Here is a 57,671-nt window from a genome sequence, read left to right as displayed (position 1 = left end):
TGCAACTTATATATATAATCCAAATGTTCTCATTGGTATTCAGGTGCCTACAATAGTTATACACGGAGGTGAAGATCCATTGTTTAATATCGAACATGCAGTTGATTTAAAAAATACTATTCCTTACTGTGATCTGATCATCAAAAAAGGTCTGGGACACGCCTTACCGGATTCCCTGTTTCCGTCACTGGTGAAAGATATTTCAAATTTTATTGTCAAAAATCATTATCAAACTTTAAGTAGCAATGGTGCAATATAGGGTTTTGGAGTCCATTGCCATTGATTATGAGATCTCTCAATAAACCCTATCCCCGGCCATGGAAGGTGGGACGCACAAACCAGAGACTTCTGCTTATGACATTGTTCCAGTATATTTCTTCGGGTGTTGATTCCCAAAGAAAAATCAGCATCCCATTGTGTACCCCAAACCGGATTAGAGATCAGCACGGGACTATGAACCAGATCAACCAGATGCGTAATACATAGCTTACCCGAATACACCGTAAATATGATGTGTCCGGGAGTATGTCCAGGAGCTGCCTGCGTTTTAATACAGGAAAATAATTCATCACCTGCATCAAATATTTCTAAACGGTGGGTAATGGCTCCTAATATATGCTTAACCAGTGAAACAGACGCATGCCCAAACTCAGGTCTCCGGCTGTTGGGGAAATTCGGCTGCTTTGCAAACCAAAATTCCAGTTCAGTCCGTGAGATATAGAATCTTGCATTTGGAAATACCAAATTATCATCTTCGGTTAATATGCCGCCAATATGATCACGATGAGCGTGCGTTATCAATACATCGGAAATATCACTGGCTCTGAACCCGGCACTTTCCAGGCTATAAAGTAATTTTCCTGCATTTTTTTATCATAAAATCCTTCTCCTGTATCTACAAGTATTAATTGTTCATTCTTTCGGATAAGCATTACATTAATAGGAGCTTCGTAGATATCGGCAGGTAAATGCAGTCGGTTGAGCTCATTTTGAAGGTCTGCAGGTGCTGCATCCGTTGCAATAATGGGTTGATATGATCCTATATCAAAATATCCATCAGAAAGAATATAGATTTCCAGATTATCAAATGGAATCTTGAGATGACTGTAGTTTGTTTGCGTGCCAAAAAGTGAATAGAGTAGGGCTTTAAAGACTGATTTATTCATGAAAGATTGTATAAGGTTGTAATTGAGAATTATACCGAAAAATATCGCATTGATAATGACTTAAGTTTTTTCCGCTATGTAGGGGTGATGCTTTGGCAGTGAGTATATCCCCGAAAACGGGCCGGTAAAAATTGATTTTCAATTCTACCGATGTAAAGGTTTCGCCTCCCTGAATAAGGGTCGAATGTGCAGTTCCGATGGCTGCGTCTGCCAGTTCACAAAGCAGGCCACCGTGAATGGTTCCCTGTTGGTTACTGTGCAGTTCTTTTGTTGTATTGATCTGTACAGTAGCTGTACCTAAACCAACTTCCATGATGTTCATGCCCAATGTTTTTGATATTGGTGTCGGATAATGCATGTACGTATGCATGTCGTCGGTCGTTTCACTTTTTATCAATTTATTTAGGAAATCTAGTATTGATAGTTTTGTCATATACGCAGTTATTATATTTATGCAAATAAACCAATCGGTCTTTTTGTTGCTAAAAAAATTATATGTTTTCAATGCTTCATTATAGACTGTATGGCGTACACATGGTGCAAATCATGTTCCGCAACAAAATGCATCAGGTCAATGATATTCATTGGCTGTTGTAACCTCGGATGCATACTTGTCTTCAACAACTCTTCTCCACTCAATTTTCGAAGCATTGCAATTGTTTTCTCTCTTTCGCTGACCAGGTGCTTAATAAGCTCTTCAACCGGCATATTGTTGAAAGAAGACTGATCGGTTGCTGTATTGTTTAAATCGGCAGGGGACATATCCGGTTTTCCTTCCTTTATATCTCTAAAACGGATTCGCCATAGATCTTCTAAGAGGATTAAATGCCCTATATTCTCATTGACAGACCATTTACCTCCCATTTTGCGGGTTGAGACTTCCGCAGGACAACTTTTTAGCAGCTTTTTTAAAACAGTGGGAAAATGTTCAAGTCGTTTTAAAAATTCGTCAAAATATTCCGAACTCGTGTTTGAATCAAATTGTCGATCGAACCATCTGACAAATGATTGTGGCTTTACTTCTTTCATTAATATCAATTTATAGGTTATTACTGTTGATCCATGCTTTCTCAGGTATTATCCACTCGTCTAATTGCCGCTGGTCCGTATTTAGGCTGGGATTCATCTACAAGATGCTTTTTTGAGGCTGTCAATGCATACACCATAGGGATTTTGTCTCCCAGATGAGTAATTCTGAACTTACCAGGTTCAAATTCAGCTGAATTATTGAAATTATTGTATGGCGAATAATCAAATTCTTCAATAGAATTCAGTTCTAAACCATTTTGCATCAGACTACTTATTACTTCGGCCAAGCCGTGGTTCCAGCCAATTGATTTGACTTCAAATTCTGCTTTTTTATCTGCATAAGTTCCTTTTTCAGTTTCTATAATGGCCCCGGAATTAAAATATCTGTATTCAATCTTTTTAAACGCCGAATCAAACATCCAGACAACCGGATGAAATTCTACAAAAACAAATGTACCACCCGGTTTCAGGAATTTCGATATGATCTTTGCCCACCGATCCAGATCCGGAAGCCAGCCGATGGTCCCATAACTGGTAAAGACAAGATCAAACTCACGATCCAGATGATTGGGCAGATCATAAACATCGCTGCAGATAAAAGTTGTTGAAACATTACTCTGTTTTGCCAGTTCCCGTGCACGATCTATCGCTACATCCGAAAGATCAACGCCGACTACGTCCGCTCCGAGGCGACCTAAAGATATACTGTCCTGTCCGAAATGGCACTGTAAGTGCAATACGGATTTGCCTGTCAAATTTCCAAGTAACTTAAGCTCTATATCTTTTAATGAATTTTTCCCCTTCAAAAAGGCATCCAGATTATAAAATTCAGAATTGATATGAGCTTCTGTTCTGATATTCCACGAATCTCTGTTTATTTCCAAATAGTTGTCTTCTACATTCATATGTATTTATCTAATGGGATGAATTGATTTTTTGCCATTCCTCGTAGCTGAGTACGCCAAGTTCTGGCTGACTTTTGCCGTTTAGAATATGAATAAATTCCAGCTGATTTCCGTCTGGATCGTCAAAATAAAGAGCAAGTGCCGGCATCCAGGCAAAAACCATTGGTTCATTGCTGCCATTTTTGAGAAAATTATACGCCTTTAATCCCTTTTTATCTAAAAAAGTATTTGCATCTTTTAGAATAAAATCTTTGGAACAGCTGAATGCAAAATGTCTTGTCTGGAGATTAACCTGTTGTTCCCAAAGTCCAAGCATTGCCTTTTTATTTTCTCCGATCCAAAGAAACGCAATTGGCCTGGTTTCATCATAGTGTGCAAGCTGTAGACCCAATATTTGGGTATAGAACTGAACTGCGTTTTCCAAGTCACTTACTTGAATATGTGTCTCATATAATCCTTCAATCATTTTTATATATTTTACTATTAATAATTATAGTTTTAATAATGACGACTATTCCATCTTAGCATATGAATAATCGGATAATCGTTATCTGAGCCATCCTTTTCAGATCTCCCTGCTTTTTTGAACCCTAATTTTTCATAAAATCCGATAGCCTGATAATTTTGCTCATTGACGCCAATAACTCCAAATATATTAAATATTCAATGATGGTCTTCCTGATGCTATTGTATAAGCCTCTTTCATCACTTCGGAATAAGTTGGGTGTGCATAACTCATTGTCGCCATACCATTCGCGGTGACTTCATATTCCAGCGCTACAACAGCCTGTGCAATCAGGTCCGCCGCGCGGGCGCCGATGATATGCACACCTAAAAGTTCACCGTATTTCGGATCGGAAAGAACCTTTACAAAACCTTCCGTTTCCATTCCCGCTCTGGCTCTGGCATTCACGGCAAAAGGAAATTTACCAATATTATATTCCACTCCTTGTTTTTTTAATTGCTCTTCGGTAGCGCCTACAGAAGCCACTTCGGGCCAGGTGTACACTACCGAAGGGATACGGTCGTAATTGATATGAGGTTGCTGACCATTGATTCTTTCCACTACGAACACTGCTTCTTCCTCTGCTTTATGAGCCAGCATTGCGCCGCCGATGACGTCTCCAATCGCATAAATGTTTGGGACTGTTGTCTGCAGCCATTCATTGACTTTCACCGTACCATTGTTATTCAATTCCACGCTGGTGTTTTCCAGACCCAGACCGGTTACGTAAGGTTTTCTGCCGACAGCAACCAGAATATAGTCGGTGGTTAGATCTTGTTCTTCTCCTTGTTTATTTTTGAAATAAACCTTAGCTGTGTCGCCAAGATTTTCAGCTTTGTAGACAGCCTGCTGAAGTTTGATTTCCACGCCTTCTTTGGATAATATCTTCGTTAAAGCCTTTCCTAATTCACTGTCCATCGTCGCAATAAGATTATCAGCATATTCTAAGATAGTTACTTTGGTTCCGATTCTGTTAAATATGGAAGCCATTTCCACACCGATTACGCCGCCGCCAATAATCACGATGCTCGCGGGTCTTTCCTGCAATTTCAGCGCTTCGGTAGAAGTGATTATCCTTTTTCTGTCGACGGTAATGCCGGGAATTGTGGACGGTTTGGACCCTGTGGCAATAATGAACTTATCTGAATTAATAACCATTTCAGTATGATCATCGTGTACAATTTTTAAACTTTCATTATTGACAAAAGAACCTGAGCCGTGGAAAACCGTGATCTTATTTTTTCTCATCAGGAAATCCAGACCTTGCGTGTTTTTGGTCACTACCTCGCTTTTCCGTTTAAAAAGCTGTTCGACATTGAGCCGGAGATCCGAATATTCAATGCCATGTGCTCCAAAACTGCTGCGTGCATCTGCATAATGATGCGTGCTGTCCAGCAACGCTTTTGTAGGAATGCAACCTACATTGGTACAGGTGCCACCCAGTGTATTATACTTTTCAATGATGGCTGTTTTATAACCTAATTGAGCGCTTCTGATGGCTGCTACATATCCGCCGGGACCTGAGCCTATTACGGTAATATCAAATGTTTCCATTTTACTGTTTAAATATTTCTAATTGTCTAAAAAAAATAAACCGATTGGTCTTTTTTAAATCAAAAAAAATTATACTTTCAAATTCCTGATCAATTTTTCTAAAAAAGACATCGCTATATTCAGCTCTGTCATACGGTTGCTGACCTTTGCCTGCATAAACGCACCTTCGATCATTGAAATCATTACTACTGCAATCTCGGTCGGATCGGTATCTGCTTTTATTTCGTTTCTTTCGATACCACGTTTGATTTGATTTTCTATGGAAGTTTTCCAAAAATCAAGGGCTTTTTGTACACGTTTCTGGAGTGAGGGGTGGGTATCATCAGCCTCAGTAGCAGTATTTAAAATCGGGCAGCCCGCCTGTAAATACGGATACCTGAGATAGTTTTTGTACGTATGAGGATAAACCAGCAATCTTTCAATTGAATTTTCACTTGCTAAAATACGATCTTTCATATGCTGGGTTACCTTACTAAAATTGTAGTCAAAAACACTTAATGCAATCTCATCCTTATTCTCGAAATTGCCATAGATGCAACCTTTAGAAAGGCCGGTAGCGCTCATTACATCATTTATCGATGTGCCAGCATAGCCTTTTACATTAAAAACTGATGCTGTTTTTTCGATAATTAAACGTTTGGTATTTTCGGATTTAGTTGTTTTCATCCAGCATGAATTTTAATATGGCATAAAAGTACAAAAAAAATAAAACAATCGGTCTTTTTTTGTCACATCATTTTTCGCCGTTCGGTCTTATCTAAAATGATAACAGGCTGCTTTTCGCAATGCGTTGTCCAGGAGGCTGTAAGTTTGATCTGTAAGTAAAAGAAGCCACATAATTACATATGGCTTCCTTGTAAATTTTGACCGGGTAGCTTGTGCATGATGAGCTATTTTTCATTTTTGAAGACAAAGATGGATATCACTGCCCCCAGAACAGCACATGAGCCAAAGACCTGAAAGCTTTCATTGATGCCGATATTTATGATGAGGCTTAAGATCAGGCTCCCCAATCCGTACCCCATAAACATCACAAACGCAAAAAGACCAATAGCAACGCCCTTTCGCTCAGATAAGGTCGTGATTATTGCAGCGAAAAGAGGATGGGTCATGTCAAAGGCAAGCGATAGGGTAGCGACCAAAAGGCAGGAGAGAGGCAATGGTAAGTGCATGGCCAGCAAAAGGGTGGAAAGTGCTCCAATTGTTATTCCGATAGGAATGATTTTATTCCTACCGTACCTGTCTGCCATCTTTCCTATCATTGGTCCCAGGAGCAGACCAGGAATCCCATATCCCAATAATGCTAATCCGACGCCTTTTTCGTCCAGGTGGTAGTTGCTGAAAAAATAATATCCGGTCCATGCAAATATTCCACTATGAAACATAGAATTGAACAATACAAAACTGTATGTCCGTTGTCCTCTGGGCAACTTTAGGATGTTGTAGTAGTCGGTGATCATATTTTTGAGCTTTGCTGCGGTTTGTTTTTTCTGAAGGAAACTTCTTCGGTTGAAAAGCAGTACGACAAGGATAAGCAGTCCCATTCCGGCAACTATGCAAAAAAGTGCCCGCCATCCGACAAAGGCAGTCAGCAGCGCGCCTGTGCTGGATCCAAATGCTGTTCCTGCCGCCATGAATCCAAAAAACAAACCTAGGGCATGTCCTCTTTTCTCGTACGGAAAGCGGTCTCCGATCCAACCAATCGTCGTTGGTGCCACCCCGCCGGCAACCAGCCCTGTGAACAGCCTTAGAAGAATCAACTGATCAATACTTTCTGCCAGACCCGTAAAGGCAGTAATTAATATGAACCCCGACAATGAAAAAATTATGACCTTAAAGCGCCCATATAGATCTGAAAGAGGTGCGTAGATCAGGGTTGAAATTCCATAGCTCAGCAGATATGCAGGTTCGATAAAACTGACGTGCCGCACCGATACCCGAAAAAGTCCTGAAAGATGGGGAAGTATCGGAGCCACCATGAACCCCTGAAAGAAGATAATGAATGTGCCCAAAGAAAGTATCGCAACTAATGTAAAGGAAGGGATCTCCAAGGATGTTGACGCAGCATTTTTGCTGATGTTATGATATGTGTTCATTGTATTGTCCGTTTGCGCGGGAAAATCTGAGTATAATTTATTAAGGCAATTTGGAACAGCTTTTCAGCTATTTAATCTTTTTACAAGGCATTATGTGGCAGTCTACCACGGTAGCTGTCCATGCTTGCTTACAAACTGTCCTGTAGGACCGGATTTATCGAGCGTAGCATATTTCAGGATAAGCTTTGCTGCATCCGAAACATCTCCGGTACCTTTGAACCCATTGAATTCAGTGGCAGTGTATCCAGGATCTACAGCGTTAACCCTAAATGCGGAGTCCCTCAATTGGTAGGCAAGCATGACCGTAAATGCATTCAGTGCTGTTTTTGAAGGGCCATAACCGGCATCCTTAAATTCATAGAATTCCCACTCCTGATTATCGTGCAGCGTGAGAGAGGCCAGTTCGCTGGACACATTTACGATACGTGGATTTTCTGAATTTTTCAGCAGTGGCATCATTGCCTGTGTCAGACGGATCGCACCAAAAAGATTGGTATCAAAAATATCCTTTATGATATCTATATCTACCGTAGCGGGCGGTTGTGGCTGCTGACCACGTATACCGGCATTATTTATCAATGCATCTAAAGATGGACTGTACTGCAGCATGTTCTGGTATGCATCGTTTAAACTCTGCGGGTCCCTGATATCAAATGCAACCGCTATAATGTTGTCATAACCTGCGTTTCGTAGTTCTTCTGCGGCTTTTAGTCCATTTTCGTAGTTGCGGCTTCCAAGGAAAACTGTATAGCCAATTTTCGAAAACTGTTTGGCAGTTTCCAGTCCGATTCCTCTGTTTGCTCCACTGATAAGTACTGTTTTCATCATGATTCTATAATGTTAAAAGGAGTTGATTTTTTTATCTGTTATCTTCTACATATCCGGATCAAAATTATAAAAGTTATATTCGCAGTACAGGTACAGTTCAAATCAAAACAATCAATACAGATGAGAAGCTACAAGTTTGAGTTGTTCACCAATGAAATTGAGAAAAGTATTCGGGAAGGTGTTTTCAAACCCGGACACAAGCTGCCGTCGGTCAGGGAAATTAAGGAAAAATATCAGCTCAGTTCCAGCACAGTACAGATGGGCTATGAGCATTTAATACTTAATGGATCTGTGGAAAGTATTCCAAAATCCGGCTATTATGTTTGCAGCAATAAACAGAATAAGTTTGAACCCCTAAAAACCGGGCATAAGCTCGTGGTCAGAGATGCGACATTCAGCAATCATTTGGCACTTACAACTTCTCTTCGGTCGGGACGCAAGATTTCTGAATTTAACGTAGCTGCTCCCGGAAATCTTATCATTCCACAAAAGTTATTGCTTCGGACCATGCAACAGGTGATCAGAGAGCATGGGGCGGGTCTATTACGTTATTATCCTGCCAGTGGATTGAGTTCATTAAAGGAAAATATTGTCGCGCGCGCAGTATCTTACCAGACAAGGCTAAACAGTGAGGAGCTGATTATCACTGATGGTGCGTTGCAGGCACTATACATATCGCTCGTCGCAACTTGTGAGCCAGGAGATGTGATCGCCCTGGAAAGTCCCAGTGTTTTTTCCGTACTTGAAGTTGTTAGAGTGCTGAAACTTAGGGTTGTCGAGGTTCCCGTCGATCCGTTTATTGGCTTTGATGTAGACTTTTTCAGAAAAGCCTGTGAAAAAAATAAGATAAAGGCAGTTGTCGTCACGCCGAATTTTCATAATCCTACCGGAACACTATTATGCGTCGAGCAGAAAAGGATGCTGCTCAATATTGCACAGAAGCATAATGTAGCTGTAGTGGAGAATGATATCTACGGAGATATTTATTTTCAGGGGCAGAGACCCTCTACGATCAGGAGTTTTGATGATAGCGGACTAGTGTTGACTTATTCATCCTTTGCGAAAACACTGGCGCCCGGGATCAGACTAGGGTGGCTGAGTTCGGGAAAATTTATGGAACGTACCGAACAGATAAAATTTGCCCTTGGAAGTTCCGTTTCCCCCCTCTATCAGGAAACAGTCAGCCGGCTCATTCAGGGCAGCAGTTACGACCGCCATGTGCGATCATTTCGCATGCTATTGGCAAAAAACGCCCACTTTGCCATTAATCTGCTATCTACCCACTTTCCAGAAAATATGTGTATCGCAGCACCGCAAGGTGGCTATAATCTCTGGATCAGAATGCCCGAAAATACAGATATGAAATTTTTTTATGAGCAGTGTGAAAAGATCGGTGTTCGTTTTACACCGGGGTATACCTTTTCGTTTTCTTCAGCCTTTGACCAATATTTCAGGCTTGTTTTTGCCGATACGTTTTCCCCGAAACGGATAGAGGCTATCCGCTTGCTCGGTCAGCGTTTAAGATAGATCCTGTACCGGTCTTATTTGAGAGAACTGTACTGCCCAGTACTGGCTGGCTTCAGTATTTTTGTGAAAAATATTGTGCATATGAGATGGATAATTTTAATTACGGCTGGAATCTTCGAGGTTCTTTTTGCTTTCTGTCTGGGTAAAGTCCGTCTTGCTGCCGGTGTCCATTTTTATTTGTGGATAGGAGCCTTTCTAATCTGCATGTCCTTAAGTTTACTGCTTTTGTATGAAGCAATAAAGATATTGCCATTAAGCACTGCTTATGCTGTATGGACAGGAATCGGAACAGCAGGTACTGTATTGCTTGGGGTATTGGTGCTCAAAGAACCTATTACTGCAAGCAGGATATTTTTTCTGCTGTTGCTGTTCGTATCCATCATAGGCTTAAAGCTTAATTAACAGACCATAAATTTGTTTAAATTTTTAAAAATGAATATAATTTCAAAATTTGCTTTAGCAACAGATGAGTCTACGGATACTCTGTTGAATCTGATCATTGAACTGGCATCCGAAAAATTTGGTCCGAAACTGGAAACCCAGCAATTGAACGAATTTATCGAGAAATATTATAACCGCAAGTATTTTGTTAGTGAGATGAACAGTATGTCCAACCAGTGGATTATGGTATATGTCGACAATCAGGCTGTGGGTTATGCGCGGGTTACTTCTAGGGGGAAAGTTCCACCGGCAGTCGATAATATGCGCGCGGTACGTATAGGTGATTTCTCAATCCTTGAAAAATTTAGAGATTCCCAGATCATGGAGTCTTTATATGATAAGTGCATTTCATTGTGCAGGTTTGTGGATGCGATCTGGATCAACGAATACATTGATAATCCGTTCATCGAATTTTTTGAAAGCAAAGGCTTTATAAAGCAACCCGAAATGTATGAACTGGACGATATCGGTCTACCGTCCAGCTGTCTGATCTTTAAAAATAGATCACATTAAAAAAGTGAAATGATAGAAGCAGTGATCTTTGATATGGACGGTGTGTTGATCGATTCGGAGCCATTCTGGCTGGCGGCAGAACGGGAAGTTTTTGGATCCCTTGGGATTATTGTTACTGAGGAGCAGTCATCAATAACAAGCCGAATGACCACCAGAGAAGTTACCCAATACTGGTTTGCCATACAACCCTGGCTGGAGAGAAGTTTGGCTGATGTCGAACATCATGTTATTATGAGGGTTGCAGAGCTTGTTGATCTTTATGGTGAAATAATGCCCGGGGTTGAACAGACTCTGAACTACTTTAAGCAGGAAGGATATAAAATTGGTCTTGCGACAAATTCTCCGGGAATTTTGGTACCTAGAATTCTTAAAAAAATAGGAATTGAGGGCTATTTTAGCAGTATTCTCACAGCAGATTCTGTTAATATAGGAAAACCTGATCCCCGGATATACCTGAAGTCTGCATCTTCCCTTTCTGTAAGCCCTTCCAAATGCCTGGTGTTTGAAGATTCCAAGGGAGGAGTTATGGCCGCTGTAAATGCAGGAATGGCAGTGATCGCTGTTTCCGGGAAATACACAGATATTCATGGCAATTTTGATCAGGCCGATAGATGGATAAGTAATCTACTTGATTTTTGTCCAGAATATATCGAGATAATAAATAGAAGGTTCAGTTAATCAATTCTGCAGACCATACTCTCAAAGGCTGTCGAATCAGACCGTACAGCAGATCATTTGTCCAGTCGATTTGACTTGTTTTAAACCGTTTCTTCTAAACATGTTCTAGATTATTATTTAAATATAATTGTAGTACTATAATTGATATGATCACTTTTTATCATAGCTTATACTAATTAGATTCTATTTTGGGTATTTCATCTTTATCTTTATACGGCAGTTTATATATCGGGTTGGAATAATTATAATACCTCCAAAATGCTACAGGATTTATCGAAAACAGTCGATATAACGTAGTATCGCTAGGTAGTACGTTTGCCTTTTTCAAATATTGATCCCATCTCTGAGTAACCCCTTCAAAATCTTCAGCACTGGGAGCCATGATATAAAAATCACCTGAACTGTTAGCGAATTCGTAATGGTATGTATCAATGAGCCAATCGCATAGACCTCTGAACGGCGGCAAATTGGCCAGGCCGACTATTAATTCTTCTAATTCCATAATATACTGTTCTGTATCTTTTTCAAGCCTATCTTCTTGCTCTCCAAAACCAACCATGTCGATTGGCAAGTTGTGTATTTCAGCAATAAATTCGGAAAAATCATTATTTCTTTTGACATAAGCAACAACATCTTTCCCAATTCTATGTAATTGACCATGAGCTTCATTTCTTGTTGTCTTATTTGAGCCTTTGTCCATCTTATACGTAGGGACGTTAGTTTGAGCAAGGATACCTTTTAAAAACTTAATGTGTTGTTCTATCTTTTCTCTTGTCATATGGCTAATTGTTTAAACCCAAATATACTCCAACCGTACCAAAAACGCAATACTACCCATTGACAAATAAAATGTCTACAATGTTTGAAAATTTAATTGACTGCTAACAGTACAGCGCGCAATACTTTTGAAATCTCCCAGCATCGTGTGATGTTTGGGGGATAAAAAAAATCCCTCGGTTTGGAGGGGATTTTAGTATACAGTTATTATTAATTTACTTTTGTATGTGTTTATTTATAAAAATGGTATGCCAAGTTACTTTCAACGATTTAATTTCGGCAATTTTTTAAGGATTGAGTACATCGAAAATATCTTGGTCATAAAAAGATATTGATACAATTTCGCATATACTAATTATAACGTCTGTTTCTAAATCTGACACATCTGTTCCTTTTCCATTCTCAATAAATCTTGAATAAGCAGTTAAATAGTGGGAGGTAAACTCTAACTTCTTTTGCTCGTTTCTATATCCACTTAGGGCAGGGATTATTCTAAGGTAATTTGATTGAGAGGGAATTGGCAATTCTTTCACCCATCCGATATAGAATTTGTCATTTTTAAGAGATATTAAGGAAAGCCTGTTTTCTTTAAAAGACCGTGACGCTAATAGTTCAAATTCATTACCAATATCCTTTATAGCTCTATAAATTTCTTTCTTCTTGTTTAGGAACAAATTACTTATCATAACTAGCATAATAGTCAAGACGAAACTAATTAATACTGTACCTGAATACGGAGTGGTCTTTAAGAAAAGCTTTTATAAGATTGGTGATTGCCAAGGGTATTAAGAATTTTCAATTCAGTATGGTAATTTAAAATGCGAATTTAAAGATAGAGGAAATCGTATATACCATTGTCAAAAATTTATGACAATTATTAATATGTAACAAAGCTCCCGACCAAAAGCAATTTAATAACTCCGATTTATCAAGTAAAAAAGCTAATTATTCTTGCTACAACTATATTTGATTTCGTTTCTGTTTCGTATGAGGAATTGCGTAACAGAAATTGGCAGTATCCTCTTAAAAGTTCAGGTGGTCGGAAAGCCACGAGGTAATGATGCTTTGGACAAGGTTAAGTATCCTTTTACAAATTGTTAGAAGGATGGGGATTAGGGATGGCTGCTATTAATTTAGCAAGCCCGCAGGAGAGTGCTTTTGACATTTAAGTTGGACATTTACGAGTCTAATCAGTTCTGCAGACCATACTCTTAAAGACTGTCGAATCAGACTGTACAACAGGTCATTTGTACAGTCGATTCGCCACCATTCACTGGGATATAGTCACCTTCGATAACTTGTCTGGCTTTTTTTGATTTAATTTTCATGGTTTTCGTGGATGTCTCTTGGCGGCCTAACAGTTAATTTTGTAATAAAAGCTGGGTAAAGCAGCTCACGTTCCTTAGCACGGCAGTGTAAAAGAAATAAAGCGTTATGAGATATTTAACTATGAAATACAGCAAAAAAGCGATCATCCTTTCGCTATTGATTGCAACGATGGCCTGCGGCAAATCGCAAGATTCCCGGGATTACCAGCAGACGTTCAACGAACGCATGAATAAACAGGCTTATCTTGGTCATACCGAGTCGACCATGTATTTACATGGCTACGATCGCTTAACACCTGTAAAAGGAAAGGGCTCTTTCAGTATAGATAAAATAAAAGGCGACAGCTCCACATTAGTACTTTTAATGGAACTATCTGACCAAGACGGATTTTCTTTTGCTATTCCGGGGAAGCAAACCGGCCGTGCCTGGCAGTTTACGGCTGAATCGGGCAAGGTTTCCATTGCCGAGAACGGGGAAGTCAATGGATCGATGACTGCCAGTGCCAAAAAGATCATGTGGAAGGGGCGTCTTTTCGATGACAAGCTGGTGTTGGACGTCAAAATTAAATACCTTAAAGCCGGCGGCGGTGTACCCGCAGAATCTATCTTAGATACGCATTTTGAGCTGCTTAGATCAGGAAGCCAACAGGGTGGAAACGGACAGCAGGGCTGTACCATTGTGTGGGAATCACGGCCGGTGTTCAATGTCTATTCGGGAGGTGTAGACCTGATATATGTACCGGTATGCCACTGAATGTTTGCGCTGTCCTACGACAGCGCATTGCTATTAAATAAACTTCATTTCAGTAGCCTTGTGGATCAGGGAAACCGAATTGGTCACTGCAAATTTTTGCAGCAGATTTCGCCGATGGCTTTCGACAGTCAATGGGCTGATAAACATCAGTTCACCAATTTTTGGCGTGGTATGCCCTTGCGCCATCCATTTGAGCACCTCGCGCTCCCTTTCTGTAATCTTTGGAATGGAATCTTGTTGGTTACCTTTTAATATAAATTTCATTTCGCGGCTAAGAATCTGCTCACCCTGATGGACAGCATGTATCCCCTGAAGTAAATCTTCAGCAGAGACATTTTTGAGAAGATAGCCCAGGGCTCCCGCTTGCAGCATACGAAGGGCAATGCTGCCTTCATTTAGGTTGCTGATCGCAATGATCTGCGTATTCGGAAATTCCTTCTTTATAATAACCGTGGTATCGATACCATTCATGCCCGGCATGTTGATGTCGACAAGAACAATATCGACAGGTCGGGTGCGAAGAAAGTCCAGAGCATCCGCAGCACAGGTAAATGTACCCATTAACGCGATGTCGGCGCTGTTCTTCAAAATAAATTCAAATCCATTCAGTACGAGTGGGTGGTCGTCTATAATAATGACCGAAATTACCTTATCCATGTATATCAAGTTGAATGTGAAAAGATGCGCCGTTTCCTACTGCTGCATCAATCTCTAATTGTCCGTTTAAGATGTCTACCCGATTGCGAATATTGGAAATACCAATTCCTTCCTTGGTCATGGAAGCATGTTGGGGATCAAAACCCTTACCGTTGTCCTCTACATTCATATGGAATTTATCTTCCACTTGGCTACATTGCACCCATACCTGCGAAGCTCCACTATGCTTTATGGCATTGGTGAGCAGTTCCTGCAAAATCCGGTATACGGCAATCAGAAAAGCTTGCGGATACTCGTCGCGTAGGTGTGATGCCTGAAAATCTACCTGAAGATTGGGATGTGACATGGCATTGCAAAGATCTTTTAGGGCGACTCCAAGACCCATATATAACAAAGATTCTGGCATCATATTGCGCGCTATCCGTCGCAGTTCATCAACGGAATGGTCCAGCTGTTCAATGATTATATTCAGGTCAGTGGTTGTTTCTATTGCTTTCTTTGGCCTCGTGTTCGCTGCGACGGCAGAAAGTTTTAGTTTGGTACTTGCCAGCATGCCGCCCAATCCGTCGTGCAAATCCCTTGCAATGCGGCTACGCTCTCTTTCCTGTCCCTGTAACATTGCATTATAAAGATTCAATTTTTCCTGTTGCCTGCGACTTTTGATTTCCTCTTTCAAGAGCATCTCTTTTTGTGCAGCTAACTTTTTCTTGTTGAGGAATGCGGTGTACCAGATAAATGATAAAAAGCATAATACAAGCAGACCGAATGCGAGAATACCAACCCAAATGCGTGTCTTTTGCAAGGCGAGCTGATGCCCTTGGTTCTCTGTTTTTATACGCAATAGCTCCTTTTCTTTTTCGGCTGTCTGATATATTTTTTCCAGTTCTATAATGCGCGCTTCACCCTGATTCACAAATAGGGTGTCGGAAATTTTTTTGTGTGCTTCGTACCAGCGGGTCGCTTGTTGGAACTGCCCCAATTTAACCGCCTGAGTCGCCAGATTAGCATAGACCATCTGCCTGTTTCTTAGGGACTCTTTATTTTGTACATAAGGAAGTATGGCCTGCAGCTTGTCCAGGGCAGCCTGATGCTGTCCAGCAGCTTGGAGTGCGGTGAATTGATCGAAAATTATGGCCGCGGTCATATCATTGTTCTGCTGTCGCTTTGCGGCAGTGAGCCCATGCTCAAAATGTGTATTTGCGCGAGCCATATTTTTTTCTGAAGCCCAATAGCTCCCTGCTACAGCATGATAAATTGGAATGTAGGATGAATTGGGAATACGACGAGCTATTTTCTCTGCTTTATCGAGTCGTATTTTGGCTGTTTTACCATCCTTTCGAAACAATGCATTACGGGCTGCATTAACGGATAGTGTAAAGAGCTGCTCGTCCGAGTCGTTTCTTCCCTGAAGTGATTGAAAGGCCTTATCATAGTATTGCTCGGCCTTGCCATATGCCTTCAGGTTCATCAACACCATGGCTACATTCTGATAATTATTTCCCAGCAGGGTGGAATCTTTCAGCTGTTCCGCTATCGGTATCACTTGGTTGAGAAGTACATGCACATATTCATCCGACTTTCCTTCGCGCTGCAGTAATGCACCATAGCTACCCCATAGCCTCGCACGGTGTTTTTGAGCGGAGCGTATATGTTTTTGATCTGCTTTTTTAAGCTGATCTTCGGCCTGTAAGTAAAGTTGCTTCGCCCGGAAAGGGGCAGTGTCAAAGTAGACCGCGGCACGGTAAAAATACGATAAACCCCTAAAGTAGCTGGTTTTGCGCATGGGGCCCAATACCTGTTCGGCTTCCGCAATATACTTCAGCGCTTGGGTACTATCGTAATCGGACCAAAAGAAACTTAATTCATAAAGCGCTTGGGTTCTATGTTCTAGATCATTCAGACGAAGCAATTGCTGATATAGGCTATCACTAAACTTTTCCAGTTGATCCTCCTGTTGCCCAAAGGCGTTGATTCGGATCAATGCAAAAAGCATTGCGATAAATAGTAACGTTTTATTCATGCACCGCAAACAGGATATTGATTTCTCAAAATACAAAATAATTTTTATTATCGCCAAATCATCTGTCCATCAGCACTTTCAATTTTATCTTTTCCTTTCCAGATCACAGGAAGGACATCGGAAGCGCCATTGGTTTCTAAGCCAACATCGTGTTGCTTGCCGTCATTCGGAATAATTTTCATGTCCCAAAGGTATCCAAGTGTTCCCGTTGATCGATAATTTGTACCAACCAATACATATTTTCCATCAGGAGAAAATTCCGGTACAGATTCTTTGAAATTGCTCGACGTGATCTGCTTCAGATTGTTACCGTTTATATCCATGGTGTAGATATGATTGCCGATGTTGAGAGCGAATTGTGTTCCTTCCTGGTTCACGGTCAACTTGCCCCAGTCCTGATAATTCATTTCTTTCACTAATGTTCCCGACTTATAAGGGGGAGCCAACTTGATGATATATTTTCCATGTGTCAAGACAATGTTGTTGCGGGGTAGCCATAAGCGGGATTCGTTGAAACCTAGCCGTTCACCATTGATGTCCACGATACGTGTCACAAATTCACCGTTTCGTTTCAAAATAGTCAACCCGTCTTCAAAGTCATTCGATGTGACCAGGATCAGGCTGTTGTCGGGCGATAGATAGCCTTTACAATAGGTATTACCGGCAGGACTATTATAAATAAACTCTTCAACGATGTTTCCGCTGTTCATATCACTGATGGTAAACTTTACATCGTATTGTCCCAATCTGCTGGCATTTACGGAGGTTAGTTTCCATTTTCCATCGCGCGAAATGTCAAAATTATTCAGTTTCGTGTCGTCTGGTATAAAGGATCCACCGATACCATCGGGTAAGCTCATCTTAATAACCCCTTCAGTTGCCCAATCGTAATAGATTGTTCCCTTCAAGGCAGTGGGGTAAGTGCTGGGGCCGCTACCACTATCGACACCATCCTTTGAGCACGAGCTCATCAATAATAAGGTAAAAACCTGTGCAGCTATGCAAAATAACTTTTTCATCGTATTCTTCTTTTAGTGTATCCAAAATTACCCAGTTGATCATTTGAAATCAATCCACGAAAACTAGGGTTTGGACGCCCGTAGACTACTGACTTGTTGCCCTTGCACAGCATCATCGATTTGGGAAAGCAGCGATTCGTAATACAAAAAGTGGAAAACGTTATAGTTAAATTTTATCACCGTCAGCCCTTTGTTGAGTACGTTTTTTAGTTTGTCAGGTGACCCACTCAATAATTTTATCAAAAATTCCGAACTCTGAAGAGATAGGCTGTAACGATCTGGTTCAGTTTTTTTGCATAAAAAAAGCAGACAACTTTTATTAAGTGTATCCTTAAGAAGCACGAGAGTTCAATAGAACTATTAATGCCTTTATTACAGTTTAATTTTGTATATTTATAAACCTCCCTACGTGCAGCACCTTGTCAAAGATACAGGAAGATCGTATGCAAGGACTTAACTTAAAAACCCAACAATGATTTCAGCAACAAAAAGAGGAATAGCATTCCTATCCACCTATCCTCCACGCGCCTGCGGTATTGCAACCTACACAACAGATCTAATGAAGGCTATCGCGAGTAAATTTGAAGAGTCTTATCGACTAATTCCTATACCGATAATAGATGATATTACATCTCAAGAAGATGGTCCATTAGGGAAACTAGATATAGCAAACCCACTTTCTTTCGATACTATTCTTGAAAACATACTGTTTGATCAGGACATTAAATTGATTTGTATCGAACATGAGTTTGGCCTTTTCGTTGGTCAAGAAACTAAGTTCATAACGTTTCTCAAGGATCTTAATGCAGCACAACTTGCTATTGTCCTGACTTTCCATACGGTGCTGCCAGCGCCAGATTGCACGATGCTTGAAAATGTATATGCTATTGCTTATAATTGTTCGCAAATTATCGTGATGACACAAGGATCCGCCGATATCCTTATTGCTACTTACAAAATTCCTGCCGGTAAAATAACGGTAATTGCGCATGGCACGCATTTAGCTCCGGCGACGGATAAGCACGCCATTCTTGAGCGGTATAGTCTCGTGGGCAAGAAAATCCTCAGTACATTCGGTTTACTGGGACCCAGCAAGAGTATAGAAACAACACTCTACGCACTACCCGCTATTATCGAACAGCATCCAAATGTAATGTTTCTTATTTTAGGGATGACACACCCCAATCTTTTACGATATGAAGGAGAGACGTATAGAAACAAACTTGAGGCAATCATAGATCAATATGACATTTCAGATCATGTCCGTTTTGTTAATGAATTTCTTTCAACAGAAAACTTATTAGCCTATCTATCGATCACCGATGTGTATCTTTTTACCTCAAAAGACCCCTTACAGGCGGTTAGCGGTACATTTTCTTATGCGCTGAGCGCTGGCTGCCCCATTGTTTCGACGCCAATCCCTCACGTGAAAGAGATTTTAAAGGAAGATATGGGGACCATAGTTGGTTTTGAAGACTCTGAGCAGGTTGCGGCTGCAGTCAATCAAATTTTGGATGATGAACTTAAATTAAGGGAAATCCATCGTGTGAATCTTCAAAAAATGGTCAAGACCTCCTGGCAAAACGTTGCCATAGCTCATGTTGATCTTTTTGAGCTTCTGCTAGATAAAAAGAGGGAAATGATATACTCAGTCCCTCCCGTCAACCTGGATCATATTTTTCGGATGTCTGAGGGGCGTGGATTTGTTCAGTTTGCGGACATCTCTATGCCCGACCTTGCAAGCGGTTATGCATTGGATGACAATGCAAGAGCGCTTATAGCCATGTTGCATCACTATAAAATATATGAATCTTATGAAACCATTGACCTGATCCAGAAATACTTGGATTTTATAGGTTATTGTATGCAAGAAAATGGTACATTTCTGAATTATGTAGACAGGAGCGGCAATTTTACTACACAAAATAAACAGGAGAATCTTGAAGATGCCAATGGCAGGGCTGTCTGGGCTCTGGGTGAAGTGGTTGGTATGGCCGATCTTTTGCCTGAAAGGATAGTAATATTTGCGATAGAGCTTTTGGAGCGTGCATCTGAGCATGCATTAGTGTATTATTCGACAAGATCCATGGCCTTTACCATTAAGGGCCTGAGTTTTAAGAAGGGCAAAAATTATAAAGCTATCATAGAAGTCCTAGCGGATCGTTTGGCAGCCATGTTTGAACATGAGAGCTCTACAGATTGGCATTGGTATGAATCTTACATGACCTATGGCAATAGTGTTATCCCAGAAGCCATGTTGATTGCCTATGAGACAACTGGGTATAAAAGATATAGAGACATCGGCTATCAATCCTTTGATTTCTTGTTGAGCAGGATTATTGTCGACGATGAGATTCATGTAATTTCCAACAAAGGGTGGGCACAGCGCGGCCAGCTGAGAACCGAGCCAAGGGGCGGAGAGCAGCCCATTGATGTTGCTTATACCATTATTGCACTAGATAGATTCTATAAGTTTACAAAGGATGAGCAATATAAGAAGACTATCCGAATAGTATTCGACTGGTTCTTGGGACGGAATCATATTAGACAGATCGTTTATAATCCCATTACCGGAGGCTGTTTTGATGGTCTAGAAGAGCATGCTGTCAATATCAATCAAGGTGCGGAATCTACCATAAGTTATTTAATGGCAAGGCTTAAGATGGAGGATTACACACAAGAACCTGTGAGATAGTTTTTTTTGAACAATAGATGCTTCATTGTCAATTATTATTTGTACATTTAATATTAGTATCTACTATTTCATATAACCCCATTCGGTAGATCAAATATGATAAATCACTTGTTTTATCTTTAAATTCTCCACAATATATCTTTCGGAAATTTTTAGTTCAACAACTAGCTGCTAGCGTACCTCAGAGAGAAAAACGGCTTAATATTATTCCTCCAGATCAAGTATGAACATTGAAAAGGAGAAAGGATCATACACACTATAAAATCCATACATCATGAGTAAAAACACAAAAAAGGAAAAAAGCACAAAAGAGAAAACGCAGTCATCCTATCAAAAAGAAAAGGATACTGTCTCTAAAGATTTAACGGATAATGTCTTCCGTAAAAAAAGAAAATAGGCGATTTAAAAATAGCTTATAATATGCACTTGCACTAAGGTAGATTAATTTGGAGCGGGTATAAAGCTGGATTATTAGACCAGGCTTTTGCCCGCTTTTTTTTAGCAAAACTGATACGTGGACGAAAAACCGATCGGCAACCAGACCTCAATTGACCTAATTGCCTTCTTCTGCGCGTAGCTGGAATAGAAGGATTTCTAATGGGACAGGCTATGGATGACCCGTATATGGGATTTGAATGCCTCCCGAAAGGTCTCATATTCAATGTTCTTGATACCGAGCTCTTTGCAGGTCTCCTTTACGATCCTATTGATTGCAGGATAATGCACGTGGCAGATTTTTGGGAAAAGATGGTGCTCCACCTGAAAATTCAATCCACCGAGCAGCCAGGTCAACACCTTATTCCTAGTGGCAAAATTAGCTGTCGACTGCACCTGATGTGCCATCCATTCTTCCTCTAGCTTGTCGGTTACTATGGACTTGAATTCCGTTTCTTCAACCACATGTGCAAGCTGGAAGACGGTTGCCAAGCAGATCCCGCACAATAATCCCGCCACCAACAGACCGACCAGGGTCGGCAACCATCCGACAACGATCACCGGTATGACTATAAATATACCGAAATGGAACATTTTACTGATCCAAAAGATAACTCTCTCTTTAAGCGGAAAAGCAAACCTTTCGGAGTTCTTACCGAGCTTTTGCCGAAAGTACTTTTCATAGTCCTGAAAGAAAATCCAAGCGAGGTAAGATACGCCATATAGGAAAATAAAGTAGTATCGCTGGCACTTGTGATAACCTTTGACTGGCTGATCGGGGTGCACACGCATGAACTTGATCTCAATATCATGGTCCTCTCCCTCGATATTGGTATACGTGTGGTGAGCGATGTTATGTTTAAGTTTCCAGAAGTATATATTGCCCCCGACAAGGTTCAACGAATATGAGAGTATGGTGTTAATCTTCGTATTGCGCGAAAAAGAATTGTGACCGGCATCGTGCATGATATTGAAGCCGATTGCTGCAAAATTGAGGCCCAAGAACAAACACAATAGGATACTGACAGGCCAATAAGGTTGCACAAATATAAGTAGTGTGTAAAGACCTATAAATGAAGCAAATAGGATGGCCGCCTTTAAACCAACCCTCCAATCGCCTGTTTTAGATTTACCGCTAACTTTAAAATATTCGTTTACCCTTACTCTGAGTGATTTTGAAAAGAATGTATTTACATTACTGAATTTTATAGATGGTGACATGTGGAATTGTTAAGGGTGCTGTTGTTTCTTTTGACGTCGAATCTTTTTCCTGTTGATAGGAAGACCGTGAATTCACTTTCGTTATCTGCTAAGTGGGGTTAAATAAGTAGCAGAACTTTTGGTCAAAGGTAAGGATAATAATTGACTTTCAGTCTATTATCCTTGTTAAATTTTGAGATAGTATCAACTACGCATAACATATCCTCATGGTATCCATCATACATACACCTGTCGGTAACGAGCATATATTCTGCGGCTTGTCGGAAGAAAAATAACTGTTCAACAATGCCACCTATTCCCGCACTGATCTAGAGGTGTTATGATTTCCGGTTAATGAAGCATTATTACATTGAGATAGGGCATACTTATACCTTATTTAATTTAGAAGTTTTAAATAGCTCAATATTATTCCATAGTGCTCGGCTTCGTGAAAGTTAGCAGCCTGAAGTGCTTGGAGGTGATTGGTTATGGTGATGCCAATTGGTAAGCTAAAGGGGGTGTATTGTGATATATGCATTGGCAGCCCGCTGCGCATATACATATGCCTCTGTTGGGATGTGATACAGTGGCCAATCTGCCAAACTATATTATTGTTGAAGTTTTCAGGGATTTTAAATAATATTTTGTTGTCAACCGTTTCTAATAATTGGAGCAACCTGGTTCTGCTAGCTTTTAAAATCTCAAATTCAAATAATTCGTTGGTCATCGTTTAAATCAATTAAATAAAATCCAATATGGTCTATTCCAAATCTACTATAAACTTGGGATATGGTCAAGCTTCAGCAATGGTGTCCGTTTTTCCTGTAGCCAGCCCTAATGTTTGACGCTCGATACTGGCTGCAAATAGAGGAGTTTCGCCACGGTTGTGTTCTATGGAAATCGGTTGCCGTTGCGCTTTAAAAGTTTCAAATGGGATTCCTTGTTTTGCGAGTATTAACATCATTTCGTCGGTTGCGTGAGTTATTACCCGGTTCGTAAATTCCGTTTGTTTGTCGTTGATTGCTTTTACGGAAAGTTCCCATTGCACATGTATAACGACTCGTCCCGTAGGGGTGAATACATCCGAGAAAGATGTCAGAACGAGTTGGTGTGGCTTTGAAATTTCCTCCTGGTAATGTTGAACCATAGGGTTGCCGCCTATCACCTCAACATTGACTGACATTCGCCGCCCGTCGGCACCTATTCCTTTCGCTGCCGTGATATGTGCTGGCGAGCAGCTTTGATATTCTGCTTCTGTTAAACTAAATACCCATTCCGGAATATTTATTTTTTCGATCGGAGCGTTTATTATAGCGCTAAAACTCGAATCGACTATTTGATCTGCTATTTTCATATTGTACCCATGTCGTTTTTTATATTTTATCAGTGTGGTATCCAAAACGTTAACCTTCCATATTCAGGATATGAATCAGCTCATTTGATTTCAAGATAGCGTGAGCATACGTTGGACCATTAATTTCGTGAGCGGCGTGCATATTCTCCCATGAGTATGCAGCAGTACCATCCGTTACCAGTGTAACATGATACCCTAGTTCCATCGCCATGCGGCCTGTCGCTTCGATACAGGAATTTGCCAACATACCAATGAGGATTATTCGGTCAATATCATGCTGTTTCAGTTGAAAGTCAAGGTCAGTATTTACAAATCCATTTTGTGACCAATGCTCTTTAATAATAATATCATCTGGCGTAGGTAAGAAATCCTGATGAAATTCTCCTCCCCACGAACCCTTCGCAAAAAGCTGCCGCTCATTAGTCGAAAGCTGTGTCGCTGTTGGGTACTTCCAATGCCTATAATCATTGGGTTCGGCATGATGATGGGGGACATATAGGATCTGTATACCCAACGTTCGTGCGGTATTTATTATGGCTGACATATTATCCAGCAGATTGATCTTTTCAATCACTGCTTTTGATTTGAAATAAGATTTGCCATCAGGATGCAAGAAATCATTATACGGATCCACGATAAGTATGCCCGTTCTCCTGTAGTCGTATCTGCCATATCTGGCAAAGCCGTCAATTGTATGTTGATTCATGTGCTTCGTTCCTTATATTTGATCAGCTGTATCTGTCATCATCTTATTTACGATTAACCATTGGCCATCGATGTTGTGAAATGAAAGGTAGTCATGATAGTAAAAGTCGTACATCTTCACTTTCACTTCAGCAATAGCAATCGAGTTGACGGTAGAAATCTTGAGAATTTCGCCATGGAATGGCTTGCCCGAATCCTTCGGACTTTGTCGGTGTGCGACCCCATCAAGATACTCTGCAAGATTTTTTGCGTAAGGCTGACCTTTCACATCCCCAAAGAGCAGTGCGCCAGGATGATAAGCAGTGCTTAATAAAGCAACATTACCTTCGTAAATCCCTTTGAAATACCGATTTTCCAATACATCAGAAATAGCGGCTATTTTTTCTTTTTGCGTTTCCATTTTAATTTTGTTTTGAGCTTTGCTGCCCCAACAAATGCAGGACAGCAAAACGATTAATTGTATGTTTTTCATCTTATTTTAAATTGTGACCAGCTCCCATGCCGCCATCGACATTGATAATAGCCCCGTTAATGAAATTACTTTTGGCAACGGTGTAAATCATCTCTGCAACGTCCTGCACTTCGCCCACACGGTTCACAAGATGTATGCCCGCCATTTTATCGCTGCTGTCACCGTGCATTGGAGTACGTATCACACCGGGCGCAATTGTATTTACCCGTATATTCCGGCTGCCAAATTCGGCAGCTAATTGGATTGTTAGTGCATGGATGGCCCCTTTGCTTGCTACGGGGGCGGAAGCCGGAGCGCCACCTAACCCATAATATACCAGCGGTGTACCAATGTTGATAATCACGCCTCCCTGCTGTTTCAGCATTTGCGGAACAACGGCTTGCGAAGTGAAAAACGTTCCTTTCAGGTTGGTGTCCAAAAACTTGTCAAGATATGCCTCGTCCACTTCAAGAAAAGGCTTGTTGTCAAAAATCCCGGCATTGTTTATCAGTACGTCAATGCTGCCAAACTTTTCCAAAGCAACGTCGGCCAACCGTGCTCCGGTCTTTTTGTCCTTTACGTTGCCTGCCACCATTGCGAGATTGTTACCGCCGCCTAATTGCTGGTACACACGCTCCAATTTTTCCGGTGTGGTGGAATTAATGACTACATTATCGCCCTTTTCCAAAAAATATTTGGCCACCCCTTCACCGATACCAGATGATGCTCCGGTTACAATAATTGTCTGTTTGCTCATAATCTTATTTTTTATCGGCAGTAATGCCTTTTTCACGTAATACGGAGGCCTGTTCTCCAGCATAGCCCCAATCGTCCAATTCAACTTCCTGTATAACGATATGGGTTAGGTGCGGATCTTTGTTCAGCGTATTTGTAATAAGGTCGGTAACGCCTTTTATCAATTGCTGTTTTTGCTCACGGGTAACGCCCTCCTTTGTGATTTCAATTTTTACGAATGGCATGACAATAAGATTTATGCGTGAGCAGCTTCTTCCACTGCTTTTGCGGTTAATAATACATTCAGCTCAAAATCATTGTAAATGAGTGTATCGCCGAGGTTCTGGAAGAAATTACCGGAACGGAACTTGATCCCGTATTTGGTACGGTCAATGACGATTTTACCCGTTGCCGTAAACGTGTCGTCATTAATGGTAGCCTTAATGTCGAATACCACCGGATTTGTAATGCCTTTGATGGTAAGATCCCCCTCAACCTGGTCACCTTGTACAGACGTGATGGTGAAGTAGGCTTCGGGGTGCTGGTCGATACCAAAGAAATCATCAGAAGCCAGGTGACCTGCAAATTGTGCGTTGGTCGCAGGGTCTGTGATGTCCAATATTTTGATAGATGTTGTATCTACCACAAATCTTCCTCCTTTGATCTGACCTTCAGATACAGTGATTTCTCCATCTTTCAGATTGATGGTTCCGTTGTGTGCTCCGGTTACTTTTTTACCTACCCAGTCGATGTTGCTCTGTGCAGTTACGATGTTGAATTTTTGTGTTCTCATTTTTTTAAATTTTTATTGTTTTAAAATTCTACAACAAAGTAACGATGTAATCAGGGGGCAGTTACGTGACCTACATCACATTCTCTAAAAGTCAAAAAAGTTGGAGCAAATTGGAGGTACTATCTCATTGCATCAAAATGTGCATTCGTGCCTTCGACAAGTGACCGCATTAAGGCGGATGCCTTTTTGTGCTTCAACAGGGGCGCAATCTGTCCGCCCCAAAAAAACACCATGTCCGACTTTTGTTGCTCTATGGCTGCTTTTCGCAATGAAGACATTAATGTAGTTTGCAAGGGGAATGGCAAAATAGACTGCTCATGTCCCACCAAGTTTTTGGTGATCGGTGTGCTGATCCCTCTGCCCAGTCTACCGGTATAGGCTCTTGATAGGGTCGTATATTTTGCTTTATCCGAAAATAGCATTTCCCTGTGGGCTGGCAGCGCACCGGATTCGTCACAGGCTAAAAAAGCCGTACCTATCTGTGCTGCATCAGCACCTAACGTCAGTGCCGCTGCGATGCCTTTGCCATCAGCAATACCTCCCGCAGCTATTACAGGCACTTTCACTTTTTCGCTGATTAGTTGCAGCAGTACGAATGTTCCGGTCGTGGATGATTCCGCCGAAGCCATAAAAGACGGGCGATGACCGCCTGCCTCAAACCCAGAAGCAATAATGGCATCCACGCCTGAGCGTTCCAATGCCATAGCTTCATCCAGCGTTGTCGCTGCACCTACCGTTACAATGCCTCTTTTTTTACATTCTTCCATCACGTCAGCGGGCAAAGTACCAAACACGAAACTGAACACCTTTGGGCGAATATCCAGCACGACGGCTAATTGATTTTCAAACCGGGTCTTAAAAGGAGCGGGTTTTTCGGGAAAGGGAATGTTCAGTTCTTCAAAATAAGGGCTGAAAGCCTTTTTTGCACGTTCGTACTGCTCATCCGTTGCCAGCCCGCCGGGCGCATCGGTTTCAGATACCCATAGATTAAGATTGTAAGGTTTGCCGGTGGCTGCTTTTATCTTGCTGTCAATGCCAATAATTTCATCCGGGCTTAATGTATAAGCACCATAACCGCCCAAACCGCCCATATTGGAAACGGCTGCTACCAATTCAACAGACGAAAGGTTGCCGCCAAAGGGTCCCTGCAATATTGGATAATCAATACCTATTAACCGGGTAATTTTCGTATCGTTCCACATGATATTTCTTTTTTAATTACACCGTCAAAGGTGGCAATGAACAGAACAAAAATTACGTGACTTACATCACATTCTTGTGTGAATTGTAAAGACGGCTTAGTGTTTCTCTTGATACGCCCAAATAAGCAGCAATCAGGTGCTTGGGAACGAGGTTGTATAATTGCGGGTACATACGAAGCAATTCCTCATACCTGGTTTTGGCGTTATTGTTCATAAAGGAAAGCAAGCGTTTTTGGGATGCGACATAGCCACCATTGGTACGCCAGCGAAAAAAATGTTCCATTTGGTGTATTTCGCTGCAGATTTTTTCCCGGTCTTCATTGGAAAGGCCGAGCAGCTCAACATCGGTAATACAGTCCAGATTGACCGTAGCTTTGGTCTGTGCGTACAAAGCATTGTAATCAGATGCCCACCATGTGGGCATTGAAAATTGCAGAATGTACATCTTTACATCATCATTGATGTAAAATGTCTTTAAGCATCCTGAAACGACAAAATACTCGCAATTTACTTTATCACCCTCCCGTATGACCATCTGTCCTTTGCTAAAAGAAAGTGGCTTAAAATGCTCAAAGACATAATCAAATTCCTCCGGGGTAAGCGACGCCCGTTTTGCTATATGTTCTCTTAAAAGTTCTTTTGCATCCATAGTATAAAACTGAATTAAACCCTACCCATGCTGTCAATTCCTTGTTGTCGAGTTGTTGGCATATTTTGCTTTTTCCGCTCAGATGTTATTACCAAATATACCCATAAATTTTTAGAGGGGATTTTGCAGGGAGGACATTATTCAAGTTATTGATAGGAGAGTTATAGCTCATTAAAAAACATTGGTTCCTTTTTGTGATTGTAGGATCTGTAGATCTTTATTTAGAAAATTGGTGTTTTTTGTTTTTGCAGCCTGTTCTCATTAATGATGAGTTGTTTATGTTCCTTCCCCCAATCAATCATCTGCAATATCAAGTTGCCATAGGCTTTGGCGTGCTCGGTAAACTCATATTCAATGATAGTCGTGAAGTCAGGGTCTACTTTTCGGATAATCAGCATATTGTCCTCGAGCTCTTTCAGATTTCGGGAAAGCATTCTTGTTGTGATACCCGGAATACTGCGTTCAATATCAGTAAATCGCTTGTTGCCGCAACAAATTGAATAGATGATCGGTAGCTTCCATTTACCACCTATCACATAGATGGTATCCTGTAACGCCTGTACATCATCTTTATCTATTTTAGTTTTTGCGCTTTCAGCCATTATATGTAACCTAATATCTGTGGTACTAAATTAAGTTTTTTAGTTCAATTAAGCAATTTGTGCCCCTATTGATCAAAGTGTTTAAGGTGGGTTTGTGCCCGTGGGTATCATCGGTGATAGTAACTCCATATTCCAGTAATGAGCATCGTAACTTTGTGCTATAAATAAATTTTGATTGCACAATGAAAGCAGTTATTTTAAAATCCCAGGGAGGCACAGAACAGCTGATGATGGCAGATCTCCCTATACCTCATCCCGGAAATGGAGAGGTTCTTATAAAAGTTCATGCCATAGGGATCAATCCGACTGATGTGTATGCTCGAAGGGATAGTCGATTGGATTATATTTTCAATGGAGAATCACCGAAGATCCTTGGATGGGATATCTCTGGGGAGATCGTGGAGATAGGAGCGGATACAGCACATTTCAAAGTAGGTGATGCGGTATTTGGTTTGTTGAACTTTCCGACCTATACGACACCGGGACATGCCAAAGGCTACGCCGAGTACGTGGTGGCGAGTATCAATGATATCGCGCTCAAGCCAGCGAATATTAGCTATGAAGAGGCCGCCGCAGTACCAATGGCTGCATTAACGGTGTGGCAGCCGTTGAATAAGTTCAGGATCAAGCCTGGTGACCGGGTATTTATAACAGCGGCTGGCGGTGGAGTAGGCCATTTCGCAGTTCAGCTCGCTAAATATTTTGGGGCTTATGTTATCGCATTGGCATCAGGCGCTAAAAGAGAGTTCGTATTGGGATTGGGAGCCGATGAGTTTATAGATTATCAGACTACCAATTTTCTTGATATCCTGTCTCCGGTTGATTATGTCATCGAAGGACTACGTGATGAGCATATTGCTAAATCTATGCAGGCGCTTAAGGATGGTGCAACCTTGCTTAGCCTCTGGGATCATATCGTAGGCAGTAAGTGGGCAGACTTGGCAGATAAGCGCAATATTAATGCATTTTACAATAACGTAGTATCAAATGGACAAGATATGAAAGCACTTGCCCGGTTGTTGGAAGAAAAAAAATTAACGCCTTACATATCCAAGCGATTTGGACTCGACGAAATCCCATTGGCGCATTCGGCGATAGAAAGCAATCATACCACAGGAAAAGTGGTTATCAAGGTTCTCTAAACACAAGAATTTCGGATATGAAAGATAGCGGTTTGACGGGCAATGGAAAATTTGTGACGTCATATTAAAAAGGCTAAAGCTGGACATTTCCTAAGGGCCATTTTACTGCCCGGAAATATCCGTTTAATAAGATTGGAATAAAAAATTAAATTCAAATAAGATGTCAAAATTAAATGAAAAAGTAGCGTTCATTACCGGTGGAACACGTGGTATGGGACGTGCCATCGTGGAGCGTCTAGCAAAAGAAGGTGCTACAGTTGCTTTTACCTATCTAAATTCTGATCAGGTAGCACAGCAGATTGTAGGTGAGATAAATCAGAATGGTGGCAAAGCATTCGCAATCAAAGCAGATGGTTCACAGAAGGGGGCAGTTGGCAAAGCAATTGAAGATGCTGTAGTTCTATTTCAGAAGATAGATATACTGGTGAACAATGCTGCTTTATCGGTAGGAGGTGCTATCGAAACGTCTGACGAAAGATCGCATGAATACGATCGCCAAATCGATGTAAATATCCGTTCGGTGGCCGAAGCCGTACGTACTGCGCAAAAGTATATGCCAGATGGCGGGCGTATCGTAAATATAGCCTCCGTTGGCGGTATCCGGATCGGAGGGCCAGGTTTATCAGATTATGTTGCGACCAAAGCTGCTATTTCTGCATATACGAGAGGATTGGCTTGGGACTTAGCACCTCGACAAATTACGGTCAATAGCGTAGAGCCCGGAGCGACAGATACAGATATGCTACAAAAAGCAGACGAGGCTGTCCGACAACATTATATGAACGCGATACCTTTAAAGCGTTTTGCGCAGCCCGAGGAGATCGCAGCGCTAGTTAATTTCTTGGTAGGGGATGAAGCGGGATATATTACTGGAAGCAGTTTTACCATCGATGGTGGTATATCCGCTTAAAGAAATAGCTTCGATTGAAATGTAAGTATTATGCATGTCGAAATAAAAATGCCGCCTGATATTAAATAAGGTGGCATTTTTATTTGATCAACTTTTTAATTTATTTTTTGATCCCGATTTTGATAAATACCCCATATCATCTCGAATTTAGCGAGTGTGTTCAGCATATCACTCGCCGGAATGTAGATTGACGAGCGGAATATCAATTTTCAATCCGATGCTAAATATCGCAGCGTCGAAAGCCTTATCATTAATCGTTTTCTTAAGTCCTTCGTCGTAGTATGCTTTTAACGGAAGCAGTTTTCCTCCAATAAATGCTACGAAAGGGGTGTTTTTAATATTATATAAAATATTAGCTCCGGGACTAAAGACTTCGCTAAAATGGACGTCCTTATTGTAGGCTGAGTCTGGCGTAATAAGATAGTGATTTACGAGATTTCCTAATTCCAGCAGTTGCACGTTGAAATTAAAATATTTGAAGAAGGAGCCTGCAGGTCGGATGGTGACACCTATTGGGGCAGTTATACCGCCTGTCCATTTACAATTTAATGACGAATTTCCAATTGGAACAATTCTTCCAGCAAATGCTCCGACATAAGCATTTAAATCCACAGATGAAGACATTTTCCTTTTTAATTTATAAGAGGTCGGAGGTAGTGCATGCGACTCGATTACATTTGCTAGTTCAGCCGATGAAGAGGAAGAGATAACGTCTCCAAAAAATCCTGACAGTTTAACCAGTTGATTAGCGTACGACATTTCTGATAACTTTGGTAAAACTGAAACAAGATTGTCCATTTTGGAAATTGAGCCAGAAAATAAACTTATTGCTGCAGCATGTTCACTTGGGTTATTCGTTTCTGATACGATTTTGTAAAGAGCTATACGGTTAATTAGATATATCAAATCTTTGTTATTCGAGCTATCACGGGGTAATACACCTGCTATCTCTTTTAATCCTGATAACACCTTCCTTCCTTGAATAGTTTTTTTACTTGTTGTGATGAAGGCTGATCGGTCGTTTTCATCAAGACGCTGTAGGTTTGTACCCAAATACTTAATATATTCCAAATCTTCGTTCTCTATTACCGTTTCCTTATTATTAAGCTTAATCGTAAATCGTGTTTTATTTGCTTCGTATTTTAATTCATACTTTTTGTCAGGATGTTTTTTTGATGCGAAATTTTTTAACTTATCTATAGCTACGAGATTTTGAGAAACACCGGCTTTGTAATATGAATCTACCAACGCCAAAGTATTCTGTGTAGCGGCAACGAAATTTTTCTCCTGAATGTTTTCTATAATATCAAACACGTTTTTGATGTTTTTCAAATATTGATCATTATTATCCTTATTGTTTAGGAGAGGGTAATTTTCAAAATTAGAAATCACTTGTGCAAGTATGTTCCATGTATTGGAAAATGAATGGTTTATCTGGTCCGACTTATTCTTTTCGATCAAAGCCTGCTGTTCCTGATTGATCTTGTCGAATTGACCTAAAGACAATAAAATTGGACTTAACCAAGCGATGATTTTGTCTTTCTTATCAATTATATCCTTTTTGGTGCCTGGTAAATTTTCAAATACTTCCCCGTATTTCAATCTGAGCAGTTCAATTAAGATGTCCCATTGCTTTTTATCCAACGTTTTTAGTTCTTCATATCCCAGGAGCCTATAAGTGTTTTTATCTTTAATGGTAAATAATTCATTTGTCACTATATATAGTAACGCAATGATGTTGTGGGAATATTGATTTATTCCCCCTGCAATATTTGTTGATATATTCGGATCAGGACTGTAAGAGGGATTAAGATATAATTGACGAATGATATCTCTATAATTGTATCTCGCTTTGATCAACCCGTCAATATTATATCCAAGTTCGACAGCTATTTCCAGGTTTGCTGCATTTTGTGGCGTCAAAAACTGTCTTGTCCAGCTGCTTTTTGAAACATTTCGTGGCATTTCTACAAAATCCTTCGAGATAGCGTATCGCCAAGAAGTACCAAAATTTGCTGTTCTGTAATCAGAGAGTCCATCTAATAACTCAATTGTAGTTGGAAAAACATCATATATCAGGGGATTATTTACTCTTTTGCGCAATTGGTCCATAAACCAAATAGCGGCTTCCTGTTTTGCTCTTTTTGCCAGGAACATAGCCATGGCATCTATCATTTGGGATTGTGAGGGAATACTTAACCCCGTATAATTCAATCCCTGTTGAGCATTCTGAGCTACTGTAGTTAGATTTATTTGAAATGATGCTTTCTGGGCCGGATGATATTCATTGAAATAGCTTTTAATATCCATTGAAAAGATCCCATTTTTTAACAAGCTATCTGCCAAATGCTTGGTTTCTTTGTCGATATCTTCAGATAATTTCTTCGCACATTTTATCAATATACCGCTTGTATCCAATTTAGCAATTTCTTTTTTTAAACTGTCATCCAGTGATTTTTTTTGTAGGCCTAACAATGTATTTAATTGATCGATTGAACTGATAGATGACCTAGGTGTGTCAAGCAGATCCTGAAATCTCTTTATAATTGAGTCTTGATTAACAGTAGTTTGTATAGGATTCTTTAAAACAGTGATTGCGTTATCAATGTCTCTTTTTCTGATGTTTAACACAGCAATACCTTCATTTAAAGCAGCAATTTCATCATTTTTTTTATTATAGTCTTCCAGCAATTCAGCTAATGTTTTTAAACTGGCGGGAGCTTTATTTCCTTTATTTTCATTTAACAATTTTGTTATGAATAAAGCCTTAGCATTTATTGCTTTCTTTTTAAAATTGGCAATTGTAGTATACGGAGAGTCTTTTCCAACGGCATCTAGCTTATCTTTTCCAACTAAATTCACTAGACTCCCATATATCATTTCAGTTTCACTTGAATTCAGAGTAGGGTTGTCGAGATATTTACTTAGGTAAAACAGGTTATAAGGAGCTGTGATGATGTTTTTAAACTCACTTGTATCTACATTTATGGGATTGTCTATGGCTGGTTTAGGAAGCGGTTTTTTAGACTGCTGCTGCCCTCTTGCGACAATATTGAAGCTACACAATAGCAACAATGATAAGGTAATTAGGTAAGGTCTTTTCATATTTAAGTATTTTAGTTGATGACTTGTCTGGCTTTCAGTTATTTGGCTTTTACTAAGATAGTAAATATTGTAAAAAAATATTATAAGAATAAAAATTCAGGTTCAACGGCTATCTGAATAACTGTCTCAAGCAGAAAGAACAACTAGGAAAATAGAAAGGTTGTTCAGTTAAACATGACTCTGGTAATACTGAGATTACTCACCGAGGTACTGGAGTGCGAACCGGCAAAGTTTTATATCAAACGTTATATCCGCTATAAATACACCCCTAAAAATGGAGATGGTGTACGTATTGGCGAACTTCCAGAGCGTGTCATCGACAGAGGGATACTGGGAGGCAGGCTTATTGGCAATGATACTGACCGGTAAATACCAAGATCATCTCCCGCTGTACCGCCAGAAGCAGATCTTCGCCAGAGAAAACATACAGATCGCTTCCTCGACCATCGAAGGCTGGACAAAAGAGGCACTGATCAAACTTGAACCACTTTATGAACAATTGGTCTTCGATACAAAAGCAAAAGGCTATTTACGGGCAGACGAGACCCCGATAAAGGTGCTCGACAGCGACAAAAAAGGTGCTGCCCACCAGGGTTGGTATTGTTCGAAAAATCCTTTCAAAAGCCATTGAATTATAAATAAGATTTCGTTTTCATTTTTAATGTATTCTCACCGATATTATAAGCATAGATCGAAGCAGGAATAAATGTGAAATTTATATCCCCAATTTGTTTCACCCCTAATTTATCTATAGATGTAACCATGGAAGATTTAAAGCTATTGCTATTACAGAACTGGATTAAGCTAGATAATTCCTGAGGTTTCTCAAAATAACGATTACTCCATTTAATTTCTACTCCCCAACGTGGTTTAAACTTTTGCTGGTCGACGAGGACTAAATCTACTTCACCGTCTTTCCATCGCGAATATGTTAAATCTAAGTTTTCCCGATGCATCCATTGAGACAAAATAGCCGTTTCTACCATATTTCCCATTTCATCATCTGTAGCCTTTACCGGAGAAAAAAGGGCTGTCCTTAAAGATGGATTAGTAAGATATACCTTGAAACTGGTCACTCTCTTTAATCTTTTCGCATTAATATCGACTTTATTTAAAACCTTGATCAAAAAGGCAGCCTCCAAATACTCCAGATACTTTTTTAACGTATCTTTTTGTATCCCACTGTCTCTTGACATCACTTCGTATGAGAATTCATTTCCAGTATTATAGGCTATATAAGTAAAAAAACGATTGAGCTCCTGAACGTCCTTAATTCCATATAAGCTGGGCAGATCTCTCAATAAGACCTTATCAACAATATCGCTTTTCACATAACGTCCCATATCACTTTGAATTTTTTCAGATAACACAACCTCTGGATAACCACCATAATTAAGATATTTTTGAAATTCTGTATTTAATTCATCAATACTTAATGGCAACCAATACGGAATAGGACTACGGTCATATTCTATTTGACCTTGCACAATCAGATGATTTTTATCTTTCAAATGAATAAACTCCTGAAAAGTAAGTGGTGGTAACATGAAATCCGTAAATCTTCCTGCACCACTTTCTGTACTATGCCATTTCAATGCTGCCGCAGCAGAACCTGAAACGATAAATTTAGTATCTGGATACGTGTCTACCAAAACCTTTAAATGTCTCTCCCAATCTTTTAAATATTGGATTTCGTCAAAAAAAATATAAGTACCGCTTAGATCTTTCAATTGAAGAGAATCCAAACATAAATCTAATATGTCCTGTAAACTCAATTGGACGTATATCGGATTATCTATCCCAACAAAGAATATGCGTTGAGGATTAACACCGTCATTAATCAACTGGTCTATGGTATGAAACATCATCACTGTTTTTCCAACCCTTCTTGGCCCCATTAAAACAACAGCACGCCTAATATCCGTTTCCTGGACAAAGGGATAAAATAAATCAAAATACAGCCGTTTGGACATTTCTTTATAAACCAAAGGAATCTCCTTAGTCACCCACCAAGGGTTCTCAAACTGAAGGCGCTCAATTATTTTATGGACAGGAATAACACTAGATTTGCTCATTGTATATCTTATTTGAACAAATATAATAAAAATAAGCAGTTTTAAATCAATCTATTTTAACAAATAGAAATTAAATAAATAAAGTTTGAATATTAATTACCTTATATCGGAGATATTCCTAGGAAACACTCTCCAGCTCTGTGCATGCGGCTTCAGCTTCCAATCATGAAAATCACTGAGATGGTTCTTGTATTTATCTACCCTGAAAATGTGCTGGACTGTTACCTGATTGACATCCTGGATGAAGTTAGGAAAGTGACCTGGCAATGGATGGATGACTATAACAATCACAGACCGCACGACAGCCTAGGTAATATGTCGCCAACGGAATATGCCCCCCTATCCGATTTTGAAAGCGACAAACAGGTGTGTTAGGCTTCGTCCCGATGAAAAAGATATCAATGTCGCAGAAAGACTATTAGAAGAAAACCTTAAAACGGTAAATACCCCATTGATTAATCAAGGTGATAAGGGGTGTCCGGTTATTCATAAGAATCTCAAAAAGTATATTCGGCAGTATGTTGGAGTCATAAATGAAAATGGCGATAAAGTTCTTTGGTTAAACTTTGTGTGAAAATCTGGCGCAGATAAAAAAAGGCTCTCCGAAGACATTGAAACTGTCTTGGATGGATGTAGCCATTATTGGAACATCAAAGTTGATATTGACAAAGAGGTGGTCTATGATCTTCGTGTTAACGGAGAAGCCTAAAATAATAATGTTGACTTAAAACAACTGCGTCCAATCCGACAAAGATTGGGCGCAGTTGTTTTATTTGAGTATCGCCTGCATCTTGTTCTTGGCAAGGAACGCATCGAACAGGGCGAACACTTGCTGCTTTTCGCCCTCGTCAAGTTGTTCGATATCCTGTATCCTTTCTACGGTCCGGCGGTCGAAGGCTGCTACTGGCATCGCCGGCAAGGTAGCGTCACGCCCAGCGCCGAAGTGATCTTCTTTGCCGCCTCGATGGAGGGTACGGCCTCACCCCGCTCGTACTTGCCGATCATCTCCCGGGGCGCGCCGTTCTGCTTTTGCAAGGTCGCCCTGCGACCAGCCAATAGGAGTATAAAAAAATAGCTGGGGTGGAAACATCGGTAGAGTTACCGAACGTTGTAGTTGCTGATATAGACATAAAAGGTCTTGTAAACAAAGCAGTGTCTTCTTTTTACAAAATTGGGCGGCTTGAGAAATTGTAATTTACGCCGTAGTGCCACCGATTTCGCCGGAGGTATCGATTGCGTTGGCGGAAACATACTGTCTGGAATGATAAAGTCTCTCAAATACGGAGGTGCAGTAACTTGTTGCGGCAATGTGGCATCCGGGGACTTGGCTACAAGCATTTATCCCTTTATTTTGAGAGGGGTCAGATTGATTGGCATAGATTCCGTGGAGCAGCCATTATCATTTAAAGAGGAAATATGGAGCTTTCTTGCCGATGATTTCAAACCGGATTTTTTATCAGAAATGGTACAGGTCATTTCAATTGACAATCTGCCAGAGGCACTGAAGATAATCCTTAAAGGAAGTGCTGAAAAGCGTTTTGTCGTAAAACATTAACTGATAAAATCCTCATAGGCTAATACATTAAAGTTTACTTTGTTTCAGAAATTTCGATTCGTTGAGCCTACTTCGTGTAGTTTTCTCTTGCCTGGTTTAGCTCATTGCTGTTACGGGCAATCCATAACCAAAGTGGAGTAACCTGCACCAATAAGCCACGACCTAAAGTTGTTAATTCGTATTCTACTCTTGGCGGAACTTCTGGATGGACGGTCCTTAAAATTAGACCGTCTCTCTCCAGTTCGCGCAGGCATTTGGTCAACATTCGTTGACTGATACCCTTAATGTGGTTCTCCAGGTTTGTAAAACGCATTTTACCATCTATTCCCAACGCGTGAATGACAAAGAGTGACCATTTGTTGCCGACATGATTTAGTATATCATGTTTGAGCTGATCCTGTTCTTTGTTCAGTACCTTGCAAATGTCGTCCCAGGCGTTTACGATTTCTTCGTCCGTCATCAGTCTTTCCATAAAGTATATTTAATGCTAATAAAGATAGATTTTTCTAATGAAAAAACTTTTGCCAAAAGGAACTTTAAAATAAAGATGCATTTAGAAAATAAAATTTGACCTTCATTTAAAATTAATGTGACTAAAACTCAAAAAACTAACATAGATGTAAGTAGCTCACAATGAGGTGTCTTATTGCTTTTGGGATTTGAAGGTGGTAATTTTGCTTATGAAAAAGAATTCATTAGGATAATGGATTCATATTTTAATTATTTTAATATGGAAAATACATCAGTTTTAATTTTGGGTGCAGGTGAGTTAGGTTTGCCTGTTATCCGAAATATATCAAAAAAGGCTAAAAACTATAATAACGTCACAGTAACCGTACTGCTGAGAGAAGCAACGATCAACTCTGAAGATCCGGATAAGAAAAAGAATGTTATAGAGATCCGGAAATTGGGTGCGGAATTGCTCGCAGGTGATCTGTCCGCTCCCTCTTCTGAGCTTATTGATATTTTCAGAAATTACGACGCTATTGTTTCATGTACAGGTTATGGTACAGGCGCTGGAGGTTTTCAGCTGAAGTTGGCCAATGCAGTTATTGAAGCCGGCGTCAAAAGATATTTTCCCTGGCAGTTCGGAGTGGACTTTGAAGTGATAGGGCGGGGAAGTGCGCAGGATCTTTTTGATGAGCAGCTTGATGTGAGAGAGCTTTTGAGATCACAAAGTGCCACAAAATGGGTCATTATTTCCACAGGTATGTTTACCAGTTATCTTTTTGAACCGTTCTTCGGCATTTTAGATCTGGAAAATAGATCGATTAATGCTATAGGTGGATGGGATACGGCAGTTACATTGACCACACCGGATGATATTGGCCGTCTTACCGCTGAGATCTTTTTTACAGAACCACAGATCGAAAATGAGATCGTCTATATTGCGGGTGATACAATCACCTACGGAGATCTGGCTGATATTGCAGAATCATTATCAGGCCGGAAGTATGAGCGTACGCTTTCTGATATGGAAGAGATTACAGATGATCTTAAAAACGATCCTACCAATTTTGTTAAAAAGTATCGTTCTATATTCGGAGCGGGAAAAGGTGTTTCCTGGCCGCTGGAGAATACCTTCAATGGCAAGAAAGGAATTCCGACAACCTCCGCTAAACAATGGGCAAAAGATAATATTGATTGGGAATCTTACAGTAGATAGTAATCAGAGTATAGATGATCAAATAATCATAATTAAAAAAAGATGACCGAAAAGGGATGAAACATCGGTAGAGTTACCGAACGTTGTAGTTGCTGATATAGACATAAAAGGTCTTGTAAACAAAGCAGTGTCTTCTTTTTACAAAATTGGGCGGCTTGAGAAATTGTAATTTACGCCGTAGTGTTACGTTCTTGGCCAATTACGCCGATTCACTGTTCTCTGAATTTATACAAATTCCAGAAAGGCTTCGATCAAGTCATTTTGGAACCAACTAGCAGCAACAACTGCAGACCCTCCTAGATTTCGGATATACTGAACCGTGCGATTCCGTGACAAATAGACGACTTAATTTTCGGGCGGAGCTAGCTTTGGTGCTGTGGGAGTAGAGTCATCAAAAATAATAATTAATAAGTATCTAATCTGTTTGTTTTCAAGGTGAACAGATCACTTTTTTCTCATTGATTCTCCATTCATTTCAATTCTATACGCGTCATGTTCTATACGGTCCAATATCACATCAGCGATGGTTTTATCACCTATCACATCATATCAGGCGCTAACTGGTAGCAGAGAAGTAATGACAAGGAAGGGATTCTAACTCATTTAGTTTTTAGCCCTAGTAAAGCTGTAATGAAAATGCCATTTCAGTGAAGTTGTTTCTGTAATTTTAACTATTGCTTTTGTGCCAAATAAAGAAACCGCATCGCAGATAGATACGGTTTCATCCATTTTAATCCTTACTCTCGAAAACCAAACGATTTAGTTTAATCTTGCTTTTGATAGTGCCAAAGAAAACGATAGCTTCACTGCCTTTTATCTCGGATATTGTTCCAACAGCGGATTGCCCCGATAGACGAACTTTATCGCCAACTTTCATGCTTCTTATCTCATTAACTGTGACAACAATTGCAGGATGCGTTGGTTCTATAGGAGCAGTTTCAGTTTTGACTATTTCTCCCCGCTTATGTTCCCAATACAGCTTGTCTTTCGCTATAGATTGTAAAAAGTTATCCATATTCATAAATTCTTCACCAATCTTGCACGAAGCATCAGAAATAATACTCTCGTCCAAACCTATTCTTCGGGCTACTTCTATAGCAAATGAACTTCCCGGATTTCCTATCGAAAGCTTGTACATTGGGCGGTTGTTTTCGGAATCGTACAGCATCGCTCCATTTATTACACCATCTGTCTTGTATGCAAAATGCTTCAAGTTCTGGAAATGTGTGGTAATCAATCCAAAGCTTTTTTTGTTGTTGAAACGTTCCAAAAGTGTTTCGGCTATTGCCCCTCCGATTTGGGGTTCGGTTCCGCCTCCAAACTCATCAATCAAAAGAAGAGTTCTGTCGTCGTTATGCTCAACAAAAAACTTCATATTGGTCAAATGCGAAGTATATGTACTCAAACTGTTTTCCATACTCTGACCGTCGCCTATATCCATGAATATACGGTCGAAAACACCCGCTTTTGAACCGTCTTGTACCGGAATTAATAATCCGCACTGTAGCATGTACTGTAGTAACGCCACCGTTTTCAGGCAAAGGGATTTTCCTCCGGCATTCACACCCGATACAATCAAAATTCTATCCTGTTTAGTCAGATAGATATTCAATGGATGTGCCTGTTTTTTGTGTTGTCGCAGTTCAATGTCCAATAAGGGATGTACAGCATTATTCCATTCCATATTTTGTCTGTTCTCAAATACGGGTTTTATAGCTTTGATACGTATAGCAAATGATGCTTTTGCCTGAATAAAATCAATCGTTCCGAGGAAGTCGTATGATTTTAAAATATCCGTTGCTTCCGGTCTAATCAGGTTCGTAAACTCAATCAATATTCGGGCAATCTCTTTTCGTTCATCATTTTGCAATTCCCGCAAGCGATTAGACGCCTCGACTACCGCCTCGGGTTCTATAAAGAATGTTTTTCCACTACCGGAGCTGTCACGAACTACCCCTTTGATTTTCCTTTTGTTAGTAGCCGTCACCGGGATAAGGTAATGCCCACCTCGCATATCGGCTTGGATATCTCTGCCTATGATGCCCTGCGCCTGTGCTGTACGGAGTGCAACGGCCATGGCTTTGGTTATATCTTTCTCTGCATCAATCTTGTTTTTTCTGATGGTGTTCAATAATTTGGAGGCATTGTCTTTTATTTGGCCGGACTTATCCAAAATCGAATTTGCTTTTTCAATGATGGATGGAAATGTTTTTATTTCATCAGCCAGTTTTTTCAGTTCGGGGTATTTTATCGTACCGGACTGATTTCGGCATTTGTCATTCAAAAACTCTACGATGCGGACAATCGTCTCCAGTGAATCGGATAATTGTGGGATTTCCTTTTCAGACAACCAAAAGGCGTTATCCATTTCGACTTGTTTAAGCGTATCGCGGATGTCAATATAGTTTTCCGTAGGGAAGCTTTCTTTGTTGTTTATGATTTGTGAAAACTCTTCGGTTTGCGTTAACCAACGTTCGATGGTTTCGAAGTCGGTTGAGAAATTCATGGCGTTTACCTTGTCAATTCCCAAAGGACTCATGCACTTTTCTTTAACGTATTCACGTACTGAATCGAAATCTATTTTATGTTCAAAATTTTTCGGATAAATATTCATCTCAAAAATGGTTGTAAATAGTCCATCCATCAGCTGACAGACCGACATCGGGTTATCAAAAATTAACTAATTGAATAAAACTGAGATTTTCCCATACCGAATCTGGAAGTTGTCTTTTGGCAATGGTTCAATCAAACTCTATTTGCCTAGACAGTATCCCGGCTTCTCAGGGGATAGAGAAGCAAAATTGCGATATGGTATTTATGCGGAAAGAAAAAACATATGCTATGTATCCTTAATTGGGTACAAAGATAATAAAATTTCTATTAAAGTGCAGTTATGTGTATTCAGACTCCAGAATAGACATGAGCAGTAATGACCTATATCCTTCACCCGTCTTCATCTCGTCACGTAGAACGCCGTCTAAACGGAATCCTTCTGACTTGTATAGGTTTGAGGCTCAATGACAATTAATATTTTCAATTGCAAATTTCTAATATTAATTGGCTCAGGTTTATTATTCTATGATATTTAATATCAGGCTTTATATTTTATAAAATCGAACTCGTCAACTTTAATACAATCGATAAATTAGCAATGAGTTGATTGGACAGTATTGATATTTGACAGGATAGGAAAATAGTCAACAATCCAACTAGCCGCTGACTCAAAAAGATCGTTTAGCAGTTTTTTCATTTTTTCTTACTTTTAGTTTTATAAATGTTTATTTAAGATAGGAAAAGAGATCCCTCGCTCAAAGCTGTTGTTTTTCAGTTATTGGGAGATGCTAGCAGTTTTTACTATCCTTATCAAAATACTGACCAATTCGCAAACATATTTTGCATTAGCTATATAAGTCAGATTTATAAGTATCAAACTGCTAGCATTTATTTTTTGTAACTTTTTTATTGTCTTTAATGAGACACAAGGGGAGCATGTCATTTTTTCCACAGTTGCGATTTGATCAACTTTTTCTACGAATTGACCAATAAGAATTTTAAAATATTTTCTTACCTTTAAGTGTGTGGACCTCTGCCGATTAAAGTTATGGTCCCGATCAGTAGGTAAGCCAACTGACAAGCTTCCCCGGCCGATTAGGGGAGGCTTCTTTATTTGTAGCTTACGGAGTCGATTTTTCGGTATCTTCCATATACCGCCTACATAGCTCTTCTTTTTGTAAAATATCCATCCAATCCGCAATAGCTTTGCCTATATCATTTAGATCAAAGAAATATGGCAAATCAATTTTTAATTAAGGAGACGATGGATGCGATGCGCAATCTATCTGCAAGTGAAATCAGCGAGCTACACGCAGGCACCTATGAAGGCGTAGAATTACTAGGGTATTATGAGAAAGGAGACACTCCGGCTCCGATTATGTACTATCTCGGATCAACTACTGCTGATCCTGGAGCAGATGATGGCGGTAGTGTTGTTCAGGCAGGCAATATTAAACTTCAACATAGGTTTGTTGGAGATATTAATGCTCTTTACTTTGGATGCAAAGCAGATTTTAAGGATGCAATAACCAGCTATTTTGACAATACATCTTGTATTATGAATATCATTCGCTACGCTAACAGTGTCACTTCAATTGCCCGTAGTGTTTCGTATAAGTTTCAGATTATTTTTCCGAATACATCCAATCCCTACCTTGGATATGCTGTTAATGGTAGGCTAAGATTTGGAAGCGGATATGATATAACCTTAGACGCACCGTTAATATATGCTGGAAGCGATCATTCAGGAGGAACATTTTTAGACATCGGCGATTATAGCGACAGCGAAAGGCTTACAACAACAAATAGAAACTATAAGCTTAATGTTAGAAACAAGACGATAATTTGGAATGAGCAGGAGTTTATTGGTATTCGAATGAACAATATGATAAGGAGTACAATTAATATTGTCGAATGTCAAGGATTTGACGTCGGGGTTCAGTTTAAAGGACATAATGCCGGATTTGCTTACTCAAAGATCAATTTGGGAAATCTGTCTGACAACAGAATTCATGCTGATTATACCTCGTATTCTCCTTTAGGTGATTCAAGCGGTTATATTACCTCGACGGTAACAACTATATATGGGCGAGTTGGCAATTCGAGCTTCACCGCCACGAAAGCATTTAACCGGATTGGTATAAGAATAGGTTTTCAAGGATCTCAGGGATATGCTCCAGAATCACTGACATTCGATTGCGGTATTATAGAAGGATTAATACACATAGACACTGAAGACCAATATAGAGGAATCCCTGTACAAATCAAAAATGGCAGCCTAAATGTCTTCGATAACTTTAGACACGAGAGTAACTTTAAATCGTCGCAACAGCCGACATTTCTACAAGTAATAAATGGCCAAAGTAACCTAGCCATTTTGACTATCGTCGTGCCTGCGGGTACAATTGGTGAATCGAACCTGCAAGATTCAACTTTTTTGGAAGACTTAAGTAATTCAAAACAAGGTAATAGTGTTGTATCCCGACGGAGTTTGGCTCAAAAAGAAAGCGTATATCGTAATAATATTGTTTTTGATTCAGGGTTATTCGCTCAAAATATTGTTCCATATGATTCCACAGGTAGATTTCAGATTAAAAACTTTGGTAGGGTCAATAGTGCAGGGGCTACCTTTAGAGACTTACCGCCCAATAGTCTGCCTCAGTACTATGGAATAGACAGCGATGGATATCTTAAGATACCAAGTGGAGGAGGTCTGTTTTTAGAAGTTGACACAGAAAAATGTAAGCGCTTCGCAATATATCCCGACGAAAAAGATCTAAACGCAACACCAAGTAAACTTTTTTATTACGCCTATGATGACAATGGCAATACATTACCCGCTGCAGAGAATATATTTGGTGTACTGACTACTACAGATGTGAATACATATGGTGTAAATGGAGCCACAGATTACTCTGAAGGAGGAGTTTTGAAAGTTAAGAGCTCAGTTAGAGCTATCTCAGTTGCAAATAGCGTTAAAAAACTCAGAGTAATAATCTCTGGACTTAATAATACAAGAGTTAAATCGCTCAAAATAATTTCATTGGAAGGGGCGGGGAGCACCGGCAATATAAGTGTCTTTGCTGATGGTAAGCTTTATGCGGTCGAGCCTCCTAATTCCGGTAACTATAAAAAAGGCGATATTGTCTATCATGACAATTCATCTTCAATTTTAGGTTGGGTGGCCTTAGTCAAAGGCTCCGACAGTTCGATATGGAAAGAAATACCGTACGGAAAAGTAGTAAGCGCTGAGGGAGTTTATTTAGGTTCTGCTGATGGATCGCGATTGTTGGGCACGCCGATAGCAGGCACAATCTCAAGTACAACTATACAGATCTCAGGACATACTGGTTATCCGATAGCCTCGGGTGGTGCGGTGTTTACGTTTGGAGGAGCAACTTTCTCAAGAAGTATGTCGATCTTTACTCCCAATCTTTCATCCAACACCACGCATTATGTCCAGTATTACACTCCTACAGGTGAAGGATTAGGATGGCATCCTGTAAATAAGCAGGCATTATCATCGTCAAATTCGGCAGTAACCCCAGGCCCAGCTTACAATCAGTCCGAAGTAGAAAGTATATTGGAGGAGCTTCGTGATTTAAAGACAAAGTTGAGAGATGCAAATATATTAGCCATCTAATTTCATTTATAATAAATGTTGCAGCCTAATAAACTATTAAACCTGCTTCTTAGCAAATGCAGGTTTAACAATTTTTTTACAAGATTGGACGCCTTGTGAAATTGTGATTTATGCCGTAGTGGTACTTTTTAATATTTTATATTGCAAGAAGCCAAACATTGAAATTGAGCCAAAGTATAACATCGCTATTGAAACTGCAGAAATCAGATTTTGGTGTTCAGTGTAATGCAGTAGCCCGGTGAAAAATGAAGCAATGAAACTCGACGGGATTAATACAACCAGCCCAATGATCATGATACAGCCTGTAATGTTATCACTGCTGAACGAGCCTGTAACTTGAATCCGTTTCTTTAAAAATTTATTAAGCTCATATGAAAGCGAATTAATAACCTTTGAAAATAGAGCGAAAACGGGTTGCAAAAGATTCTTATTCTTTATAAAACGAATAAACCCGATTATATGCTTACTGAGGGAAAAAGCGGTATTGATATTTGACAGGATAGGAAAATAGTCAACAATCCAACTAGCCGCTGACTCAAAAAGATCGTTTAGCAATTTTTTCACTTTTTCTTACTTTTAGTTTTATAAATGTTTATTCAAGATACGAAAATAAATCCCTCTCTCAAAGCTGTTGTTTTTCAGTTATTTTTCAGAGATCGAAAGACGCTAGCAGTTTGTACAATCGTTGTAACAATACTGATCAATTTGCTAGCAGATTTGCATTACTTGTATATAAGTCAGACTTATAAGTGTCAAACTGCTAGCATTTATTTTTTGTAACTTTTTTATTGTTTTTGATGAGATAGGGGGGCATGTAATTTTTTCTACAGATGCGATTTGGTCAACTTTTTTTACGAATTGACCAATACATAATTTAAAAAATATTTCTTACCTTTATGTGTATGGATCTCTGCCGATTAAAGTTATGGGTCCCGATCAGTAGGTAAGCCAACTGACAAGCTTCCCCGGCCGATTAGGGGAGGCTTTTTTATTTGTAACTTACGGAGCCGACTTTTCGGCATTCAACACTTTCAACAGTTGGAAAGTTTGTTTATAATATTATAGATAATCCCTATATGGTTCAAAATAATGTAATCACAGCATTGAATATAAAAATAGGCTGATCCATATCTCCGCCATTATCCAATCTTCGGGACGGAATGTTCTATATACAAGCCAATCACAATCGGTTGATATTTTGTAAGTCTGGAGTTATGGTATCCTACTGCACACCAGACACGACTGTTTTGAGGACGGAGCTGCAAATCAGTGTCAGACTTCCGCAGATACTGCCACAACTCCTTCTGTGACCTATTCACAGGCGGAAGCACAGGCCTTGCATACAGAATTTCGGGATCTTAAAACAAAACTTAGAGCAGCAGGTATTTTAGCACCGTAATTATTTCGATAAATAAAAATGGATGCGATATATTTTATACCGCATTTTATTGTTCAATGTATTTTCACTATCCATACACTTTACTCTTATTAAGGATACTTGAAAATATTTGGGTCAAAAATACTATCATAGTTTATGATATTACTTTATTGTTGCAATTCCAGATGCGCCGCCCTGCGAGGAGAAGGAAATGTTCGTTCAGTACGTCTAAGGTAATGAGAAATAAGAATTTTGATAAATCCGTTTTCGAAATTAGCTTAGGTGCTTCATAATAAAAGCTCTGTATAGAGCTTTTATTATGAAGCTGACCGCCAAAAAAGGCGGTCAAAATTACATAAAGAGAAAATTCTAAAAATTTAAAATGGCATAGAAACAGTAGCCATTTTCAATTTTTAACTAATTAGGAGATAGCGGCTTATATATAGCATATAATTTTGGAGTGCTATATGAATATATTTTTGTAAGTTCTGCATTGAAGGAATATGATTTTTCATATTGAAATATACCACCAACACTAAATGTAATCTCCCCTAAAAATAGCTACGATTATTAATGTAGTTTTATAAATTAGGAAAAATGAAAAAAAGCAAATTCAGTGAATCACAGATCATCAAGATCTTATCATTTCAGGAATCAGGGCAATCGGTGTCAGACATCTGCCGTGAGCATGGAATCAGTCAGGGAACATTCTATTCGTGGAAAAGTAAATACTCCGGTATGGAGGCATCTCAGCTCAAAAAGATGAAGGATATGGAGCGAGAGCTGGCCCAATATAAAAAGATAGTTGCCGAACAAGCTCTACAGATTACAGTTTTAAAAGATGTCATCGAAAAAAAGCTCTAGGGCCTGCCGAGAAGCGCGAGCTTGTTGGTTACTCCCGTGAGGAGTTTGGAACCAGTCTTCGTCAGGCCTGTATGTTGTTTAATATCAGTACATCGGTTTATGATTATCAAGCCAAGCGCAGCGATGACAGTGAAGTAATAGAGCAGTTATCCATCCTTGCGGATCTCCATCGTACCTGGGGATTCTGGATGATGTATCATCGTTTAAGAAAGCTACAGTTTATGTGGAACCACAAGCGGGTATATCGTATTTACACCTCGATGCGGCTGAATCTACGCAACAAGCGCAAGAAACGTTTGCCGGCACGAGTAAAAGCTCCGTTATTGTGTCCCATTGGACCAAATATTACTTGGAGTCTTGATTTTATGCACGATACGTTATCTACGGGGAAGAGCATCCGGACATTGAACATTATAGATGATTTTAATCGGGAAGCATTATCTATTACAGTTGACACCAGCCTTCCGGCAGCCAGGGTGGTCAAAGAATTAGAAAAGCTGGTAGAATGGCGAGGAAAGCCTGAATGCATACGGTCAGATAACGGCCCTGAGTTTTTAGCAGAGGTTTTACAGCAATGGTGTTCGCAAAGCGGCATTGAATGGTGTTATATCCAACCAGGTAAACCTACCCAAAATAGTCTTATCGAAAGGTTCAATAGAACGTTCAGCAGGATGTGTTGGACAGTTATATGTTTGAAAACCTTACTGCGATCAGAAAATACGCTAATGCCTGGGCGTGGATGTATAATAATGTTAGACCACATTCTTTGCTAGGGCAACTTACACCTGTAGAATTTTTAATGAAATATGGGAAACAGAAGAATTGCCCAACTTTCCAACGAGATAATAACAATAAATTCGATTGGAATTATTTAGTTTTGGATATAGCTAGTTAGGGTGAGATTATATTTCCTTTACGTTTTTGACCAAAACTGTAAAGCTGTAAATGTATAAGACCGATTTAACAATGGTAAGGAAGTAGGCCAACTTATGTCGGTGTACAATTATTAGGGTATTACGAGAAAGGGATACCCCGGCGCCGATTATTTATTATTTCGTTTCGCCGACGTTGATCCTGAGGACGGTGGCAGCATTATCGAAATTATAGACTGTAAACACAACATGATTTTGTATAGGACGCATATGTATCATATTTCGGTGTTTTTGACGAGTGTTTGCTAGATACCGCTGTTATTTTCTGAAAATACAAAGTGTATCACCAACGCAGTGACTAACCTTCCATCAAATACGACTGTATTTTAATAAAGCTAAGATCAACAAACGTCCAGATTGAGGGGAAGCGATAAACTTCTGAAAAAACGAGATTTAAGGTTTACATATCACTCTAAATTCGACCCCAATTTCATTGGCACTTGAGAGAACAGCATTCACAAACCAAAGTATTTGCAATGTAACGCCTTTGTTTTCAAATTTTTCTCCGTTCTTTAGGCGATGCAATGATAGGCTCAATTCAGTTTTTGAAAGAAAATTTATTACGACATATACGCTTCGTTTAAGGTTACCGCTCTCCGAAGCTTTTCGAATGCTTTCTTTGATGCTTTGTATTGGAATATAAGGCTTTTCACACCTTCTTATTCTTTTTATTTTTGTAGTTACTTTATTCAATGTGTAGGTATCGGACCAACGAGACTCGCGATATTCCACATCTTCATCACTTAACTCCAAATATCCTAAATTTTTTTGTGCCTGACCGAAAACTTCCTGTAGATAAGAAGCCGAAAGAGCATTATCGTTATACTTACAGTGGTAGAATGATATTTCGTTGTGGTGTATAGCTATAAAATCTCCCCATTCAACCCCAAGATCATCACAAATAACATTTTGTTTTGCCGTTAACATTTTATCGACTATTCCAAATAATGAATCATTTTCAAATTCGCTAGAATTTTCTGTATAACTCTTACCTTTTTCAGATGTCACATTTATTAAGAGTGGTTCTGGAATAAATGTATCCAAAAAAATTTCTAAATCATTTAGAAGCCGATGATCTTTAAAAATTTTATGATGTGTATAGGCGTATTCCGGTTCTTCAAATGTTATTAGGTAATGACTCTGATAATTTAAATATTTTGCTAGATTCATAGAACCGTCTTGAATTTTTACAAATAGATTTTTAAAAAAATCGCCATTGACAGTTAACGATTTTTGATTTACTCGAACATTAATGCCGTTTCCGGTATATAAGTCATTCCTATCTTTATTTAGCGTAATAAGGCCGCCTAACGATTGTATAATTTCAGTTATTTTAACTTCTGATCGTTTCCCCTCCTCATCCTCTTGATATAAACTTTGGATTAAACCACTATCGATTTCGTCTATAATCGAATTAAACCTAAATAATAAGAATTTAGGATTTAATGTTTGAATTTCTCTCTCAAAATCTATGGGTACAGCAAAACAGGCTAAAAAGCGATGCATTTTACTGTTTGCTATAGCGGCAGTTATAAGATTACACATTTTTATGGACCAAAAAAGTACGGGCTCCAAATCTTGTCTAAGTTTGAGCGCATTAACTCTGGATGTATTTAAAGAAATGGTAGCTTTATCACCTTCGTTATCGAGCCGCATAGCCGAAATTACCTGCTTACTCGCACCGAATCTAGTCATTACACCTTTTAAATCTATGGCTTCAGCAGTTTTTGTTTGTATTGCATTATCTGCGGTATTGAGTGTATTAGAAACTATCTTCTCAAATTTGCTCTTATCATCAATATAGAAATTAGCTAAAATGCTATAGTCAATAGGCTCTGCTATTGACTTCAAGCTTTTTATTCCAGAGATATTTTTCCTAAATATTACCACATACTCGTTATATTCTAAAATTAAGAAAAGTGCAGTTTTAGTTTCCCAAAGCTCTTGAGGTTCCTTTAAGAAAGAGGGCTTTTGGTCAAAATCAAAAATATCTAGCGAATATTTTGCCACCTCTCGTCCTCCTTCAAATAGAGATTGTTTTATTAGCGGATCATAAGATCTTCGTGCATCCTTTTCGTCTCTGGCTTCTTGAAAGATTTTTAGTATAAACTTTTTTGTGATTTTACCTTTAGAGGTAAAGAAATAAGCATTCTCATTAAGCACAATATTTGTGATATCTATTTTTTTCATGATTCACTTTAATTAATCAATTTGAAAAATTACATGCAAAATAGGACCAGTTTGTTGTAAATGTTTACGGTTTTCCTTTTTTCAAGGATAAAAATGACCCTATCTAAAATACTTCATCTCTATAAGTCGTCTATGCTCTGGAAATCGGCCCTCGCGTTTCCATCTTGCTAGACCAATATTGTCAAAGACTATATTGTTATCTTTATTATATACCCAGTCGAAATTTAGTTGATCTAAAATTGGTAAGTTTCGGTTGTGTATAATGGATATTTGGTCTTTTCTGTTGTTTTTGGAAAATTCAGCGCCATTACTTATTATTTCGTCTATTTGGTTGATAATCAGATTATAGTCGTCGTAGAACTTTCTGATACCGTTATGTGTATCGAGATTAGGGATCTCGAAGTTTGCTAGATCCTTAATATTCTTGATAATTTCGATGCCTGGAATCTCAGACTTATAAAAATTGCAACCTTTTACCACTTTATTCAAAGCAGCTATGCTATATGTCGTTCCATTGAAATCATTAATCATATAATCTAAAAGCAGCGCCTCGATGCCAGATTTTATGTTTAACGCTAAATGTTTACTGTTTGTGCAGATTGCGAAACTTTTACTGTAGTTGGCATTAAAATATTTATCAAGCTTTAGACTTTTGAGGTCTTTACATTTTAAGGCTATTGTCAAGCTATGCGTATCAATCTCTATGAGAACTATATGTGAAATAATCATAATAGTCAAACTTAAATTTATACGTCTAAACCAAAGCTAGTGAGATCATCCTCATATGTTATATAAACCCATCGAACAGAATTTATAAACTTCACCGCTCCTTCGAAATCATACCTCCGATTTTTCAAGAGCTCGACCTGCTTATCCTTAGGGAGTAGTATAGCCCATTTTGCAAAACTTAATATAGCGGGATTGGTATCTATCCGAAATGCTAAATGATGATTTAAATCCTGCAATACGGCAAGCAGCTTTGGGGCTGACCATTCAAATCCTTGCTCTTTATCTATTTCGATCGATGCTGAAGCGTCTTGGTGCCGGAATTCTATCCCAGCTGCAGATAAAATGAATTTTAATGTATCAAATATCTTCGAACCCTGAAAGGTGTAAAATTTATATGATTTTTCGCCGATTAAGAGAGGGCGATCATCCTCCAAACTTTCGACAGGAACGTTTTTAAACACCTCGCGCATATCTGCCAGTATCGCAGTACAAGTTTCATCAAGCTCAGGATGTATAGATGGGGTCATCAATAGTTCCAACATCTTCTGCCGCACTAAAGGATGTGTATTGCCTGGCTCGCCGCCAAAGATTGGAGACTTCCCATCGTTAGTCGGTTTCACGAATATTTTTCTACTTCTAAAGTCAATATCGACAACTTTCCAAATCTTGGCAGCCAGCAAAATATTGTCTTCGATCATGATCGGAGAAGAGGAGGGAAGATCACCAATAGATTTGCCATCGTGTAGGACCTTGAAATGTATTTCAGTAGCGAACACCGAATAGAAGTCCCTCGAATTGACAATGCGTTCACCCTCGAGCCCAATAATGACCTCTTGCCCCAATTTCTCGAGCATATCGGTTTCGATCAGATGGCTTAAAATATCATCAAACTCTTCGGAGGTGATATCCTTAAATGTAAAGTTTAGTTCGAGCTCGGTTTTCAAAACTGAAATGGGTAAGCCGCTATATTGTTTTACCACCGCCAATAATTGATGTGCAAATAAATCAAAGGGTTTTAAAGCCACAAATGGTGGTTCGATGAATTCCTGTTTATAGAGTTCCCAGCAAGCCAATGATTGTAGCAGGCTCCATTTTCCAGTTGCATATAACAACAACGAACTAGCTTGACCATTCTTGCGTCCACTTCTACCTACACGTTGTATAAGGGATGCTATGGAATGCGTAGCGTCTATCTGGACTACTTTTTCTACGCTACCGATATCAATACCAAGTTCCAGCGTTGAGGTACAGGAAATCACGAATGGATGATAGGTATTTGTTTTAGCAAAATGTTCAATCCATTCTCTAAGCTCGCGATCGACTGATGAATGGTGTGAGTAGTAAGCCGTGTGTCCTTTTACCTTTTCGGCGATCCTTTTAAGCTTGACAGCAACTTCTTCGGCGCGCCCACGACTATTTGGAAATACCAAAACCTTATTGCTGTAGGTCTCTTTGTATAAATCTTTTAGCAGCTCCAAAGAAAGTTGATTTGGTCCGCTCTCAAAATAACGGAAGGAAGTTACTATGTCCTTCGCAGTCCGGTCACGTAGAACAACGGTCGCTTCGGGCCGGCCGGTCATGCATTTGGCTTCTTCGAAATCGCCTAAAGTTGCTGATAGACCTACAATAGAAGGTTTCACACCTGCCGCTTTTTGGATGCGGTGTAATATAGACTTCAATTGGATTCCTCTATCAGTGCCGATAAACGAATGAATCTCATCAATGTTAATGTATTTTAGATCGTTGAATAAGATTCTAGCATTTTGAGGCTTATTGATCAGCATCGCCTCCAGCGACTCAGGTGTAATCAGTATGACACCATTCGGGTCTTTAATGAGGTGCTCCTTCGCAGCTCTATTCGCCTCACCATGCCATTTGGTTACTTTGACGCCTAGATAACTGCAGAGATCCTCTATACGCACAAACTGATCATTAATCAAAGCAATTAATGGAGAGATGTACAAGACCTGAACACTCTTGCTCCGCGGACTTATCTTGGATAAGATAGGGAGGAAGGCAGCCTCCGTTTTACCAGATGCCGTTCTGCTAGCCAGTATCACATTGCTATCGCTTTTCATGATTTTTTCGATAGCAGCGACTTGTATCGGTCGAAGACTTTCCCAACGTTTATCTTTTACATAGCGCCTGATCGGTTCAGAGAGCAGTTCAAATGCCATACTATAGTTCTTCTATACTGTCTAATAATATATCGACCGGGCGTTCGTCTTTGATCTGAATATCGCTAAATAGCGTTGCTTTATCTAATTCAGGATTTTGACGTAAGATGCTCAAAATATTTAGGAAATCGCGTATTACTTCCCTTGGTGTTAGAAAATCACTTGCACCAGGTTTGTTGTACATTTCCTCCATAAAGTTCTGAATCTCGCTGTCAGTAATATCAATTTCCACTTTGTAATGAAATTCAAAGACCTCTTTAAGCTTTTTGAGCAAAACAAATATCTCGTTATGATCGATCGGCATCAATCGGATCACGGGCTGTGCAAAATCACGAATTTGTCGTGTCTCAAACTTGTTTGTTTCCAACCTTGATTTTAAAGCTTGATAACTAAATAAACCACGACGTTCATTCTCTAAAAACTCACGTGTACCTGCTATATTGATAAACAGGTTACTTACTTTCCCTTGGAAACAATCATTATAAATCGTCAAGATTTTTTCATAGTTCTTTTCGCGCATCGTCGATGTAGAGATCTTATAGAGATTGATGGCTTCATCAAGATTGAGCATAAAACCACTATAACCCATACTGACAAATAGCGCCGTGAAATTTTTCAGCATGTCGTAGAAGTTCAAATCGTTAATCACCTCGCGAACTCCAAGATCCTGTCGTGCCTCATTCTTCGTTTTATATTGGCCTTTTAACCATCTTAAGGCATTTCGTTGCAGTAGCTCGTCATCATTGATATACCCTTCGTAATACTTCATGATTACACTCGCAAAATCAAATCCGCCGACATCTGTCAGTTCATTGATTGACTGCATGATTTTGTTTTTTACGAGGTTCAAATATTGTTCTTCCCGTATTTCGACAAGGGAGAGATTGTTTTCAGCTGCAGTACTAGCAACAACCTGTTCAATCCATTTTTCAAGTAGCGTTGCTAATGCCCCGCCTTCTGGTTTTGTCTGTATTGCAATATTATCCATGATAGCAGTATACAGCACGAGCGCTTTGCCGTCATTTGAATATAAGCGGTTATCCGGTGTGAAGTCTGCTGTTGACACCACAAATTTTTGTTTTAACGCAACGGTGTTTAGGAGATGCAGCATGAAGGATTTTCCTGATCCAAAATCACCTATCCAGAATTTAACCATGCTATGGCCATTTTTTACATCGTCCAGTGCTTTGATAAATGCATCGACTTCATCCGAGCGTCCTACGGTAATATGTTGCACCCCGATTCTTGGCACTACACCACTAAGTAATGAATTAATAATAGCGGTGGCTTCTTTAGGTTTTACTGTTAGTTTCATGCTTTAATAATCATTTTATAATAATCCTCATTCATGTCTAAATATTCATCATCACGCTCCTCGATTAGGTTGTCGTCCAATAATTCATAGCAGCGTTCGTTGATATCATTAATTGTTGGTCCAGATCGTAATCCCTTAGCAGCACAATAATTGGAGATTTGTTCTTGTGTTAGAGTGAATTCAGAACGGGTAAATTCAACTATGATTTCACGATGATGCAAAGCTAGATCGATTTCGTCTATAAAAAGATTAGCCGGATCAGGCTCAACTTCAAAAGTCTCTTTTTCTATTGTTGGCTTTTCTGTAGGAGTGCTATATACGATCGTTGGTTTCTCTACAAGCTCTTCTTCGTCTTGCAGGTAGTTGTTTAAGAGCTCAACGGTATTTTTATCCTGCTGCTGTACCATTTTTATAGCTTCGATATTCAATTCTATTTTTTTGCGGACCGGAGTATATATCAAATCTACTTTATCAATGGCAGCAGTGAGATCACGATCCTCTTTTAGTTGTCCTATGATATCGTTAAACACTTGTTCGTGTTGGTCATTTTTGAACAACGCCTTATAGATTGTCTTTGTGAGTTGCTTACCATCAATTTTATCAGATAGCAGATCAGCATTCACATAATGCAGATAAAGCCGGATTGCCTCGTGTTTGTCGATAGGATAGACCACCTTGCAAGCTTCATAATAAATATTTTCAGCAGACGGATTCTGTTGATTATCTTCAAAAAGCTTATGAACTTGCCGTACAAAGTCTGCTATATTTTCATTGTTCAATCCATTTTTTATTGCATTAAATTTGAGCATCCAACGTTTGACATTCAGCCTGTTCAATTCAATTTCTGTCGTCTTGTCTGGATCTTTGATGGAAGGACGTAAGCTTTCCAATATGAGGTTCACGTCGTTTCCAATGCGTCTTTCAAAAATATCACTTAGGCCCTTAAAGTATTGGATAAAGTCTGCGGATATTTTCCGTTTATGTTCCCATTGTTCTCGCACCAGGTTTTCTGCGCGTTTAAATATCGTGTAGTAGACCTGTTTCGTGAAGTAATCATTTACATGATTTGGGCCATAATAATCTTGAAACAGCCATTCGCCATCTCTAGTTTCTTTATTGATTTTTCGTGCAGTATCGGAGAGATTCTCAATCTCTATTTTTAAATCACTTCCCCTTTTGGTTAACGTCGCTTTTAAATTTTTGACACAACTGAGAAAGAGCGTAATCGTTTCTATGCAGCATCCTTCCACTTCAATAAACACATTATTTACACCAGTTAATTTATTGACTAGGGCAACTTGAGCTTTTGAGAGCCGCATTTTCTCTTTATAACGATTACCGAGTAAGTAATCTTCATAGCTATAGCCGCTTTCAAATCTTTCTAGATTACTATCCTGTATAGGATTATTATTTGGAGTTTCCTCCTTTGTGGCAAATAGATTGGAGGCATCTAAATGAACTAGTATATTGTCGATATCCAAAGGATCCTGAGATGGATAGCTAGTATTCTTTTCCCAATCATACTCCCGATTCGGTATGATTTCCTCTTGCTGATCAGTAATATCTATGATAGCGTTATTTGCTTCTTTTCTTTCAGAGATGCTGTTAATGACTAGTGCATCTAAAATCGATTCGATTTCACGATGATCTTGTTGATTAGCTTCAATTTCCTGCACTTGAATCGGAATATTTAGATCATTACCTTCTCGGTCAACAGCTCCGTCATTTGCATTTAAATTTTCGTTAGATAAACGCTCGTAAGAGGGAGTAGCATTGTTTTCAATGACATTTTTGGTACTTGTACTCTCCCCATCTTGAATTATAATTTTTGATTCAGATGGTTGAGTGGCTACTGGCTTATATTTAGAAAATAAATCTTCGGGCGGCAATGAACGATAGATAGGTGTAGTATTATCAAGGATGATATCTTCTTTATTTGTAATTATTATAGGAGGCGATTTCGCCTTATCCTGCTGAGAATCTTTTAGCTGCTTTTGAAAATTATCTATCACCATCCGATATGCCTTGCAGATATTTTCACTATTATATTGGCGATTTCGTAGTAATCGCAAGGTGAGATTATAAAGGAGGAGTGCTCCATCTTTATCGCTAAATGCTGTTTTTAGATCATACTGTTCATTGATAGACAATTTACGTAATGCTATAGCAGCTATTTCAAAAAAGTCGAGCGGCTGCAATTCATATTTGCCATGATTTATAATTAAATATTTACGCCAACCTTCACCGTAGTAGAGATTTGCGCTTTTCATTTCTCCAGCTGTTGGTTGCTCTTGAGCCTGTCGTGGGGCATAATACTGCTGCTTTTGTCTCTTTTTATTTTTTTTACTTGAAGCAGCTACAGCGATAAGAATAAAAATCAAAATTATAAAAAAGGTTCCCATTAACTTTTCATAATGAATGTCTGTAATTATGTTGGGCGCTTGCGTTTAAAATGAGTCCAACAAGGTTAATAATCCCCATTTCTAATTTAGCAAGATTTCTCTATAAAAACAATTTCCATGCTTTGGTAACTAACGAAGAGTTGTAACAAAAGTATAGGTTTAATCTGTTGAATTTTACGGTTTACCATAAAACTTGCCTAAATGAGTGTATAATGTAATCTCCAGACCGGGAAAACCAACAGATAATCCGTATATTGAGTCATTCAATGGAAGTTTTGTAAGTACCCCATTTTTCCGACAGCTGATATTGGACTTTTCTAATTTACGTTACTAATTGATTTATTTGTTGTTGGTGTCTAATATTTTTTGATAATTCCGTTGGTGTGAGATTCCCAAGACCTTCATGGGGTCTGTTGT

General features: G+C 39.4%; 53 protein-coding genes and 3 pseudogenes (1 of these 56 running past the window's edge). 17 read left to right on the top strand and 39 right to left on the bottom strand.

Annotated elements, in window-relative coordinates; genetic code table 11:
* Positions 1 to 259, top strand: the final stretch of a protein-coding gene (locus K7A41_RS01895) for an alpha/beta fold hydrolase (protein WP_265712358.1). 668 nt of this gene lie to the left of the window's left edge; 259 of the gene's 927 nt are visible here — the last part of the coding sequence; its start codon lies beyond the left edge, outside the window; its stop codon occupies positions 257 to 259.
* Here the strand turns inward: K7A41_RS01895 and K7A41_RS01890 are convergent.
* The 10 genes from K7A41_RS01890 to K7A41_RS01845 form a co-directional block, all read right to left on the bottom strand.
* Positions 229 to 801 (bottom strand): hypothetical protein, encoded by a 573-nt coding sequence (locus tag K7A41_RS01890; protein ID WP_265712357.1) that lies wholly within the window; start codon positions 799 to 801, stop codon positions 229 to 231. The two genes, K7A41_RS01895 and K7A41_RS01890, sit on opposite strands and share 31 nt — an antisense overlap.
* Positions 798 to 1,166, bottom strand: coding sequence for a hypothetical protein (locus tag K7A41_RS01885; RefSeq protein ID WP_265712356.1), 369 nt, complete (start codon positions 1,164 to 1,166; stop codon positions 798 to 800). The genes K7A41_RS01890 and K7A41_RS01885 overlap by 4 nt, the downstream gene beginning before the upstream one ends.
* Positions 1,159 to 1,599, bottom strand: coding sequence for a PaaI family thioesterase (locus K7A41_RS01880; protein ID WP_265712355.1), 441 nt, complete (start codon positions 1,597 to 1,599; stop codon positions 1,159 to 1,161). Before K7A41_RS01880 ends, K7A41_RS01885 begins: the two co-directional genes overlap by 8 nt.
* Before the next feature lie 68 nt (positions 1,600 to 1,667).
* Positions 1,668 to 2,195, bottom strand: a complete 528-nt coding sequence (locus K7A41_RS01875) for a DinB family protein (protein ID WP_265712354.1) — start codon at positions 2,193 to 2,195, stop codon at positions 1,668 to 1,670.
* A gap of 41 nt (positions 2,196 to 2,236) precedes the next feature.
* Complete coding sequence (locus K7A41_RS01870; RefSeq protein ID WP_265712353.1) at positions 2,237 to 3,100, bottom strand: class I SAM-dependent methyltransferase; 864 nt, start codon at positions 3,098 to 3,100, stop codon at positions 2,237 to 2,239.
* A gap of 10 nt (positions 3,101 to 3,110) precedes the next feature.
* Positions 3,111 to 3,566, bottom strand: a complete 456-nt coding sequence (locus K7A41_RS01865; protein WP_265712352.1) for a VOC family protein — start codon at positions 3,564 to 3,566, stop codon at positions 3,111 to 3,113.
* 189 nt (positions 3,567 to 3,755) lie between these two features.
* Entirely contained in the window at positions 3,756 to 5,159 is a 1,404-nt protein-coding gene (gene lpdA, locus K7A41_RS01860; RefSeq protein WP_265712351.1) for a dihydrolipoyl dehydrogenase, read from the bottom strand.
* Positions 5,160 to 5,228: 69 nt separating this feature from the next.
* Positions 5,229 to 5,825 (bottom strand): TetR/AcrR family transcriptional regulator, encoded by a 597-nt coding sequence (locus K7A41_RS01855; protein WP_265712350.1) that lies wholly within the window; start codon positions 5,823 to 5,825, stop codon positions 5,229 to 5,231.
* Between the two features lie 224 nt (positions 5,826 to 6,049).
* Positions 6,050 to 7,255 (bottom strand): MFS transporter, encoded by a 1,206-nt coding sequence (locus tag K7A41_RS01850; RefSeq protein ID WP_265712349.1) that lies wholly within the window; start codon positions 7,253 to 7,255, stop codon positions 6,050 to 6,052.
* Between the two features lie 102 nt (positions 7,256 to 7,357).
* The gene (locus K7A41_RS01845; RefSeq protein WP_265712348.1) at positions 7,358 to 8,083 is read right to left on the bottom strand and encodes an SDR family NAD(P)-dependent oxidoreductase; all 726 of its coding nucleotides are present in this window, start codon (positions 8,081 to 8,083) and stop codon (positions 7,358 to 7,360) included.
* 120 nt (positions 8,084 to 8,203) lie between these two features.
* Here K7A41_RS01845 and K7A41_RS01840 point away from each other — a divergent pair, with 120 nt between their 5' ends.
* The 4 genes from K7A41_RS01840 (at position 8,204) to K7A41_RS01825 (ending at position 11,242) form a co-directional block, all read left to right on the top strand.
* A complete protein-coding gene (locus tag K7A41_RS01840; RefSeq protein WP_265712347.1) occupies positions 8,204 to 9,610 on the top strand; it encodes a PLP-dependent aminotransferase family protein in 1,407 nt (468 codons plus the stop codon).
* Between the two features lie 81 nt (positions 9,611 to 9,691).
* Complete coding sequence (locus K7A41_RS01835; RefSeq protein WP_265712346.1) at positions 9,692 to 10,012, top strand: DMT family transporter; 321 nt, start codon at positions 9,692 to 9,694, stop codon at positions 10,010 to 10,012.
* 30 nt (positions 10,013 to 10,042) lie between these two features.
* Positions 10,043 to 10,564, top strand: a complete 522-nt coding sequence (locus K7A41_RS01830; protein WP_265712345.1) for an N-acetyltransferase — start codon at positions 10,043 to 10,045, stop codon at positions 10,562 to 10,564.
* A 9-nt stretch (positions 10,565 to 10,573) separates the two neighbouring features.
* Positions 10,574 to 11,242, top strand: coding sequence for an HAD family hydrolase (locus K7A41_RS01825; RefSeq protein WP_265712344.1), 669 nt, complete (start codon positions 10,574 to 10,576; stop codon positions 11,240 to 11,242).
* 172 nt (positions 11,243 to 11,414) lie between these two features.
* On the opposite strand, the gene K7A41_RS01820 is transcribed toward K7A41_RS01825, so the two are convergent.
* Both K7A41_RS01820 and K7A41_RS01815 read right to left on the bottom strand, forming a co-directional pair.
* Positions 11,415 to 12,020, bottom strand: coding sequence for a hypothetical protein (locus K7A41_RS01820; RefSeq protein WP_265712343.1), 606 nt, complete (start codon positions 12,018 to 12,020; stop codon positions 11,415 to 11,417).
* Positions 12,021 to 12,306: 286 nt separating this feature from the next.
* Positions 12,307 to 12,705: a hypothetical protein gene (locus K7A41_RS01815; RefSeq protein ID WP_265712342.1), complete on the bottom strand. Its 399-nt coding sequence runs from the start codon at positions 12,703 to 12,705 to the stop codon at positions 12,307 to 12,309.
* Between the two features lie 748 nt (positions 12,706 to 13,453).
* Between K7A41_RS01815 and K7A41_RS01810 the strand changes: the two genes are divergently transcribed.
* On the top strand, positions 13,454 to 14,101 hold the full coding sequence (locus K7A41_RS01810; protein WP_265712341.1) for a hypothetical protein: 648 nt from the start codon (positions 13,454 to 13,456) through the stop codon (positions 14,099 to 14,101).
* A gap of 33 nt (positions 14,102 to 14,134) precedes the next feature.
* Here K7A41_RS01810 and K7A41_RS01805 read toward each other — a convergent pair whose 3' ends face one another.
* The 3 genes from K7A41_RS01805 to K7A41_RS01795 are packed head-to-tail and all read right to left on the bottom strand — an operon-like array spanning position 14,135 to position 17,797.
* On the bottom strand, positions 14,135 to 14,758 hold the full coding sequence (locus K7A41_RS01805) for a response regulator transcription factor (RefSeq protein WP_265712340.1): 624 nt from the start codon (positions 14,756 to 14,758) through the stop codon (positions 14,135 to 14,137).
* Complete coding sequence (locus tag K7A41_RS01800; RefSeq protein ID WP_265712339.1) at positions 14,751 to 16,778, bottom strand: sensor histidine kinase; 2,028 nt, start codon at positions 16,776 to 16,778, stop codon at positions 14,751 to 14,753. Before K7A41_RS01800 ends, K7A41_RS01805 begins: the two co-directional genes overlap by 8 nt.
* Before the next feature lie 47 nt (positions 16,779 to 16,825).
* Complete coding sequence (locus tag K7A41_RS01795; protein WP_265712338.1) at positions 16,826 to 17,797, bottom strand: hypothetical protein; 972 nt, start codon at positions 17,795 to 17,797, stop codon at positions 16,826 to 16,828.
* Positions 17,798 to 18,269: 472 nt separating this feature from the next.
* Between K7A41_RS01795 and K7A41_RS01790 the strand changes: the two genes are divergently transcribed.
* Together K7A41_RS01790 and K7A41_RS01785 are read left to right on the top strand one after the other, a co-directional pair.
* Positions 18,270 to 20,492 (top strand): glycosyltransferase, encoded by a 2,223-nt coding sequence (locus tag K7A41_RS01790; protein ID WP_265712337.1) that lies wholly within the window; start codon positions 18,270 to 18,272, stop codon positions 20,490 to 20,492.
* 274 nt (positions 20,493 to 20,766) lie between these two features.
* Positions 20,767 to 20,889 (top strand): hypothetical protein, encoded by a 123-nt coding sequence (locus tag K7A41_RS01785; protein ID WP_265712336.1) that lies wholly within the window; start codon positions 20,767 to 20,769, stop codon positions 20,887 to 20,889.
* A 197-nt stretch (positions 20,890 to 21,086) separates the two neighbouring features.
* Here the strand turns inward: K7A41_RS01785 and K7A41_RS01780 are convergent, their stop codons facing one another.
* The 11 genes from K7A41_RS01780 to K7A41_RS01730 all read right to left on the bottom strand — a co-directional run bounded on the left by K7A41_RS01780 (position 21,087) and on the right by K7A41_RS01730 (position 28,618).
* On the bottom strand, positions 21,087 to 22,148 hold the full coding sequence (locus K7A41_RS01780; protein WP_265712335.1) for a fatty acid desaturase family protein: 1,062 nt from the start codon (positions 22,146 to 22,148) through the stop codon (positions 21,087 to 21,089).
* A gap of 376 nt (positions 22,149 to 22,524) precedes the next feature.
* Positions 22,525 to 22,854 carry a DinB family protein gene (locus tag K7A41_RS01775; protein ID WP_265712334.1) on the bottom strand — a complete coding sequence of 110 codons (330 nt, stop codon included), beginning with the start codon at positions 22,852 to 22,854 and terminating at the stop codon, positions 22,525 to 22,527.
* Positions 22,855 to 22,920: 66 nt separating this feature from the next.
* Positions 22,921 to 23,481 carry a hypothetical protein gene (locus K7A41_RS01770; RefSeq protein ID WP_265712333.1) on the bottom strand — a complete coding sequence of 187 codons (561 nt, stop codon included), beginning with the start codon at positions 23,479 to 23,481 and terminating at the stop codon, positions 22,921 to 22,923.
* 49 nt (positions 23,482 to 23,530) lie between these two features.
* Positions 23,531 to 24,187 (bottom strand): cysteine hydrolase family protein, encoded by a 657-nt coding sequence (locus K7A41_RS01765; RefSeq protein WP_265712332.1) that lies wholly within the window; start codon positions 24,185 to 24,187, stop codon positions 23,531 to 23,533.
* A 12-nt stretch (positions 24,188 to 24,199) separates the two neighbouring features.
* Positions 24,200 to 24,658 carry a nuclear transport factor 2 family protein gene (locus K7A41_RS01760; RefSeq protein WP_265712331.1) on the bottom strand — a complete coding sequence of 153 codons (459 nt, stop codon included), beginning with the start codon at positions 24,656 to 24,658 and terminating at the stop codon, positions 24,200 to 24,202.
* 1 nt (position 24,659) lies between these two features.
* A complete protein-coding gene (locus K7A41_RS01755) occupies positions 24,660 to 25,394 on the bottom strand; it encodes an SDR family NAD(P)-dependent oxidoreductase (protein WP_265712330.1) in 735 nt (244 codons plus the stop codon).
* A 4-nt stretch (positions 25,395 to 25,398) separates the two neighbouring features.
* On the bottom strand, positions 25,399 to 25,617 hold the full coding sequence (locus K7A41_RS01750; protein WP_265712329.1) for a tautomerase family protein: 219 nt from the start codon (positions 25,615 to 25,617) through the stop codon (positions 25,399 to 25,401).
* An 11-nt stretch (positions 25,618 to 25,628) separates the two neighbouring features.
* A complete protein-coding gene (locus tag K7A41_RS01745) occupies positions 25,629 to 26,165 on the bottom strand; it encodes a YceI family protein (RefSeq protein ID WP_265712328.1) in 537 nt (178 codons plus the stop codon).
* A 119-nt stretch (positions 26,166 to 26,284) separates the two neighbouring features.
* A complete protein-coding gene (locus K7A41_RS01740; RefSeq protein WP_265712327.1) occupies positions 26,285 to 27,367 on the bottom strand; it encodes an NAD(P)H-dependent flavin oxidoreductase in 1,083 nt (360 codons plus the stop codon).
* Between the two features lie 61 nt (positions 27,368 to 27,428).
* A complete protein-coding gene (locus K7A41_RS01735) occupies positions 27,429 to 28,016 on the bottom strand; it encodes a Crp/Fnr family transcriptional regulator (protein WP_028071214.1) in 588 nt (195 codons plus the stop codon).
* Between the two features lie 221 nt (positions 28,017 to 28,237).
* Entirely contained in the window at positions 28,238 to 28,618 is a 381-nt protein-coding gene (locus tag K7A41_RS01730) for a winged helix-turn-helix transcriptional regulator (RefSeq protein ID WP_265712326.1), read from the bottom strand.
* A gap of 182 nt (positions 28,619 to 28,800) precedes the next feature.
* Between K7A41_RS01730 and K7A41_RS01725 the strand changes: the two genes are divergently transcribed.
* Together K7A41_RS01725 and K7A41_RS01720 are read left to right on the top strand one after the other, a co-directional pair.
* Complete coding sequence (locus K7A41_RS01725; RefSeq protein ID WP_265712325.1) at positions 28,801 to 29,760, top strand: NADP-dependent oxidoreductase; 960 nt, start codon at positions 28,801 to 28,803, stop codon at positions 29,758 to 29,760.
* Positions 29,761 to 29,920: 160 nt separating this feature from the next.
* The gene (locus K7A41_RS01720) at positions 29,921 to 30,670 is read left to right on the top strand and encodes an SDR family NAD(P)-dependent oxidoreductase (RefSeq protein WP_265712324.1); all 750 of its coding nucleotides are present in this window, start codon (positions 29,921 to 29,923) and stop codon (positions 30,668 to 30,670) included.
* Positions 30,671 to 30,838: 168 nt separating this feature from the next.
* Here the strand turns inward: K7A41_RS01720 and K7A41_RS01715 are convergent, their stop codons facing one another.
* Positions 30,839 to 33,775: a hypothetical protein gene (locus tag K7A41_RS01715; protein WP_265712323.1), complete on the bottom strand. Its 2,937-nt coding sequence runs from the start codon at positions 33,773 to 33,775 to the stop codon at positions 30,839 to 30,841.
* A gap of 198 nt (positions 33,776 to 33,973) precedes the next feature.
* Between K7A41_RS01715 and K7A41_RS01710 the strand changes: the two are divergent.
* Positions 33,974 to 34,376 (top strand): annotated as a pseudogene (locus K7A41_RS01710) (IS66 family transposase); the annotation flags it as partial.
* 31 nt (positions 34,377 to 34,407) lie between these two features.
* Here K7A41_RS01710 and K7A41_RS01705 read toward each other — a convergent pair.
* On the bottom strand, positions 34,408 to 35,850 hold the full coding sequence (locus tag K7A41_RS01705; protein ID WP_265712322.1) for an ATP-binding protein: 1,443 nt from the start codon (positions 35,848 to 35,850) through the stop codon (positions 34,408 to 34,410).
* Between the two features lie 165 nt (positions 35,851 to 36,015).
* Here K7A41_RS01705 and K7A41_RS01700 point away from each other — a divergent pair, with 165 nt between their 5' ends.
* Entirely contained in the window at positions 36,016 to 36,225 is a 210-nt protein-coding gene (locus K7A41_RS01700) for an integrase core domain-containing protein (protein WP_265712321.1), read from the top strand.
* Between the two features lie 394 nt (positions 36,226 to 36,619).
* Here K7A41_RS01700 and K7A41_RS23735 read toward each other — a convergent pair whose 3' ends face one another.
* Both K7A41_RS23735 and K7A41_RS23730 read right to left on the bottom strand, forming a co-directional pair.
* Entirely contained in the window at positions 36,620 to 36,760 is a 141-nt protein-coding gene (locus tag K7A41_RS23735; protein WP_416221940.1) for a hypothetical protein, read from the bottom strand.
* Positions 36,751 to 36,855: a helix-turn-helix domain-containing protein gene (locus K7A41_RS23730; protein WP_416221941.1), complete on the bottom strand. Its 105-nt coding sequence runs from the start codon at positions 36,853 to 36,855 to the stop codon at positions 36,751 to 36,753. Before K7A41_RS23730 ends, K7A41_RS23735 begins: the two co-directional genes overlap by 10 nt.
* Positions 36,856 to 37,030: 175 nt before the next feature.
* On the opposite strand from K7A41_RS23730, the gene K7A41_RS01690 reads away from it, so the two are divergent.
* On the top strand, positions 37,031 to 37,405 hold the full coding sequence (locus K7A41_RS01690) for a hypothetical protein (protein ID WP_265712319.1): 375 nt from the start codon (positions 37,031 to 37,033) through the stop codon (positions 37,403 to 37,405).
* A 67-nt stretch (positions 37,406 to 37,472) separates the two neighbouring features.
* Here the strand turns inward: K7A41_RS01690 and K7A41_RS01685 are convergent, their stop codons facing one another.
* Entirely contained in the window at positions 37,473 to 37,877 is a 405-nt protein-coding gene (locus K7A41_RS01685; protein WP_265712318.1) for a winged helix-turn-helix transcriptional regulator, read from the bottom strand.
* 258 nt (positions 37,878 to 38,135) lie between these two features.
* Between K7A41_RS01685 and K7A41_RS01680 the strand changes: the two genes are divergently transcribed.
* Positions 38,136 to 39,071, top strand: coding sequence for an aromatic alcohol reductase (locus tag K7A41_RS01680; protein WP_265712317.1), 936 nt, complete (start codon positions 38,136 to 38,138; stop codon positions 39,069 to 39,071).
* Positions 39,072 to 39,515: 444 nt separating this feature from the next.
* Here the strand turns inward: K7A41_RS01680 and K7A41_RS01675 are convergent.
* A pseudogene (locus K7A41_RS01675) lies at positions 39,516 to 39,620 on the bottom strand (ATP-binding protein); the annotation flags it as partial.
* Positions 39,621 to 39,801: 181 nt separating this feature from the next.
* On the bottom strand, positions 39,802 to 41,685 hold the full coding sequence (locus tag K7A41_RS01670) for an endonuclease MutS2 (protein ID WP_265712316.1): 1,884 nt from the start codon (positions 41,683 to 41,685) through the stop codon (positions 39,802 to 39,804).
* 1,173 nt (positions 41,686 to 42,858) lie between these two features.
* Between K7A41_RS01670 and K7A41_RS01665 the strand changes: the two genes are divergently transcribed.
* Complete coding sequence (locus tag K7A41_RS01665; RefSeq protein ID WP_265712315.1) at positions 42,859 to 45,267, top strand: hypothetical protein; 2,409 nt, start codon at positions 42,859 to 42,861, stop codon at positions 45,265 to 45,267.
* Between the two features lie 108 nt (positions 45,268 to 45,375).
* Here K7A41_RS01665 and K7A41_RS01660 read toward each other — a convergent pair whose 3' ends face one another.
* Positions 45,376 to 45,831, bottom strand: coding sequence for a hypothetical protein (locus K7A41_RS01660; protein ID WP_265712314.1), 456 nt, complete (start codon positions 45,829 to 45,831; stop codon positions 45,376 to 45,378).
* A gap of 1,411 nt (positions 45,832 to 47,242) precedes the next feature.
* Between K7A41_RS01660 and K7A41_RS01655 the strand changes: the two are divergent.
* Positions 47,243 to 48,384, top strand: a pseudogene (locus K7A41_RS01655) (IS3 family transposase).
* 450 nt (positions 48,385 to 48,834) lie between these two features.
* Here K7A41_RS01655 and K7A41_RS01650 read toward each other — a convergent pair.
* The 5 genes from K7A41_RS01650 to K7A41_RS01630 all read right to left on the bottom strand — a co-directional run bounded on the left by K7A41_RS01650 (position 48,835) and on the right by K7A41_RS01630 (position 57,254).
* Positions 48,835 to 50,631 (bottom strand): hypothetical protein, encoded by a 1,797-nt coding sequence (locus K7A41_RS01650; protein ID WP_265712313.1) that lies wholly within the window; start codon positions 50,629 to 50,631, stop codon positions 48,835 to 48,837.
* A gap of 99 nt (positions 50,632 to 50,730) precedes the next feature.
* Complete coding sequence (locus K7A41_RS01645) at positions 50,731 to 51,162, bottom strand: hypothetical protein (RefSeq protein ID WP_265712312.1); 432 nt, start codon at positions 51,160 to 51,162, stop codon at positions 50,731 to 50,733.
* A 215-nt stretch (positions 51,163 to 51,377) separates the two neighbouring features.
* Positions 51,378 to 53,537 (bottom strand): DEAD/DEAH box helicase, encoded by a 2,160-nt coding sequence (locus K7A41_RS01640; protein ID WP_265712311.1) that lies wholly within the window; start codon positions 53,535 to 53,537, stop codon positions 51,378 to 51,380.
* Position 53,538: 1 nt separating this feature from the next.
* A complete protein-coding gene (locus K7A41_RS01635) occupies positions 53,539 to 54,852 on the bottom strand; it encodes an ATP-binding protein (protein ID WP_265712310.1) in 1,314 nt (437 codons plus the stop codon).
* Complete coding sequence (locus K7A41_RS01630; RefSeq protein WP_265712309.1) at positions 54,849 to 57,254, bottom strand: tellurite resistance TerB C-terminal domain-containing protein; 2,406 nt, start codon at positions 57,252 to 57,254, stop codon at positions 54,849 to 54,851. Before K7A41_RS01630 ends, K7A41_RS01635 begins: the two co-directional genes overlap by 4 nt.
* Before the next feature lie 205 nt (positions 57,255 to 57,459).
* On the opposite strand from K7A41_RS01630, the gene K7A41_RS23725 reads away from it, so the two are divergent.
* Positions 57,460 to 57,588 (top strand): integrase core domain-containing protein, encoded by a 129-nt coding sequence (locus tag K7A41_RS23725; RefSeq protein WP_416221939.1) that lies wholly within the window; start codon positions 57,460 to 57,462, stop codon positions 57,586 to 57,588.
* Positions 57,589 to 57,671 lie beyond the last annotated feature (83 nt).

Origin of the sequence: Sphingobacterium sp. InxBP1 (assembly GCF_026191775.1) — a bacterium.
Classification (GTDB): Bacteria; Bacteroidota; Bacteroidia; order Sphingobacteriales; family Sphingobacteriaceae; genus Sphingobacterium; species Sphingobacterium thalpophilum.
This window is presented reverse-complemented; position numbering and strand designations above follow the sequence as displayed.

Coding starts and splice junctions, on each gene's coding strand:
- K7A41_RS01640 (WP_265712311.1), bottom strand. CDS start 53,537: ATGGCATTTGAACTGCTCTCTGAACCGATCAGGCGCTATGTAAAAGAT.
- K7A41_RS01850 (WP_265712349.1), bottom strand. CDS start 7,255: ATGAACACATATCATAACATCAGCAAAAATGCTGCGTCAACATCCTTG.
- K7A41_RS01715 (WP_265712323.1), bottom strand. CDS start 33,775: ATGAAAAGACCTTACCTAATTACCTTATCATTGTTGCTATTGTGTAGC.
- K7A41_RS01870 (WP_265712353.1), bottom strand. CDS start 3,100: ATGAATGTAGAAGACAACTATTTGGAAATAAACAGAGATTCGTGGAAT.
- K7A41_RS01875 (WP_265712354.1), bottom strand. CDS start 2,195: ATGAAAGAAGTAAAGCCACAATCATTTGTCAGATGGTTCGATCGACAA.
- K7A41_RS01780 (WP_265712335.1), bottom strand. CDS start 22,148: ATGTCACCATCTATAAAATTCAGTAATGTAAATACATTCTTTTCAAAA.
- K7A41_RS01730 (WP_265712326.1), bottom strand. CDS start 28,618: ATGGCTGAAAGCGCAAAAACTAAAATAGATAAAGATGATGTACAGGCG.
- K7A41_RS01840 (WP_265712347.1), top strand. CDS start 8,204: ATGAGAAGCTACAAGTTTGAGTTGTTCACCAATGAAATTGAGAAAAGT.
- K7A41_RS01885 (WP_265712356.1), bottom strand. CDS start 1,166: ATGAATAAATCAGTCTTTAAAGCCCTACTCTATTCACTTTTTGGCACG.
- K7A41_RS01650 (WP_265712313.1), bottom strand. CDS start 50,631: ATGAAAAAAATAGATATCACAAATATTGTGCTTAATGAGAATGCTTAT.
- K7A41_RS01700 (WP_265712321.1), top strand. CDS start 36,016: ATGAAAATCACTGAGATGGTTCTTGTATTTATCTACCCTGAAAATGTG.
- K7A41_RS01815 (WP_265712342.1), bottom strand. CDS start 12,705: ATGATAAGTAATTTGTTCCTAAACAAGAAGAAAGAAATTTATAGAGCT.
- K7A41_RS01680 (WP_265712317.1), top strand. CDS start 38,136: ATGGAAAATACATCAGTTTTAATTTTGGGTGCAGGTGAGTTAGGTTTG.
- K7A41_RS01825 (WP_265712344.1), top strand. CDS start 10,574: ATGATAGAAGCAGTGATCTTTGATATGGACGGTGTGTTGATCGATTCG.
- K7A41_RS01755 (WP_265712330.1), bottom strand. CDS start 25,394: ATGAGCAAACAGACAATTATTGTAACCGGAGCATCATCTGGTATCGGT.
- K7A41_RS23735 (WP_416221940.1), bottom strand. CDS start 36,760: ATGCCAGTAGCAGCCTTCGACCGCCGGACCGTAGAAAGGATACAGGAT.
- K7A41_RS01820 (WP_265712343.1), bottom strand. CDS start 12,020: ATGACAAGAGAAAAGATAGAACAACACATTAAGTTTTTAAAAGGTATC.
- K7A41_RS01725 (WP_265712325.1), top strand. CDS start 28,801: ATGAAAGCAGTTATTTTAAAATCCCAGGGAGGCACAGAACAGCTGATG.
- K7A41_RS01630 (WP_265712309.1), bottom strand. CDS start 57,254: ATGGGAACCTTTTTTATAATTTTGATTTTTATTCTTATCGCTGTAGCT.
- K7A41_RS01830 (WP_265712345.1), top strand. CDS start 10,043: ATGAATATAATTTCAAAATTTGCTTTAGCAACAGATGAGTCTACGGAT.
- K7A41_RS01785 (WP_265712336.1), top strand. CDS start 20,767: ATGAGTAAAAACACAAAAAAGGAAAAAAGCACAAAAGAGAAAACGCAG.
- K7A41_RS01835 (WP_265712346.1), top strand. CDS start 9,692: ATGAGATGGATAATTTTAATTACGGCTGGAATCTTCGAGGTTCTTTTT.
- K7A41_RS01800 (WP_265712339.1), bottom strand. CDS start 16,778: ATGAATAAAACGTTACTATTTATCGCAATGCTTTTTGCATTGATCCGA.
- K7A41_RS01845 (WP_265712348.1), bottom strand. CDS start 8,083: ATGATGAAAACAGTACTTATCAGTGGAGCAAACAGAGGAATCGGACTG.
- K7A41_RS23730 (WP_416221941.1), bottom strand. CDS start 36,855: ATGATCGGCAAGTACGAGCGGGGTGAGGCCGTACCCTCCATCGAGGCG.
- K7A41_RS01750 (WP_265712329.1), bottom strand. CDS start 25,617: ATGCCATTCGTAAAAATTGAAATCACAAAGGAGGGCGTTACCCGTGAG.
- K7A41_RS01865 (WP_265712352.1), bottom strand. CDS start 3,566: ATGATTGAAGGATTATATGAGACACATATTCAAGTAAGTGACTTGGAA.
- K7A41_RS01720 (WP_265712324.1), top strand. CDS start 29,921: ATGTCAAAATTAAATGAAAAAGTAGCGTTCATTACCGGTGGAACACGT.
- K7A41_RS01670 (WP_265712316.1), bottom strand. CDS start 41,685: ATGAATATTTATCCGAAAAATTTTGAACATAAAATAGATTTCGATTCA.
- K7A41_RS01805 (WP_265712340.1), bottom strand. CDS start 14,758: ATGGATAAGGTAATTTCGGTCATTATTATAGACGACCACCCACTCGTA.
- K7A41_RS01735 (WP_028071214.1), bottom strand. CDS start 28,016: ATGGATGCAAAAGAACTTTTAAGAGAACATATAGCAAAACGGGCGTCG.
- K7A41_RS01880 (WP_265712355.1), bottom strand. CDS start 1,599: ATGACAAAACTATCAATACTAGATTTCCTAAATAAATTGATAAAAAGT.
- K7A41_RS01760 (WP_265712331.1), bottom strand. CDS start 24,658: ATGAAAAACATACAATTAATCGTTTTGCTGTCCTGCATTTGTTGGGGC.
- K7A41_RS01775 (WP_265712334.1), bottom strand. CDS start 22,854: ATGACCAACGAATTATTTGAATTTGAGATTTTAAAAGCTAGCAGAACC.
- lpdA (WP_265712351.1), bottom strand. CDS start 5,159: ATGGAAACATTTGATATTACCGTAATAGGCTCAGGTCCCGGCGGATAT.
- K7A41_RS01705 (WP_265712322.1), bottom strand. CDS start 35,850: ATGAGCAAATCTAGTGTTATTCCTGTCCATAAAATAATTGAGCGCCTT.
- K7A41_RS01740 (WP_265712327.1), bottom strand. CDS start 27,367: ATGTGGAACGATACGAAAATTACCCGGTTAATAGGTATTGATTATCCA.
- K7A41_RS01665 (WP_265712315.1), top strand. CDS start 42,859: ATGGCAAATCAATTTTTAATTAAGGAGACGATGGATGCGATGCGCAAT.
- K7A41_RS01790 (WP_265712337.1), top strand. CDS start 18,270: ATGATTTCAGCAACAAAAAGAGGAATAGCATTCCTATCCACCTATCCT.
- K7A41_RS01635 (WP_265712310.1), bottom strand. CDS start 54,852: ATGAAACTAACAGTAAAACCTAAAGAAGCCACCGCTATTATTAATTCA.
- K7A41_RS01685 (WP_265712318.1), bottom strand. CDS start 37,877: ATGGAAAGACTGATGACGGACGAAGAAATCGTAAACGCCTGGGACGAC.
- K7A41_RS01745 (WP_265712328.1), bottom strand. CDS start 26,165: ATGAGAACACAAAAATTCAACATCGTAACTGCACAGAGCAACATCGAC.
- K7A41_RS01795 (WP_265712338.1), bottom strand. CDS start 17,797: ATGAAAAAGTTATTTTGCATAGCTGCACAGGTTTTTACCTTATTATTG.
- K7A41_RS01770 (WP_265712333.1), bottom strand. CDS start 23,481: ATGAAAATAGCAGATCAAATAGTCGATTCGAGTTTTAGCGCTATAATA.
- K7A41_RS01765 (WP_265712332.1), bottom strand. CDS start 24,187: ATGAATCAACATACAATTGACGGCTTTGCCAGATATGGCAGATACGAC.
- K7A41_RS01810 (WP_265712341.1), top strand. CDS start 13,454: ATGAGATATTTAACTATGAAATACAGCAAAAAAGCGATCATCCTTTCG.
- K7A41_RS01645 (WP_265712312.1), bottom strand. CDS start 51,162: ATGATTAATGATTTCAATGGAACGACATATAGCATAGCTGCTTTGAAT.
- K7A41_RS01855 (WP_265712350.1), bottom strand. CDS start 5,825: ATGAAAACAACTAAATCCGAAAATACCAAACGTTTAATTATCGAAAAA.